The sequence below is a fragment of the Pedobacter sp. BG31 genome (assembly GCF_042464845.1).
Lineage (GTDB): Bacteria > Bacteroidota > Bacteroidia > Sphingobacteriales > Sphingobacteriaceae > Pedobacter > Pedobacter suwonensis.
The window spans coordinates 1-57,671 of record NZ_JBHNZK010000008.1; the positions used below are offsets into that span (position 1 = coordinate 1).

At 40.9% G+C, this 57,671-nt stretch carries 28 protein-coding genes and 1 pseudogene (1 of these 29 running past the window's edge); 5 read left to right on the plus strand and 24 right to left on the minus strand.

What is annotated here, in order from left to right; all coding sequences use genetic code 11:
* A pseudogene (locus tag ACFE6N_RS11630) lies at window positions 1-265 on the plus strand (hypothetical protein); the annotation flags it as partial.
* Between the two features lie 540 nt (window positions 266-805).
* Here ACFE6N_RS11630 and ACFE6N_RS11635 read toward each other — a convergent pair.
* Both ACFE6N_RS11635 and ACFE6N_RS11640 read right to left on the minus strand, forming a co-directional pair.
* On the minus strand, window positions 806-1,297 hold the full coding sequence (locus ACFE6N_RS11635; RefSeq protein WP_378936584.1) for an SGNH/GDSL hydrolase family protein: 492 nt from the start codon (window positions 1,295-1,297) through the stop codon (window positions 806-808).
* Between the two features lie 159 nt (window positions 1,298-1,456).
* Entirely contained in the window at window positions 1,457-4,129 is a 2,673-nt protein-coding gene (locus ACFE6N_RS11640; protein ID WP_378936586.1) for a glycoside hydrolase family 78 protein, read from the minus strand.
* Between the two features lie 312 nt (window positions 4,130-4,441).
* Here ACFE6N_RS11640 and galB point away from each other — a divergent pair, with 312 nt between their 5' ends.
* Window positions 4,442-6,907, plus strand: coding sequence for a beta-galactosidase GalB (gene galB / locus ACFE6N_RS11645; protein WP_378936588.1), 2,466 nt, complete (start codon window positions 4,442-4,444; stop codon window positions 6,905-6,907).
* 296 nt (window positions 6,908-7,203) lie between these two features.
* Here the strand turns inward: galB and ACFE6N_RS11650 are convergent, their stop codons facing one another.
* The 7 genes from ACFE6N_RS11650 to ACFE6N_RS11680 form a co-directional block, all read right to left on the minus strand.
* Window positions 7,204-7,503, minus strand: a complete 300-nt coding sequence (locus ACFE6N_RS11650; RefSeq protein ID WP_090981639.1) for a hypothetical protein — start codon at window positions 7,501-7,503, stop codon at window positions 7,204-7,206.
* Window positions 7,504-7,916: 413 nt separating this feature from the next.
* Window positions 7,917-8,606 (minus strand): DUF4998 domain-containing protein, encoded by a 690-nt coding sequence (locus ACFE6N_RS11655; RefSeq protein ID WP_378936590.1) that lies wholly within the window; start codon window positions 8,604-8,606, stop codon window positions 7,917-7,919.
* 71 nt (window positions 8,607-8,677) lie between these two features.
* The gene (locus ACFE6N_RS11660; RefSeq protein WP_378936592.1) at window positions 8,678-9,880 is read right to left on the minus strand and encodes a DUF4959 domain-containing protein; all 1,203 of its coding nucleotides are present in this window, start codon (window positions 9,878-9,880) and stop codon (window positions 8,678-8,680) included.
* A gap of 33 nt (window positions 9,881-9,913) precedes the next feature.
* Complete coding sequence (locus ACFE6N_RS11665; RefSeq protein WP_090981826.1) at window positions 9,914-11,878, minus strand: RagB/SusD family nutrient uptake outer membrane protein; 1,965 nt, start codon at window positions 11,876-11,878, stop codon at window positions 9,914-9,916.
* 26 nt (window positions 11,879-11,904) lie between these two features.
* On the minus strand, window positions 11,905-15,087 hold the full coding sequence (locus ACFE6N_RS11670) for a SusC/RagA family TonB-linked outer membrane protein (protein WP_378936594.1): 3,183 nt from the start codon (window positions 15,085-15,087) through the stop codon (window positions 11,905-11,907).
* Window positions 15,088-15,765: 678 nt separating this feature from the next.
* Window positions 15,766-19,791: a two-component regulator propeller domain-containing protein gene (locus tag ACFE6N_RS11675; RefSeq protein ID WP_378936596.1), complete on the minus strand. Its 4,026-nt coding sequence runs from the start codon at window positions 19,789-19,791 to the stop codon at window positions 15,766-15,768.
* 906 nt (window positions 19,792-20,697) lie between these two features.
* Complete coding sequence (locus ACFE6N_RS11680) at window positions 20,698-21,783, minus strand: RICIN domain-containing protein (RefSeq protein WP_378936598.1); 1,086 nt, start codon at window positions 21,781-21,783, stop codon at window positions 20,698-20,700.
* Window positions 21,784-22,504: 721 nt separating this feature from the next.
* Between ACFE6N_RS11680 and ACFE6N_RS11685 the strand changes: the two genes are divergently transcribed.
* Entirely contained in the window at window positions 22,505-24,427 is a 1,923-nt protein-coding gene (locus tag ACFE6N_RS11685) for a family 43 glycosylhydrolase (protein ID WP_378936600.1), read from the plus strand.
* A 684-nt stretch (window positions 24,428-25,111) separates the two neighbouring features.
* On the opposite strand, the gene ACFE6N_RS11690 is transcribed toward ACFE6N_RS11685, so the two are convergent.
* Both ACFE6N_RS11690 and ACFE6N_RS11695 read right to left on the minus strand, forming a co-directional pair.
* Entirely contained in the window at window positions 25,112-26,968 is a 1,857-nt protein-coding gene (locus ACFE6N_RS11690; protein ID WP_378936602.1) for a DUF4859 domain-containing protein, read from the minus strand.
* Between the two features lie 730 nt (window positions 26,969-27,698).
* The gene (locus tag ACFE6N_RS11695) at window positions 27,699-30,782 is read right to left on the minus strand and encodes a beta-L-arabinofuranosidase domain-containing protein (RefSeq protein ID WP_378936604.1); all 3,084 of its coding nucleotides are present in this window, start codon (window positions 30,780-30,782) and stop codon (window positions 27,699-27,701) included.
* Window positions 30,783-31,313: 531 nt separating this feature from the next.
* Here ACFE6N_RS11695 and ACFE6N_RS11700 point away from each other — a divergent pair.
* Entirely contained in the window at window positions 31,314-34,844 is a 3,531-nt protein-coding gene (locus ACFE6N_RS11700) for a family 43 glycosylhydrolase (RefSeq protein WP_378936606.1), read from the plus strand.
* Window positions 34,845-35,171: 327 nt separating this feature from the next.
* On the opposite strand, the gene ACFE6N_RS11705 is transcribed toward ACFE6N_RS11700, so the two are convergent.
* The 12 genes from ACFE6N_RS11705 to ACFE6N_RS11760 all read right to left on the minus strand — a co-directional run bounded on the left by ACFE6N_RS11705 (window position 35,172) and on the right by ACFE6N_RS11760 (window position 54,915).
* Entirely contained in the window at window positions 35,172-35,357 is a 186-nt protein-coding gene (locus ACFE6N_RS11705; protein WP_055909662.1) for a CsbD family protein, read from the minus strand.
* A 53-nt stretch (window positions 35,358-35,410) separates the two neighbouring features.
* The gene (locus tag ACFE6N_RS11710; RefSeq protein WP_378936608.1) at window positions 35,411-35,800 is read right to left on the minus strand and encodes a hypothetical protein; all 390 of its coding nucleotides are present in this window, start codon (window positions 35,798-35,800) and stop codon (window positions 35,411-35,413) included.
* 129 nt (window positions 35,801-35,929) lie between these two features.
* Window positions 35,930-36,511, minus strand: coding sequence for a hypothetical protein (locus tag ACFE6N_RS11715; protein ID WP_090981678.1), 582 nt, complete (start codon window positions 36,509-36,511; stop codon window positions 35,930-35,932).
* 20 nt (window positions 36,512-36,531) lie between these two features.
* Window positions 36,532-37,812 (minus strand): OmpA family protein, encoded by a 1,281-nt coding sequence (locus ACFE6N_RS11720; RefSeq protein WP_378936610.1) that lies wholly within the window; start codon window positions 37,810-37,812, stop codon window positions 36,532-36,534.
* Between the two features lie 576 nt (window positions 37,813-38,388).
* Window positions 38,389-40,308 (minus strand): family 43 glycosylhydrolase, encoded by a 1,920-nt coding sequence (locus tag ACFE6N_RS11725; RefSeq protein WP_378936611.1) that lies wholly within the window; start codon window positions 40,306-40,308, stop codon window positions 38,389-38,391.
* Window positions 40,309-40,380: 72 nt separating this feature from the next.
* A complete protein-coding gene (locus ACFE6N_RS11730) occupies window positions 40,381-41,058 on the minus strand; it encodes a DUF3823 domain-containing protein (protein WP_378936613.1) in 678 nt (225 codons plus the stop codon).
* Window positions 41,059-41,069: 11 nt separating this feature from the next.
* On the minus strand, window positions 41,070-42,902 hold the full coding sequence (locus ACFE6N_RS11735) for a RagB/SusD family nutrient uptake outer membrane protein (protein ID WP_378936615.1): 1,833 nt from the start codon (window positions 42,900-42,902) through the stop codon (window positions 41,070-41,072).
* Window positions 42,903-42,963: 61 nt separating this feature from the next.
* Window positions 42,964-46,095, minus strand: coding sequence for a SusC/RagA family TonB-linked outer membrane protein (locus tag ACFE6N_RS11740; protein ID WP_378936617.1), 3,132 nt, complete (start codon window positions 46,093-46,095; stop codon window positions 42,964-42,966).
* Window positions 46,096-46,366: 271 nt separating this feature from the next.
* A complete protein-coding gene (locus tag ACFE6N_RS11745; RefSeq protein ID WP_378936619.1) occupies window positions 46,367-50,404 on the minus strand; it encodes a two-component regulator propeller domain-containing protein in 4,038 nt (1,345 codons plus the stop codon).
* A gap of 25 nt (window positions 50,405-50,429) precedes the next feature.
* Window positions 50,430-52,382 (minus strand): glycoside hydrolase family 97 catalytic domain-containing protein, encoded by a 1,953-nt coding sequence (locus ACFE6N_RS11750; protein WP_378936621.1) that lies wholly within the window; start codon window positions 52,380-52,382, stop codon window positions 50,430-50,432.
* A 261-nt stretch (window positions 52,383-52,643) separates the two neighbouring features.
* Complete coding sequence (locus ACFE6N_RS11755) at window positions 52,644-54,017, minus strand: glycoside hydrolase family 43 protein (RefSeq protein ID WP_378936623.1); 1,374 nt, start codon at window positions 54,015-54,017, stop codon at window positions 52,644-52,646.
* A gap of 10 nt (window positions 54,018-54,027) precedes the next feature.
* A complete protein-coding gene (locus ACFE6N_RS11760; protein WP_378936625.1) occupies window positions 54,028-54,915 on the minus strand; it encodes a sialate O-acetylesterase in 888 nt (295 codons plus the stop codon).
* Between the two features lie 602 nt (window positions 54,916-55,517).
* Between ACFE6N_RS11760 and ACFE6N_RS11765 the strand changes: the two genes are divergently transcribed.
* Window positions 55,518-56,618 (plus strand): glycoside hydrolase family 43 protein, encoded by a 1,101-nt coding sequence (locus ACFE6N_RS11765; protein WP_378936627.1) that lies wholly within the window; start codon window positions 55,518-55,520, stop codon window positions 56,616-56,618.
* 765 nt (window positions 56,619-57,383) lie between these two features.
* On the opposite strand, the gene ACFE6N_RS11770 is transcribed toward ACFE6N_RS11765, so the two are convergent.
* A protein-coding gene (locus ACFE6N_RS11770) for a glycoside hydrolase family 43 protein (protein ID WP_378936629.1) crosses the window boundary here: on the minus strand, window positions 57,384-57,671 show its 3' portion. The gene runs 1,377 nt beyond the window's last position; 288 of the gene's 1,665 nt are visible here — the last part of the coding sequence; its start codon lies beyond the right edge, outside the window — the gene reads right to left on this strand; its stop codon occupies window positions 57,384-57,386.

Sequence of the window (57,671 nt, forward strand, 5' to 3'; positions counted from 1 at the left end):
TCGCACGATAGAGGAGCTACAGGCAGATCTTGATAAATGGATGTACTACTACAATAATGAAAGGACACATAGTGGCAAACACTGCTTCGGAAAAACTCCAATGGAAACACTTAAATTGAGTATTCCTTTGGCTAAGGAGAAATTATTGGAAAAATTAAAGGAAGAGGATATATTTGAGAGCTATAAACAAGAGAAAGTAGTAGATAAATTAACGATCTCAGAAGAGCAAAAAACATACTCACAAATTCAATCTGACAATCAGTAAAAACTAACCAACTGTAAGATTAAGTAGTGGCTATTACAGTTTAAGAGCTTTTACCTCGCAGTGCCTTCAGATTCACTACAGCGGTAGCTGATAGCTCGCATAAATGTTAACCATCCCAATGATTATTTATCCCGATGGTCTGCGCAGATGATTTGTCGTCTTTTTACCAAATGATTCGCGGAAATGGTTTTCCAATAATATTTATCGTTTTATTGCCCGCAATACCTTAATTAATCTGTTGGCAATAACCTGATTGCCGCTGTCAGATGGATGCAGACCGTCGTATGTCATTTGAATCGCTTCTGGAGGATATGGATAATCATCCTTTTGGGCATTAAATGGTATATTGAACGAAGACTCCAATTGATAATTTTTGTAGGAATCTGAACCTGGAATCCTTAGTCTTTTAAATTTTACGAGTTTCTCCAGCTTGAGCTTTTTATCGCGATATAAATTGATTACCTTAAAGTTATTCCACACGCCGATTTTAACTACGGCATCGGCAAAATCTTTTAGCAGTTGTCCTGATTTTGGCTTATACTAACCATAAGCATTATTGTTTTTATCTGCGATATAAACAAAATCAGCGCGTTGCATCGGCGTGATGATTATGATTTCAGCATTAGGACTTAATTTTTTGATTTTGTTTATAATGATCGCCATTGAACCACAGAATGTATCATTCCCTTTGTTGTACTTATAATCTTCAATCTGCCCAACCGGCCGGCCGGCCCACCAGTCGTTGGTTCCCAAAAATATGGTATAAACCTCAGCTTTAGGGATATTCAGGCGCTCAATCTTTTCGGCTACTGCCCCTGCTGTCCAACCATTATAACCCTTGTTAATATAATTTAGCCATTTTAATTCATCCGTTACCCTGCTGAGATAACCTTTATGCACGCGGTTCCCGGTTTCTTCGAGGTGATCGTTCAGGTAAGTGATAGAATCGCCAATGGCAACCCAATTAGTCTTGTTGCTATCAAATAAAAATGAAATGAAAAAGAGGCTAAGTGTAAAAAGTATTTTTTTCATTGATGGTCTATTTGTAAGTGTCAAACTGGCTAATCTACCGCTTAAAGAATCATTATTGCAGGGCACGAAGATAACCGAACGATCATGGTACCATTGCTTTGTCATTCCAGCTTATCATAACGGGACTTTATCCGACGCTAATATAAAGAGCTTTATTGATTACCTGATTTCAAAAACGTACCTGCCGGCAGGCATATCAAGTTTATTGTTAATTATTTTTCCGTTTAGGTAAACTTTTTTCCCGGCTATTTCCGGAATAGTTATCCTGGCAGTTGCATTGGCAGGGATTTTTACATCATATTTTACGCCTTTCGCATATCTTTTCCATGAGGATAAAATGGTGCCGTACGGACTTTCGTGGCTTGCTGTAAAATGGGTTAAGCCGGCTACAAAGTGGGGTTGCAGTAAAATGTTTTTAAAACCGGGTTGCTGCTCATCAATTTTTATTCCTCCTATTCCTTTAAAAAACCATCCGCCAATTTCGCCAAACATCATGTGGTTGTCAGAAATATCCCTTGTGGCCTTTATATCCCAGTTTTCGTGAAGCGTTGTTGCACCATTTGCAATCCACCAGCCCCAACCCGGAAACGTATCTTGTGCAGCCAGTTTGTACGCTGTTTCGGCCTGTCCGTTATCGCTTAAGGCATTCAAAACTGCTTTTGCACCCAGTACTCCAACGTCAATATGCATGCCGTCTGCAGCAACTCGTTTCGCGAGATTTTCTGCCAACTTCAACCGATATTGATCTTCTACAATATTCCATTGCAAAGCCATGCTCAGCTCGGTTTGCACGCCTGAACCATAGCTAACCTTTTCCGCATCGAAATACTTGTTGTTAATGGCCTTTTTGATTTTTTTGGCTAAAGCACTATAAAACAGATAGTCATTTTGCTTATCAAATAAATTAGCGGTTTTAGCTAATATATCAGCATCAACATAAAAATAAATGGATGAGGTATATTCTAAATTTGAAGTAGATTTTACAGGAACCCAATCTCCTCTGCCAAAAGTTGTCAAACCATCTTTGCTAATGCTGTTTACATAATCAACATATTGTTTGATGTTGCTATAATTATCGGCCAATGCTTTTGTGTCACCGTAAAACATATAAATATTCCACGGAATGATGGCAATTGTGCTGGTCCAGTCGGTTCCATTAGCTGTACCATAGCCCCATCCGCTGGTTGGGATAATATCTGGCAAAACGCCATTTGGTTGTTGTTCATCACGGTGATCACCTAACCATTTTTCGTAAACAGTTAAAGCATCGAAATTATACAGGCCTGTTTCTACAGCGAAGTGTCCATCTCCGGTCCATCCGTTTTTTTCCCTTTGTGGGCAATCTGTTGGGAGGCCAAATAAATTCGATAAATAGGAATTATTTGTTGCCCACCAAATTTTATCAATCAGTGGATTTGATGATGCTATTTTCCCAATAGCGGGGACATCGCTATGCATAAAATAAGCCACCAAGTTCTTTTTTTCTAACCTAATCGGCTCACTTGACGCAATTTCTACGTATTGAAACCCTTTATAGTTAAACAAAGGCATAAATTCTTCTTCGCCATTTCCATTTAGTATAAAAATATCGGTTTGGAAGGGATCGGTATCATCTTTCGGACGATAGTAAACATCAATGTTGGATAAATCTGCCCGGCCGTTTGCAGATAAGCGTTCTGCATGTTTAAGTTTAATTACCGTTCCTTTTTTACCTGAAACCCTTATCTTACTTACGCCAGCAATGTTCCTCCCCAAATCGTAGAGGTAAAGGGTATCACTAAACTTATACAGGCTTTTGGCTTTTATTTCCTCCACATTACGGATGGGATGCATGGTTTGGGCAACAATATTTTTTGAAGGGGCTGCCCTCAGGTTGATTCCATGCCATTTTGTATCATCGAAATCAACTTTATTCCAGCCTTCTTGCTCCAACCTTGCGTCATAATGTTCGGCAGTATAAATATTAGTAGAAGTGATTGGCCCTAAACTGGTTTTCCATGTACTCCCGGAAGTTATGGTTTCGGTTGTACCATCAGTATAGGTAATTCTTAAATCAAAACAAAATGCAGGCCTGGCCCGCCAGGGTGCCTGATCAAAATTCCAAACCGCCATGGCCTGGTGGTTATACCAACCGTTTCCCAAAATAACACCAATGGCGTTTTTGCCTTGCCGGATGTTGGATGTTACATCGTAGGTAACGTATAAATTTCTTCTGTCGAAACGCGTGTACATAGGGTCCAGGCGATGATTGCCAACCTTTTTGCCATTGAGATAGAGTTCATACAAGCCTGCTGCTACAATGTAGGCCCGCGCAGATTTTACCTGCCTTGCAGATTCGAAAACATTTCTAAAATATGGTGCCGGACGGGTATTTATATCGTTTCCATCGCTAACCCAGGTTCCTTTCCAATTTTCAGCACCCATCATCCCCATTTCAAAACTTGCGATTTTTGATGAGATGAGCTTATCATGCTGATCCAAAACATCTACTTTCCAGAAATATTTGGTAAACGGCATTAACGCCCTGCCCTTATAGGTAATTAAACTATTACTTGAATTTACTTTTTCTGTATCCCACTGTATATTCACGTTACCTTTAAGCTGTAATGAATCTGTACCGACAATAATCCGATAAGCCTTTTGTAATGCACCTTTACGGCTGTCGTCCATTAGCCATGATAACCGGGGATTAGGGTTATCAACGCCAATCGGATTAATTAAATACTCGCATTTTAACTTGATGATTCCATTTGCCTTTGCCGACTGAGCGCCTGAAAACAGCAGTATAAAGGGTAAGAAGTAGTTTAATAAATTTGGTTTGATTACGCTCATATTACGTGTTGGGAAATAAAAAATAACATCGGGATAAAATAGTTTGCTATTTGTCCGTGTCCAAAATAATTAAAATTAGCGGTTCAACTGTCCTTAACTGTTTGCTTATGCTTTTTGCTGCTCAATATCGCTAATTATAGCTCAAACCAAGGTCTATTTAACATTTCGCTTACTGTAAAATTTTAATGATGAGTATCTGAAATGGGCCCAGCTTTTGCAAGTAAACCAGTTAAAATTAAACCATTTGTTGGCTTATTTTAACCTGTTCATTCCCTAAGTTGTTGAGCACTGTTTTAACATTTAGATTTGAGGATGAATGCAATTAAAATATCGTTATACAGGGGTTTATCCATTTTATTATTAGCTGCACTATTTTGTGGAACAGTTCAAGGACAGGGCAGGACAGAATACCTGCTGGAAAAAAACTGGAAATTTAGCAAGGGTGATTTTCCTGAATCTGTAAATCCCGCTTTTGATGACAGCAAATGGGAAACGGTACGTATTCCACATGATTGGGCCATAAGAGGTCCTTTTGATGGGAATAATGACAGTCAGAATGTACAGATTGTACAAAATGGCGAGCAAACGGCATCATTAAAAACAGGAAGAACGGGTGGCTTGCCTTTTGTTGGCAAAGCCTGGTACCGCAATACGTTTGTTGCTCCCGCTTTTACAAAAGGCAAAAAAGCAGTAATATTAATTGATGGCGCCATGAGCTATCCAAAAGTATTTTTAAATGGGGAGGCTGTCGGGCACTGGGCATATGGCTATAATTCTTTTTCAATTGATATAACCGACAAAATGAGGGTTGGCAAAAACGTACTCGCCATCAGTCTGGAGAATTTGCCGGAAGCCTCCCGCTGGTATCCGGGTGCAGGTCTCTATCGCAATGTGCATGTTATCATTACAGACGAGGTAAGTATTCCGGTTTGGGGCACTTATATTACCACGCCGGTAATCAACAAAGATTTTGCCCGGGTAAAAATACGGACCCAGGTTAATTCATTAAGTGGAAACTATAATGGTTTGAGCCTGCAAACCACCATCGTAAATGCAAAAGGTGAAACGGTAGCAACAGCGACGAAGAAATTAACAACAGAAGATTTGAATGAGTTTGAGCAGGATTTAGTGGTTAGAAACCCTGAATTATGGTCGCCGGAAACACCAAATCTATATGCAGCCGTAACAAAACTATATGCCGGAAACAGCTTAAAAGATGAATACACCACTATGTTTGGTATCCGTTCCATTAAATACGAGGCGGAAAAAGGATTCTCGCTAAACGGTGTTTATCGCAAATTTAAAGGCGTTTGCAACCACCACGATTTAGGTCCACTCGGTGCTGCTATTAATGTTTCTGCCTTGCGCAGGCAGCTCGTATTATTGAAAGATATGGGATGCGATGCGATCAGGACCTCACATAACATGCCGGCGCCAGAATTGGTAAAGTTATGTGATGAAATGGGATTTATGCTCATGGTTGAATCTTTTGATGAATGGAAAGCACCTAAGGTTTCAAATGGATACAGCCATCTTTTTGATGAGTGGGCCGAAAAAGATATCGTAAATATGATCCATGCCAACAGAAACAATCCTTCTGTAGTGATGTGGAGTATCGGAAACGAAGTACCCGATCAATCGACTAAAGAAGGAGGCAAGATTTTGAAGTTTTTACAGGATATATGCCACCGTGAAGATCCAACCCGACCGGTAACAGCGGGTATGGACAGGATTAAAGATGCGCTGGACAACAACTTTGCTGCAGTATTAGATATCCCGGGCTTTAATTATAAGCCATTTTGGTATGGGGAGGCGTACAAACGCTTGCCACAGGAAATGGTTTTGGGTTCTGAAACGGCTTCTACCGTGAGCTCAAGAGGGGTATATAAATTTCCGGTTGTGCCACAGAAAATGAAAATGTACGATGACAATCAAAGCTCATCATACGATCTGGAATATTGTAACTGGTCGCAGATTCCGGATGATGAATTTATGATGCAGGATTCACTGAAATATGTAATCGGCGAATTTGTTTGGACAGGTTTTGATTATTTGGGCGAACCTACGCCTTATGATGAAAAATGGCCGTCGCACAGCTCTTATTTTGGAATTATCGATCTGGCAGGTATCCCTAAAGATCGTTTTTATCTTTACCGAAGCAAATGGAATCCTGATAAACCGACGCTGCATATTGTGCCACACTGGACTTTTCCTGGCCGTGAGGGAAAGGTAACACCAGTGTTTGTGTATACCAATTATCCATCGGCAGAATTGTTTATCAATAATAAGAGCCAGGGCAGGCAAAGCAAGAATAAAGCGACCAGTACCAGCAGGTACCGGCTAATGTGGAACAATGTGAAATACGAACCCGGAGAAATAAAGGTAGTTGCCTATGATGGTAATGGCAAGCCCGTTGCCGAACAAACCGTTAAAACGGCAGGCAAACCGCACCATATTGTATTAGAATCAGATCGTAAGACCTTGATGGCAGATGGGAAAGATCTGGCTTATATTACCGCAAGCGTGGTAGATGCCAACGGTACCGTATGTCCTGATGCTGAAAATAGCCTTAATTTTAAAGTTACCGGACAAGGAACATATAAAGCCGTGGCCAATGGCGATCCGACCAGTTTGGAATTGTTCCACCTGCCGAAAATGAAGGCCTTTAAAGGTAAACTGGTCATCACCGTTCAATCAACAGAACAAGCTGGGAAATTAAATCTAAGTGTTTCTGCTAAAGGTTTAAAGGCTGCAGTACTGCCGATTGAGACCAGATAACATTTAATATTGAAGGAGGCCTTTTGACATGCTGTCATTGACAGACACCGTAGAAAAGTCGTCATTATAAGCAGGAATGACGAAGCAAGCTAATGATCCTTGCTATAAATATTGCTTCTGCGAAAGGTCGGGACAAGCTATCTGCCGAAAGGCTTCTCGCAAGAATGACCGTTGCAGCCCACCATTTGGCAAAAAATCTGTCATTTTATATTGATTTTATAAAATTATCATCCTTAAGGATGGTAATTTTATTTAGGGTAAAGCTTTTTTGCTAAGCCTATAAATATTACGGAAAATTAGTCGTCAACTTTCTCATACTTGTAAATCTGTGTTCTTCCACTGGCATTATAGATACTGTCTTGCTGTATATTTTTGCGGTGTTCCGTTAAGATCACAAAACTTGAGCTTAAAAAGATGGCGTCTTGATTCCCGGAAACATTCGGGTCTTTTGAATAAAATACCGCAGGCCCCTCGCTATGAACCCGCGCCCGGTACAAATCTCGCTTCCAACGGTAAGCAGTAATGTCATCATCACCAGGTTTTTTACAACCGAATATGGTCACCAATAGCATTACAGCGAAAACGTTTTTTGTCATGTATCTTTTTAAAATTAGAGAAAAATGGCGCTTAGCCAAATTTTTGGTTGAATTTAGCAAAAATAACATACTGTAGAAAGCTGTTTGTGCCACAACTAAGGCTTTTTATGGAGATATGGTTGATCCAAATTGAAACCCAAACGTTATGAGCAATAGACAAGCGGTGCCGGATAGAACCCTGTCCGTAGCTTGAGAAAAGGAGTAATAGTTAACCTAGCCGGTTAATCGGGCATATCTTCGAATAAAGGTAACAACAAGTTTAAATAGTGGCACATCAGCTATCAACTAAAGATTCAAAACCATGTATCATCGACTGAGGCATCGCAAATGGGAGAAATCTTTAACAAAGTTTGAAGATTTCCCCATTGCGGTTGAGAGGACGCTATTTAGAGCCCGTTTATTTTATCTGCTTTTTACCGGACCAGTTTTGTATCCACGGCTGAATATAGGCTGTCTATAACCGCTGGAACCGGCAAATACATCGTTTTGTAGCTGAAGGTTGTATTGGGTTTGTAATTTAATAGGGTAAGAGAATTTTCGCCAATTTCTGAAAATACGGTAGTTCGTTTTTCGGCTGTTGTAGTATAGGTGATCCATGTCCCCTTTGCGCCTGTCGAAGTATCGAAGGTATCCCAATCAATCTTGGCACTGCCATTATCCAGCAGTTCTGCATTAAGAATAGGGCGGTTAAAAAGATTACTTTCATATTTTGGCCCATATACTGTCCCGGTCGCGCTAACGATTAATGAAGCGTTACCACTGGCGTCAAACGTCTGCACATTAAAATTCTTCACACCTTCATCCACACTAAAAATTTTCTCTATGGCTTCAGGTCTTCCTATTTTTGCTATATCAAAAATTAAAGAATCTTTTTTATCATTCCAGGTGATTTTGATCTTTTCTATTTTAGCATCTGCTGATAACAAACCTGTTAGTTTAACACGAAGTCTTCCCGGTAGTATTTTTAAAGAATCGACCTTGCCACTATAAATCGTTTCTCCGTCAGCGGTATATTTTTTAAAATCATCCCATTTGGAGCAGGAAACCATCGCCATGCTAATGATTGCTATGGTTATGATCATTATTAATTTTCTTTTTTCCATTTTATAATATTTTTGTTCCCATTTTATATCTGGCACACGGTGCTGAAATCAGAACCGTGTGTTGCTGATTTTCATCGGGTATCACCATACACGGTTAGTTCGTCAATATTCAAACCTGTTCCACCTACCCAGTTCTCAAGGCAACGTACCCGTAGATACCTTACTTTTGGCGCCGAAAGATCACATGGCAAATCAAAACCTGCTTCAGCAGTTTGTTTATCCAAATCATTTTCAACTCCATAAGGAAGACCTGATGGCTTGGTAATGGTATAAGATCCTAAGAGAACCCAACTTTGATCGAGACTGCCATTGGGGTTAGGATTGTCTGAACCATAAATTTCAAAGCGGCGCATGGCTTGTAGGTAGTAATACCTTAGTGGGTTAACCTCTGCATAAGGACGCATCCAGATCCGGCTCAGTTTTGCTGATACACCCAAACTAAAGGTTACCGTATGGGGTCCGTTACCACCAGCTATCTGCTGTGTAAAACATGCCTCCCAGCCATATCTGCCATCCCAGGCTTTACTTACCGCTCCCCACATTGGCGGATCTCCCGGAAGCTTGTACTCCTGAAATCTGGATTTTTGTAGCTGTACTTCGAAGATTGGTTTAATGTCCTTATAGATCGTATCGGTTTTATTCCCCCACCTGTCCTGAACAAAAAAACCAAACCGGTGAACATTGGTATCTAAACCCCTAATTTTGGAATAGACACTGTCTAAATTGGTAAAAATACTTTTATCATAATCCACAACGTATTCGTTATATATATTTTTGCCGATGACCATGATGTTTATATTCCCTTTTGATGGGTTAGATGCCATTATATCGTAACCGCCGGCAGCGTCTCGTACTTTTAAACTTTTAAATGCTTGCCAGATCGGTGCAGTTAAGGGCTTTACCTTTACGATAATGGGTTCCGATAATACGCCTGAACGGCTGACAGAATATACTTTTACCTCATGTTCGTCAGTATCGGCAAAGCCGGCAACCTCCAGTGAGTTGTTGTAATATGAAGTCTGCGCTTCATATTGTTTGCCTGACGACAAGTTGTACACAGCTTTTACGATCAGCAACCTAGGATCTTTAGGTACAGTATAAGTGATCGTTGCTTTTCCGTTCTGGTTAACTACGCTTATGTTGCTCACCTGAGCAGGAGCAGTCGGATCATTGTCAACCGGTTCATTAGTGTTCAGTTCTTCTCCTTTCTTACATGAAGCTAAAAGAATGATGGAACAGGCTATTAATGCCAGAATTTTTAGTTTACTTTTCATATAAAATATATTTACCTATTCATGTTCTTCATATTACCAGCCTGGGTTCTCAACCAGATTGGTGTTTCGTCGGGTATCATAGTCACCAATCGGCCAGAAATAATCTCTTGGCGCGATAAAACGCTGACTGAAGATGAAGCGTTCCTGATAATATGTAGCATCGGTTTTACCAATGATATTCCACCCGGTGATGTCTTTTTGAAGCTCTTCTGGTGCTTCTTTCCAGCGGCGCAGGTCCCAGAAACGCTGCCCTTCGAACATCATCTCTATTGTGCGCTCTCTGTGGATGATGGCGCGAAGGCCTTCTTTAGTGGAATATTTTCTAGGATTATTTGAATATGCCGTCCAGGATTCTACAATGCCTTTTAGTCCTGCACGTGTTCTTACTCTGTCCAAATATTGAATGGCCACGCTTGAGCCGCCATTTACCTCATTTTCTGCTTCAGCATAGAGCAAATAAAGATCGGCCATCCTAACTTCCGGCCATGGGAATTGTCGCCAAACAACCGAATTGTTGTTAGTGGTAGATTCCCAGTTAACCAGTTTCTTAATAAAATAACCGGTTTCGCTCCAATTTCTGAAATCGTTACCAAAGCCCGCCTTATCTCCGTTTTTTGCTTTTACATAAAAATTATTTTCATCATTGCCTCTGTCATTACCGTCTTTCATGTACCAGATGGATCCGTCAAATCCCAGGTCCGCATAAAAACGTGGCTCCCTGTCGAAATTAAGACGGGCGGTTGTAAAACCATTTTTGATGTAAAACCGTTCTTTGTCTGTGGCTGTTCTCAATTGACTGTATTTGGTGAAATCTAAAGTTTTGTCTTCTTCTATGGGTACTCCATTTGAAGTGTAAAATAGTTTTGCGATCTTGATTGGCGGCGCCCAAACACCTGAGCCAGGCCCTCTACCATTTACACCATTATCTTCGGTAGGTGGCATACATAACCATTCGTTCACAAAATAGGATTGTGCATTCCCCCATACACATTCTACACCGTATTTTTTGGTAATGGCATTACGTATGCTAAGTTGTGTTTTAGTGGTATCACTTAGCCCTAATCCATCATTGGTGTAGTTGTAAAGTCCAAAGCCACTATTGGTAGCGGCATCAATAGCGGCTTTCACAGCATCGCGGGCTATTATCCATTTTTGAGGATCATAACTTGGATTGAATAAAATGTTACCATCTTTATCCCTGAAGTTCGCAAAATCGCTGTTTCCGTTAAATAATGGACTTGCTGACATGATCAATAGCTTTGCCTTCATGGCCAATGCGATAGGTTTGGTTACCCTTCCCATTTGTGTGTTTTCATCCTGAATACGGTCTGGGAGTAGCTTTGCCGCTTCATCAAACCAGTTGGATATGGTACTCACGCATTCATCTATGGGTTTACGTTTCACATAAGCTCCTGCAAGGTCGGCATCAACAGGTACATTTGTATTAATCAGTGGGATAGGTCCATACATGCGTAGCATGTAATAGTGATAAAAAGCCTTTAGGAACAGTGCTTCTCCAATCCAACGGGAGCGTTCAGCTGGTGTAATGTCAGGCACTTTAGTTTGGTCTGCCATGTTTTCCAGAAAAACATTACAATTCCTTATTCCTCCCCATATTGGCTTTGTTGTTACATTCTGACCTTTATTCGCGCCAGTCCAATCGTTAAAATAAGGTGCTGCCCTGTTTTGTTGTCCTTCCGCAATTCTGAAAGCAGCATGCCATTGCGCCTGGTCATCCTGAGGGTACCAGATTTCATCTGCAGCTGTCATACCCGGGTTATACCAGCCATCGCCATTTTTAGGCAGATAGGAATAAAGCGTAAATAAATATTTCTCCGCTTCCAGTCTTAATTTAAATGCATTATCAATAGTAGAAACGTTATCAGGTACTACGTCAAGGTACTTTTTGCAGGATGTAATGGCAATTACAATGCTCATAAGCAATGTAGCCCGGTAGATTATACCGGTATGCTTATTCTGGTTTAATGATTTTTTCATTTTATACATATGAAAGTGTCTTGTTATTAAAGGTTGAATTGTGCGCCAATGCTGTAGACAGCCTGAACTGGGTATCCTAGTCCGTTGCCACCCATTTCCACGTCCCACATTTTAAATTTGCTGAAGACGAACAGGTTGGTTGCAGAAAAGTATACTCTCGTACTTCTTAACCTCAGCGATTTGATTTCAGGAATATTGTATCCCAGATCAACGCTTTTTAGACGAAGAAAGTTACCATTGCGCATCCACCATGTTGAAGGCCTGTTGTTGGAATAAATCCGGTTGGTACTTAATCTTGGCCAGAAAGCATACATATTTTGCTTATCTTCTGACCAGTGATTATCAGCTATAGCTTGCAGCAAATTATTTTGAAAACCACCATTCATGAAAAATGGCTGCGTATTATCAGGACTGATAAAAAATGAAGACCTGGCAGAACCCTGAAAAAAGAAACTCAGATCGAAGCGTTTGAATCCGCTTGATACTCCAAATCCATAGATAATTTCAGGCTGTTGCGGATAACCGATGGGCACCATGTCATCATCATTGATGATCCCATCCTTATTCACATCCTTATATTTTATATCTCCCCCACGCAGCGTATTATCTCCATATTGAAGCGGGGAATTGGCTACCTCTTTCTCATCTGCAAACAATCTTTCGGCTATTAAACCCCAGCTTTGCGAAAGGGAGTGGTTAACCCTTGATAAATAAGCAATGTTAGGGGCATACTGGATTTCATCACTTACCTTTAATTTACTGGTTGCATAAGTAAAGTTTCCACGTACATTTACCCACGCACCACCGCTAAAAGAACGTTGGTAGGACATTGTGAAGTCTACACCCTGGGTTTCGGCCTTCCCAAAGTTGGCAAAAGGCAAAGCTTCAAAGCCGGCAGCGGATTCTACACTCGATTTTGGTTGTAAGATTTGTGAACGAAACTGTTTATATACCTCTACGGTTAAGTTAAGATCTTTAAATGCAGTTAAATCCATACCAATATTTAAAGATCTGCTTACCTCCCAGGTAATGTTATTATTGGCATATCTGGAAATGGAAACGCCCGGACGGGAATAAAAGGGAATTCCGTCTCCGGTTCCAAATGATGCGCCATAGCCACCATCATTTAAGTTGACATTAGAGAGGTAGAAAAAACGGTCGCCAATGTTGCCGATCTGATCATTTCCCACTAATCCGTAGGTAGCCCTGAATTTAAGCTGATCAATTACACTTCTTAACGGTTTAAAAAACTTTTCGTTAGAAATGCGGTAACCTATACCTGCAGAAGGGAAAAAGCCGAACCGGTTATTTTTTGCAAAACGTTCTGAACCATTGTAACCAAAGTTAAATTCTGCCAGATACCGATCATCAAAGCCATAAGAGAAACGACCTGAAATACCTTGATTTCGCTGTGGCAAAGATGCGGTCAGATCGTTGGCGTCAGCTGCCTCATAATTAGACATAAAAGATATTAAAGAGCCACTTACCGCATGTTTTTTAAAGGTCCGGTTGTAAGTTAGTGCACCTTCAAGCCAAAAACGCGAATCCAGCTTTTTCCCGGTCTGCTGGAAGCCAAGGTATTCTGTCCCCGGTGTCCCGGCAGTTACGCCGGTTCCGCTGTTCAGTACATTTAGACTATAATCAAGCGTTGTGGGGTCTACAATGGCTTCGTAGTAAAACGGATTATAACTCCGGTCGGCCGAATAGAAAGAATATCGTCTCAGATAAGCCATTGTTCGGAAATTTAGCCCCGGGGTAATGGCATTTAGGTTTTGCTGGAGTTCAAGCTGTGGCTGTATATTGGATGTTTTGTATACGTTATATCCTTTCACCATCTCTGCGTAAGGGTTTACGTAAAGCGTTGAGGTTGGACTGCCTGCCTCTACAATACGGCCCGAGCCAAATAAGGGATGGTCTGAATATGGTAGCTTTGATTTGGGATAAAGGGCAGGAAACATCACCGGATTGGCCCAAAGTACATTGTTAAATGATAATTGACCTCCGCCGATCGGCCCGTTATAGTCATCAAACTGACCATACATGCGGATATTAAATTGTGTGGTGCTGGTAAGGTTAAGGCTGATGTTAGAACGGATAGAATAGTTTGCCAATTTAATGTTGCTGTTAAAGTTATTGATAGGGTCTACCTTTAATACACCATTGTCTTGGTTATAGGTGCCTGAAATATAATACTTGGTACGTGCATTACCACCACTGATATTCAGGTTGTAACTTTGGTTTAGCGTTCTCTTTTTGATCATCTGTCCCATCCAGTCGTTATTTGGATAGAGGTAAGGGTCGTCTCCTGCAATGGTATGGTTAATTTTACTTTCGCTGTAAGTAGGCTTAGCCAGGGGCGATCGGGTAAGCAATGCCTCATTAGCCAAGCGCATATAGGTAATGTTGTCTGCTAACTTGAAATTTTCTGTATTACTCGACATGCGGTTTTCAGCACGGAAAAAAAACTGTGTTGCACCCTCTTTACCCATTTTGGTGTTTACCAGTACAACCCCGTTGGCTCCCCTGGCACCGTATACGGCCGCCGCAGCGGCATCTTTCAGTACCGAAAAATCTGAAATATCATCAGGCTGGAGGCGGGCAAGATCGGTAGTTGAGGATTCAACTCCATCAATTAAGATCAAAGGATCCTGTTTGCCTGAGCCAAACGTAGAAAGGCCGCGTATAAAGAATGCGGAGTTATCGGTACCTAAACCGGGTTCACCACTTCTCTGAAAAGAAATCATCCCGGGTATTCTGCCGGCCAGGGTATTCGTTAGGTTTCCGGTTGGCCCTTTCAGTTCTTTCACATTTACTGTTGTAATTGAACTGATGGCGCTTGCCTTTTTTTGTGAACCACCAAAACCGGTAATCACTACCTGGTTCAGCGTATTTTCACTTGATTTTAGCATCACGTTAACCATCGGACGTCCGTTGATCGGGACTTCCTGCTTTTCGTAACCTGTATAACTGAAAACAAGAATACCATCTGAAGGTACTTTTATGGAGTATTTTCCTTCAGCATTTGTAGAAACTATTTTTTTAGAATTTTTTAGTTGTACGGTAACGCCAACAATTGTTGTAGTATCAGAACTGACCTTTCCGGTAACGATAATCTCGTTGTTTTGCGCAAAGCTGATACATGGTACCATCAGTAGAAACAGTAAAAGGATTTTGGGAATAATTTTTTTTTGTAAAGTTTGGTTATTCATATAGTTCTATTTGGAGTTAATAATTAATGATCGGAATCATTCGGGAATAGGGGTATTATACTATTGTCTTTTCATGCATAGGCTTTTATCAGTTTAGAATTGGTTTATAGGATCAAACCGATAGCTCTGGATGCCCGGTTTGTTTGGTTAGTGCTGTTTTATTTTTTATCTGGTTACAGGGCTGGCTTGTACAAAGATTTTATCTATTGTATGCCGCCTGTTGATACAATAACAGTAAGCATTGCTAAATTTCCTGTTGCCTGTATCTGCTAATAAAAGGATTCAGTTAGGTTTGGTTAGTAATCATTTTATGGACCCTAATGTAGTATGAGATGGTGTTAGCCGAGGGAATAAATCGGTCAAATAAGAGGGGGTAAATCGCCAATTTTCGCGTTTAAATCTATTTAAAGCGGCTTTAACCATCGCTTTTATCGTAAGCCAGGTTTTCAGTAAAGATTTTAATGATTTATGACTTTTTAAGCCCCTAAAACAACGATAATTGTTAGTGGAAATACATCATAAAAACGTATTTAATCTTATACGTTTTTAAAAATGGTTGTTAAAACGAAGCACTCTACACGGCTTGCGTAAAATCAAGATCACGAGGAACATAGCAATTGTAAAGCGTGCGCTGTAGCGAACGTTTGGAGATTGTTTTCCCTAAAAGCGTAAAATAATTTATTTGTGAGGTGTATTCCGATAGGTTTTTATATAGTCGGATGGATTCATCCCGAATAAGGCACTAAATTGTTTACGGAAATATTTGATGTCGTTAATCCCCACTTCCCAGGCGATTTCTTTAATGGTATAATTGGATTCCACCATGAGTTCAGCAGATTTCCGAAGACGGATGAATCGAATAAAACCGGCTATTGATTGGCCGGAAACAGATTTGACCTTCCGATACAGGCCGGAATGGCTCATGCCAATTTCTTGCGAAAACTTTTTGATGTTAAACGTTTCATCAGCAATATTACGCTCAATAATATTGATGCAGGTTGATAAAAACTCGCGGTACTCTGGTGAGATCTTGAAATTCTGCTTTTTGAGCGTAATCTCGTTATAAAAATATTGCTGTAGTTTAGTCCGGTTTTCAAGCAAAGCTTTAACCCTCGCCTTTAACAATTCTTTTTCGAAAGGTTTGGTAATATAATCGTCCGCGCCACATTGAGTACCTTTAAGCCGGTTTTCGGCATCAGATAGTGCCGTTAATAAAATTACCGGTATGTGCCCAAGTGTAGGGTTGCTCTTAATGGCGCTACATAGCTCTAATCCGGTACCATCTTCCATCAGGATATCACTGATAATGACGTCGGGCAAATGTTGAATGGCCTGTTCAAGTCCCTCTTTTCCACTGGAGGCGGTAATAACCAGGTGGTCATTTTTGAATATGCCCTGAATGTATTCGCGGATACTTTCGTTATCTTCTACGATCAGAATAAGGTCTTGTGTGCTTAGCAGCAGATTTGGATCTGTTTTTAATGTGGGTGGAGTTGGTTTGGCCTGATCTTCAGTCTGGAAAGTTTCTGCTGTAATATCTTCATATATGGTGAGATCGCCAAAATGGCATTTACCTTTTTTGAACGACAGGAAGAAGGTGGTTCCACATCCAATGCCGCTTTCATAAGAAATCTGTGCACCATGCTGATCCATAAATTGCTTTACCAGATATAGACCGATACCAAAGCCCGATGCAGAACTATTTTCCCTGACCTGATAAAACCGATCGAACAACTTTTCTTTAACATGGCTATCAATACCGATCCCATTATCTTTTATACTCAATTCTACTGTGTTTGCTGTTTCCCATAGCTGCATGTTAATTTCGCCATAAGGTTCGGTGAATTTGATCGCGTTGGAAATCAGGTTATAAAGGATTGCCTGGATCTTTTCCCTGTCGGCATATAGCTCAATTAGGTTATCGGGGCATGTAAACTGGTAGTTTAAATTTTTTAATGTGGCCTGGCCAGAGAAACTGATATGGACTTCTTTGCAGATTTCGGAAAAGGGAAGTTTTGAGATCTTTAAATCTTCACTCTCCCCGCCAACTTTTCGAAACAGCAGCAACTGGTCTACCAGTTTCAGCAATCGTTTTGCATTTTGGTAAACCAGATCAAGACCTCCTTTACTGCCAGAGGCCGGATGATGTTGTATGTAATCTTTTAAAGGATTGATGATCAGCGTTAGTGGTGTGCGAAACTCATGCGAAACATTGGTGAAGAAAGCGAACTTTTTTTCGCTCAGCTCTTTCTCTTTTTGTGCATTTGTCTGGGCAGTTTTAATTTCGTAATTTAAGTTTGCCTGTCGCACTCTGTAGGCATTATAGGCATATATTACTGCAGAACCGATAAGCGCATAGCAAAAGTAAGCGAGCCAGCTGCGGTACCAGGGTGGGAGCACGTTTATAATCAGCAAGCGGTGTTCCGGCCCCCATCCGCCAATGTAATTATTGCGTTTAACGTGTAGTATGTACTTGCCATCTGTTAACCGAAGAAAGGTAACAGGAGCTGATGCCGTGGTTTCAATCCATTCATTATTACCTCCTTCTAAATGGTATGCAAATTTAATTTTGCCCTTATCTGCAAAATCTATAGCAGAAAAACTGAGTGATAAAACCGCTTCGTTATACGGTATGGTTAATTCGGAAATCCGTTCCTGATTAGTTTGGTTTACTAATTCATCAGTTACGCTAATAAATCGGTTGTTCACATACACCGATGATAGATAGGTGGCGGGGAGGTTTGCAGGGCTCGACTGAAAGTTTTTCGGATTAAAAAGCGTAAAACCTTTGATGCTGCCAAAGGCCATTTCGCCAGATCTCAGGCGTAAAGCCGCACTGTACGAAAATTGATTGCTTGATAATCCGTTTTCACTATAATAATTGTTAAAGGTTTTATGCACCGGATCGAACCGGGATAAACCATTGAAAGTACTAAGCCATAAATACCCTTGATCATCCTGAAGGATGTTAAGCACCGAATTGTTGCACAGGCCTTCCGCATCAGAAAACTGGGCCTTTATTTTTCCCTTTATCCTGTCGAACAGGATCAGGCCACCGCCCTCCGTGCCTAGCCAAAAGTTGCGGTTCCGATCTTCGAATATGCCCCTAACGGGTTTACCTATTGTATAATAGACATGTTGTTTTTTCTGGGTATCTATCTTTACCAAATCATTTGAAGTACCGGCCCAGAGCTGGTGGAAAGAATCCTCTTTAAAGTCGTTGAGATCACAAAGACTGGAATCAAACAGTTCAAACTGATCATTTTGAGCGTTTAATCTGTATATTCCGCCATCAACGACTGTGGTTGCCCAGATCATATCTTGGTGATCCTGGTAAATAATCCAGATATAATTGCTCTCCTTACCCTTATCATTAACGCAACGATATCTGATAAAAGATTGCCGCTGTTCGTTAAACCTGTTAATACCACCGCCAAAAGTGCTTATCCATGTGCTGCCTTTTCGATCTGTTAATATGCTTGTCACGATGTTGCTGCTTAAAGAATTTGATTTGGCCGGATCGTGCCTGAACTGGGTAAAGCTATTTGCTTTGGGGGAGTATAAGCTCATTCCCCCTCCATCAGTTCCTACCCAAATGTCGCCATTAACTTTTTCAGCAAGGCAGGATACATAATTATGGACCAGGCTGTTTTGGGTATGTGGATTATTACAGAATACTTGAAAATGCTTTTTTGCACTGTCAATGATCACAACGCCTCCATTTAATTTGGAAATCCATTTACGGTTATCTTTATCATTATACATGGCAGGTATGGTTTCACCGCTGGTATAAGCAAATTTATGTGGGGTGAGTTTAGCCTGGCTAATTTGTAATGTTTTTAAATCCAAGATGGACATACCACTTCCTTCGGTCCCTATCCAGAGCTTATATCCTGGATGTAGCAGGAGTGACAATATGTTTCCGTTTGACAGTTTCTTTTTGGATGAGACTCTTGGTATTTTATTATCATATATAACCGAAAATTGATACAGGCCCTCCCTGGTTCCAATCCATAGATAATTTTCCTTTGCCAGTATACAGTTGGTGAGCATCATTTCAGTACTAACCAGAACCAGTTTTCTCTGCCGGACATCAAAACGATATAATCCTACTCCACTTACAGTAATCCAGATGTGGTTCTGACTCCCCTCCACAATACCGGTTATATTCGCATTGGAAAGTGACCGGTTTTTGTCGCTATTTAATATTTTATATGGGTATTTGTCTTGCTTACCTTTATAATACATTCCAGCCCCATTTGTACCTATAAATAAATTCCCCTTTGAGTCGCGCACGATGGTATTTACTGCCATCATTGATTTGATAGGTTTATCCCCTCGCTTAGGCGAGTAATATGCCGGCGCAAATTTCCCGCTTCGCTCATTATATATGGCCACGCCTTGCCCCGTACCCACCCATATGTTATTTTCTGCATCTTCGGCAATACAATAAATGTAATTATGAGGAAGTGAGTAATCATCTTTAAGCCGGTTACGAAACACCTTAACAACGGTCCCGTCGTAGCGGTTCAGTCCATCGTAAGTACCAAACCACATATAACCATAATGGTCCTGAAAGATACACCTTACCGAATTATTGGAGAGCCCCTCATTGATACTAAACAGGCGCTCGTCATTCTGATCGGCTGTGATACGCCCGGTGAAGAATAATAAACAGCATAATAACAACAGGTATTTTGGCATAATTGGTCAGTTTTTTTTAAAAAAAATCTGACTTTTGGTATTCATCAAGATTTTATGCATATCAATATAGTTGCAGTTAATAAAACTCAAAGATCATATAGAATCTTTAATCCTATCCTGATTAGACGTGTAAATTTGGTTAGCAACAATGATTAGCCTAAGCTGTCTATTGTTTTCATCTAAGTTAGTTATTTTAAATTAAATGTTATGATAACGTTTAATTTATTTTTCTCTCAAATTATTCAAAATGTATTCTGCTGGAAGAACTACGCAACGCGGGTTATGCGGATTAATTTAATCCGGCATACCCTGAAATAGATCAGATTGCTATCGGATCAGGTTGACTGAAAGTGGACAGTTGTTTGTGCTGGGCTTACTTCATCGAGCGATTTTAGGCATTTCGTAGCAGGTGTTTTTATTAAAATAATTTGTAAACATCTGATAGATAATTTATAAATCTGTAAATCAGCTAAATAGGATGAAGAAGCATGAATTTAGGTTAGCTTAAAAAGCTGTGGGGATTGAAAACCGTTTATATCGATAAAATTTGTTTAAGGGATAAACGAACTGATGATTTGATATCAGTATATCTGAAAACATGAGGCGAAGGAAAATAAGAATATATTATGGCAGCTCATCGTTAGGCTATCCACAACTATATTGTAATATCGTCTTTGCTGAGGCGGAATACCTACAGTTTTGGCAGAGCAAGCTTCCGCTTAGCATTTTTGACAGGAAATTGTTTTCCGGAAAATCAGGAAGTGCTGGCGGCTGAAAAAGCCATTGCATCCGAAAGTTATTAATTTCGGGAAAGACAGGACTACTTATAAAATAGCCAGGGAGCATAAATGTGTAACCTGAGTTATTCATTTAATGCTCCCTTCAAGCTATCATCTATCTAACTAACTAATAAACGCCGTCTAAATCCATGGCACGCACAACCTTAACGTGTCTGAATGCCCCGGTTTCTGACCATTCCGAATCATAATTCAAACCATACGGCCAAAAGTGACCGCCTCCGGCACTGATATTACTGGTTGGGGTTTCTAGCGCCCTGATGGTAGCTATACCATTCGCACCAGAGTATGTTCCTCCGTTGGTCAGGTTATACCAGCCCCCGGTTTGTCCTACGCCATAGCAATGCCCCATTTCGTGCATAGCGGTACGTACATTCTGATAACTTGTATTTGCTCCGAAACTAATGCTGCCATTTACGTTAGCTTCGGCGGTTGGTACACCTGTATTGTAAGAAACACTGAGGGTTCTCGCATCCCAATCGGCACCGGCATTGTAACGTGCACATGCATCATTCATCGCATTTGTGATTCTGGTAATCACATCTGCAGGAACACCGTTAGTTGAGGTCCACGCCCAGCCAACCTGGCCGTTATATTTTGTTTTCACCAAAACCCATTGCTGGTTATCGCCGCCATGTGAATCATATTGATTGATATCGCCTCCATCTTCCAATGAAGAGCCCCATAGGTCAAGCGCCTTTCCACTTGCCCTGTTTACAATGCGATAGTAGTTGCTTCCCAATGATACGAACTGCCATTGCTGGTTATTGGCGCCTGTATAATCGTTGATCTGAATATTGCCACCATTGGTATTATCAGCCGCGGTTAAGGCCCGGTTGCTCTCTACACCGATTATACTGTAGTATCCACCAGATAGCGAAGTGAGTTTCCATTGTTGATTAGTTCCACCTGTGCCGCCCCACTGCCATACACTGGTATTGTTTCCATTTTGCCCTCCAGGTACATCGATAACCTTACTGCTGGTTTTACTCATGATATAAAAGGTTCCATTTGCAAGTGCCTGTGGAATTTCAATAGCCTGAATGGCCTGGACTTTCTTTTTGGTTATTGCCGAGTTAAATGTTTCCGTCTCGTTGGGGTTTACTTCTGCAACCTTTTTACAACTGGAAGTAAAAAGGGCAGCTAGTAAAATCGCACCCATGTACTTTAAAAAAAGCATTTTGTTTTTCATCATAACGTTTAGGTTTTTTATATGGTAGTTTACGCGACAACCAAAGTTTTATTTTTCCCAAAGGCGTAAAATTTTGAATTTGGAAAATCTCTGGGCTTAAGCAATAAATTCTGATTTTTTTAGGAAGCGATTAGGTTCAGCCTGGCTTTAATAAATAGCAATTTTCATTTGGAATTCCCCTTGCAGGTGATGCTGATTTCCTTTGTCTTACTGCTGTTAATAGTAAACATTTTAGATTCATATAAAATTTGGTTAGGTGAATACAGGTAAGTATTAGTAATTACTTCTGTGTTTCAAATATAATATACAGTCGGTTGTAAGAGGGGTTGTAAATCAATCGATTTTGGGGGGTAAATCAATCAATTTATATAGGTGTTGATGAACAATTGAAGAAAGTGGCTACATTCACATCAAGATTTAACCGGCTCATAAATTAAAACATAAATTTAATTTGCTTTGAAATCATTTTCATATTGGTGTTTACCTGACAAATGGATGTGGCAACACCGGCGATAATAAAATATTTCATCGTGTTTTTTTACATTTGAAAATAAATGTTACTTGCACGTTTATTTTGTTTTCGGTAGAGGTCTGTTATACAGTTAAATATTTGTAAATGGTTCTCACCAATAATGCTTAATCAAACTATTAATCACAGGCTAAACTTTTAAATGCCTGTTAGCATCCCAAATAATTTGAACGTATGAAGTTTTATTCGAAATGTATGGTGATAATTGTCGCATTGGCAATTGTTTTTTTTAAATGTTTTTCACAGGAGGTAAAGTATCCAAATAAATCTGAAGGGTATCTTTTTGCTTATTTTGAGGGATCGGGGCCAGGGAATGTTCAGGAGCAGCTCCGGTTTGCAACCAGTCCTGATGGAATAAACTGGTCTGCACTAAACCAAAATGATCCGGTAATCAAATCGGATACCATTTCCAATTCTGGCGGCATCAGGGATCCGCATATCCTGAGGAAAGAAGATGCAAGTGGATTTTATATTACGGCAACAGATATGAATACCCATAAAAACGGCTGGGCTAAAAATACAGGAATTGTGATGTTAAAATCTTCAGATTTGGGCCACTGGAGCCATAGTGCTGTCGATCTGGCAAAGGAGTATCCTGCAACTTTTGCCAGGGTGAAGTGGGTATGGGCTCCACAAACGATTTATGATCCGATTGCCAAGAAATATCTCGTGTATTTTACCATCAGGTTTGAGGACGATGATAAGCTTGATTTTTATTGCGCCTACGCCAACCAGGACTTTACCGGTTTTGAAAAGGAGCCAACTTTAATGTTTAGCCCGAAATTTGGAGGTATTGATGGCGATATTATCTTTAAAGATGGGATATACCACTTTTTTTATAAAGGAAATACCAAGGTAGATGGAAAGGAAGTAAAAAATGGAATTCAGCAGGCCACATCCCGATCATTGCAGGGACCATGGGTGGAAGACTTTAAATACCTGGATGCTTACGCCGGAACAGGCACTCCGGTAGAGGGATCAAGTATCTTTAAACTGAACAATTCTCCGGATTATGTATTGATGTATGATTTATATACCAAAGGAAGATATGAATATCAGAAGAGTACCGATCTGTTTAACTTTAGCGATGCACCATTGTCATTCACCAAGAATTTTTTTCCAAGACATGGAAGTGTGATCGGGATAAGCGGTCAGGAAGCCCGCTACCTAAACAGTATTTGGAAAGGTGTTCCCGGTGAGTTGCTTATTCCTAAACTTCCCGGCGACCGGTTTCAATTCGTAGCTGAGGGAAATCCAATTATCACGCACCAGTACACTGCAGATCCTGCAGCGATTGTGGATCAGGGAACACTATGGTTGTTTACCGGGCATGATGCAGGCGGGAAGCAAAAAACGTTTAAAATGGAAGATTGGTCGGTTTTTTCAACAACTGATATGAAAAACTGGACACAATACCCTGTTCCGCTTAAGCTTTCTGATTTTTCATGGGCAAAGGGCGGAGATGCTTATGCGGGGCAGGTGATTAAGCGCAACGGCAAATACTATTGGTATATCAGTACAAATGCGTTGGGCATAGGTGTTGCCGTTTCAGATCGACCTGAAGGACCGTATAAAGATGCAATCGGAAAGCCGCTGCTCACGAATAAAGACTGTTATGATTCTAAAAACTATTGGGCCTGTATTGATCCAACTGTTTTTGTGGATAAAAAAGGGCAGGGGTGGATATTCTGGGGAAACAGTGAGTGTTATTACGCCAAATTAAAAGAAAATATGATCGAAATTGATGGCGCTGTAAAAAGAATCAATTTTGAAGGTTTTAACTTTACAGAGGCGCCGTGGATACACGAGGAAAAGGGTATCTATTATCTGTCTTATGCTACCGGTTTTCCTGAAAAAATTGCTTATGCAACGAGTAAATCCTTGGATGGGCCATGGAACTATCAGGGTATTTTAAATGAAGTAGCCGGGAATAGTGATACCAACCACCAGGCTATTGTGAAATTTAAAAACAAATGGTATTTCTTTTATCACAACGGAGCCATGCAACCTGGAGGGGGGAGCAATAACAGATCGGTATGTGTAGATGAAATCTTGTATAACAAAGATGGAACGCTTAAAAGAGTAATCATGACGAGTGAGGGTGTAGGGAAGAGATAGTCAGAAAATACGGAGATAGCAATTTAGTGTTGCTGGTGAGTGGAGCCCACATGGCTTTGCGAAATCCTGAAGGCCGTAAAGAATCTTTTTTGGAACTATATTCGAATAAATGTAATCGCTACGATAACTTTAAGCAACACCTACAAACGGATGTTCAAATGATTTGAAGCGTATTGGTCGAAATGAAGACCCGTGAATGGTATTTACTTTTTTGGAAAGCAGTTCCAGAAGCATCTGGTCTTTTTAGTCCCGCCTTCGCTTCAAGTCCTCACTCGTGCCTCGCTCCGGGCTTTATGCTCCAGTCGGATTTAGGTGGCCAGGATAGTGGATTCTATTTTCGTTTTATCGCAAATTGCAGAGAGATGAAGTTTTCCTGCACAGGCCTTGGTATTTAAACGGGATGGGAGCGGCATACTTTTGCTGTAAAGGCAGGGGGGCGTAGAAGGTCAGCAGAAGATATAGCGGACAGCCCGGCAGAACCCAACCGATGATGAGCCACAGCACCTTTCCAAAATAACAGAACTCACCAATCTTATTTAATGTGCGTTACGGATGCTTTTGATTGTATAGCAAAGCATGTTAAAAAATGGTACAAAAAGCCCCCAAAGTAGTGTTTAACTTTTTGGGGGCTTGCTTCTACCTGGTAGCAATGTGGATAATCGAACTCAGGTTAAGTTGGAACCATTATTTTATGGTCATTTTAACAGTAAAGGTAGCAGTCACTTTATTGCCTGAAGCTAACGTATAGACCAAAGCCTGTTTAATGGTATACTTATCGCCTGTATTAACACGGTTAGGATACTGACCAGCGTTGAGTTTAAAATTTTGTGCATCAAACTCGCAAAATACCCGCGAATTAGCTGAACTGTAGCCAACCACATAGCCATTGGCATCGAACCACTGCCCGAAACCATTGGCTGTTAGGGTAGCATTTAAGTTATTATTAGGTTCAAGTGCATAAAATTTAATGTCGGTGCCTATTTTACTGGTAATATCTTGTTTAGGTAGTTGAAAAGCAGTAGCCAGTTTAGCAATATCAATTTGAGCTGTGGCATAATCGTAAGAGGTAGTGCTTCGGTTCACTTCGAGGTCGTAAGTAAAGGCCACATCTTTAGGTGCCTGATTGTTGTAGCCAGGTAAACTGGTGTTCTGGAACTTTACCTTATAGGGCCATTGTTCATCATTGGTATTGTTTTCATCCCAGGCATGCGGATGGTATTGGGCAGGCGCCCCGGTTACCACAAACCAAAGGCGGCTGCAATTTACCGGAATAGTAAATGTTGCATTTCCGGAGGCACTTGTGAACATGGGGCTATAGCTTCGCGTTCCATTTGTTGATAAAGCAACGAAACCATACCTCCAGCCGGCTATGCTGGCATCTACCTGATTATATCCCGAAGCGTTTGGCAATCCTTGAAATGCCGCGGTAACAATTGTACCCGCTGCAGGCACCTCTAAGGGCATCACATTATAACCGGTTGTTTGCGGGCAAAAGCTTGGGTCAGGCTGGAAAGAACCATCGTTCATCAGGTTCATTTTGTAATGATGTGCGCCAATTTTACTTGCCCCCAGCGTACGGATGTTATCAATATCCCAGGTTACAAATTTAGATGCAGCATCATATAATTCATCGTTGAGCTGGCTCACAGAAAGTCCGTATAAACGCTGATAAACCTGAATCGGATCTTCATAAGTCTGTGACGCCTGCCATATTTTGCCAATAACCGCTATACCTCTTTTTTGTGCCCAGTACTGGTGGATCATATAATTGGCATAACGGTAATCTTCGTGGATGAGGTGTTTCTGGTAATTATCCAGGTAAGGATCAAACCAGCTGCTAAAAAGTTCATTTGGGTAAGAGGTAAAAGCCTGCCATTGTGCCGTTTGTTCCCAAAAGGCATTTCCCCCTGCACCATTTCCCCCAAAACCCCACCTGAAGCCATGAGTGGTACCTAAATCGCAGGATACCTGGTATTGGAAACTATGGCCAATCTCATGCGCGATTGTTGAACCGACCGGCTTGCAGGTCTGTGGGCTTACCCATAATGCGCCGATTGTATCGTCATATCCTGAACCAGTTGCACGCCAACCATCTTCATAATATAAAAAGATCATCATTTTGTATTTGTCCAGTTTTGAAGTTCCGTTTCCAACGGTGGCAAATTTTAATGTATTTACATTTAGGTTGTAAAAAGATTCGGCCTTAGCCAGTAAATCATCAATATCCACACGGTATTTTGAATCTACATTTGCGGAAGAAGGATTGTTAGTACCATATCCTTTTCCCCAGAACAATATAAAATGATCGGATTGCTTTGAACGGGCGTAACACCATTCGCTTTCGGTAGCGTTCCAATCCATATTCTGCATGGATGTAGGTTTGTAAATCTGCAGGGCGGTAGCAGCCTGCGTACCGGTTTCATTTGCCGGAGGATCAGGCGCGACTTTAGCTTTTTTACACGAGGTAAAATTTAACAATAAGATTAAGGAAAGTACAACACCTATTCGCCGGTGCAGTATTAATTTTGATAAGTGGTTCATGGGTTTAGGAGTTAATTGATGTATTCAGCAAATTAACCAGAACCCTAAAACTATCATTACAGGTTTTTACCTATAAATAACTCATTTTTAACCTGATGTCATTATTTTATCTGGAGGCAGCTGTTTCTTCGCAATCAGCAAACTTTACCTCCATCAGGAAGATTAACGCAGTATTGTCCGCCCCGGGGTGTTACAATAGCATTGGTGTTGCCAGAAGCCGGAGCGGCAGCGGTAACAAATTGCATTTCTGCTACCCGTGACAAAAATTACGAAGCTCTTTTTTTGTCCACTTCACCATATTTTGGTATATTAGAAAATCACTAGGGATGATCACCCAAATTAATCCGTCTGATTAAAAATCTCCCAAAAAATATTCCATGTCCACCTTTACGCTACGTTTACCCCACATTTATGCCACCTTCCGGCCAGGTTTGCTTCGTACCTGCTTGCACACTGCTGGCGCATTGCTTAGTACTTGCATTGGTTGAGTAATGGTACTGTCAGCGATCAGATAGACCAAATATCTGACGCGCTTTCGGTCGGCAGGCTAACAATAGCTAAATAAGCGGTAGAGTGAAAGTTATCTTAAGGTATTGTTGGTCGGAGCAAAACGAGTCACAGACTCTTTTCAATTATTAGTGGGTAGAGTCCTGCGGACAGACAGGTAATTTGCTGTGAGAAAATCTGATTTCGCTTTCGGATTGGGGCGTTTTGCCCCAATCCGAAAGAGTTATTTTAAGGTTACATCCAGGTAAACCGAATGGCGACCGTATGTTTCGTAAAATGGTTTGAAAGCCACATTATCGATGGTGAACTGTAGCTGCTTTGGATCACCTTTAATGCTTTTGCTGATGTCTTGTGCATCTAGGGTAATTTTACGCCAGTCTTTTCTCGCTTCTGGCTCCTGGGCAGCAAGCAATATGGGGCCGTAAAATAGGCTGGCAATATTTTGTTGGTCCATTACCGGATCGAGGTGGAATGTGAAAGGCATTTTCAATTCCACAACATCTCCATCTTTCCAATTGCGGTTAATTTTAAGATAACTGCCCGGGCTGGCCACAAGCTTTTGTGTAATGCCATTGATTTTTACAAAAAAACCTTTGTTTGCCCATCCTGGCACACGCACATTGATGTCGAATTTTCCATTTCCATGAACCGTTAGTTTGGTATGGTCTTCTTTCGGGAAATCTGTTGTCTGTTCTATTCTTATCTTTCGCGCTTTCCAATCTAATGTAGAGGGGATATAAAGGTTTACATAAAGTGCATCATCATCTTTGCTTTTAAAATAAATCGAATTCTGTAGCTTGGTACTGCTTTCTAATGCGGTACCATTGCAGCAGGTAAAGCCGGTCATGTCTCCATTGCTGAACTGTTTTGCAGAACCTGGTCTAAGTGAGATATGATAAGTATTTCCGGGATTGTCTTTTGCTACGGAAGCTAAAATATCATTATATAAAGCGCGTTCGTAGTAGTCCATTAATTCCGCTTTTTGTTCAAAAAGAAACAAATCGCCTGTAAGTTTAAGCATGTTGTAAGTGGCACAGGTTTCATTTTGCCCACCTTCAGAAAAGCCGTTTTCATATAAACTTCCGGGCTGTGCGATAAAACACTCTGCATTGGCCGGATTTCTTGCACCAGCAACACCACCTATGCTATACATGTAGTTGTTTACAACTTTATGCCAGAAGTTATCTGCAATTTTAAAGTAATCTGACTGTTGGGATACCCGATAAAGTTCCATACTGCCAACAATCTGTGGAATATGCTGATTGGCGTGAAGGCCACGAAAAAGATCTACATTTTTAGCTAAGCCACTGCTGTGCGCGTCGTCACCATAAAATAAGCGGATATTATCAAAAAGCTGTGCCGCTTTTAGGTATTTTTCATTTCCGGTGATTCGGTAAAGATGTGCCATTGATTCATTCATGCCGCCAAACTCACCGGCAATATAGGTATTCCACATTCTGGTTAAGGTTTGTTGTGGTAAGCCACTTAGTCGGATATATACCCAATCAGCCATATTGGTGGCAATTTCAAGTGCTTTTTTATTTCCGCTAACCTCGTAAATATCAATCAGTCCGGCTAATATTTTATGTAAAGTGTAATAGGGACCCCAAATCTGATTGTTTTGACCCCCATATTTAGCGCCATTTTCAAGCATGATAAACTGATCTGGTGGATAAGCACTTATGAAACCTTTTCCCCAATTCCAGTAATCCCTTCGGATTCCCTTTTCGCTGATATCAGAATCATAAGCAGTTTTTCCCGGACCGTAAGGAATAGCCAAAGGATCGGCAATAAATGCACCTCCCGCTTTTTGAGGTTTTCCGGATAGTTGAGATAAGGCATAAAGTGTATTCACCATATACGCCATTTTATCGGCGAAAATTTTCTGCAATGTTTGGTCACCACCTGAGCCGGCATAAGCCTGTGCAATAGCGCTTAAATAATGTCCCGTGGCATGGCCCCGCAACTTAGTATCTTCGCTGTCCCAAACGCCAAGCGATTTCGCACCAGCAGGCTGTTTCTGACCAAAAGCATGGCGAAACATATATAGGAACGAATTAGGGTCTGTTTTAGCCAATGTACGGATAAACTTATTCCTGTTTTCAATAAATTTTGTGTCATGGCCTTCGTGGTCAGCTTTCAGGGTTACCTGGTTCAAGGCAAAAGGTAGTAGCTTAATATCAGGTGTTGCACTTTTGTCGCTGCCAGTTACGGTTACCAGTGCTTTTGGCTTAAAGTTTGTTCCTGGTACATAACCCGTAATGGTATAAGTTCCCGGTTGGCTAACCGCTGAATTATCTGTTGGATTGGGCCAGATTACTTTTACCATTGGGCCGGTTTTACCGGTTTGATAAGTTCCGGCAATGGCCCCGGGTAAGCGGGGAAGATCACCAACACTTGTTGTCACTTCAATATGATCTACCCGAGTGAGGTATTTGGTATATAACTGAGCGGCATCTGCAGGGAAATGTTGCAGGTCATCATCCGTTTTTGCCGAAGTGTTAACTGCCGTTTCATTAGTTTGGTTTTGTCCGTGCTGATAAACCGAAATAATTTGTTTTGCATTTAAGGCGACCCGATAAATCCTGAAATCATGGATTAAAGCATTCAGCGCTTTATTTTTGGCTGACAGGGCATTGCCAAGGACCAGTGATTTCCTATCCGGTTTATGCTCACCCAAAATTGATGTCAGGTCAAAATTGATGTCTTTTTCTTCAGCAACTTTTTTACCGTTAAGGTAACTAGTCATCGATTTTGAAGCAATATCGACAACAATGGCCAGATGTGCCCATTGGTTAAGAGCAGGAGCAGCCGCCTTTGTGATATTCGATTGCTTTCCATTTTGGATAACAGCAAGAAAACCCTGATCAGTCTGTTTAAGATTAAATTGTGAGGCAAAATGCCTTTCCGAATTTTGACCGAAGTCGAAAAAGCACTGTTCCGCACGCTCACTTTTAAGCAAAACCCAAGCGGTTACGCTAATGGATTCAACATCGGTTAATGCTCCGTCAGGTATACTTACATAAGTTCCGTTAGTTCCCGGCAGAGCAAGCACTTTTCCGAAACGACTGTCTTGTACAAATTCGGGTTCACCTCCAATGAGGTTTGCATTAAAGCGATTTCTTGACCAATCTTTTAAATCGCCTTTAAGTTCATACCTGGCACTCATGGCCGTTTCTCCAATACCATCCAGGATCTGATCGCCGTTTTGGGCCAGCGCGATGTTGCTTGCAAATATAAAAATAGCAAGATATGGAATAGTGTAACAGCTTAATTTATGAATTTTAATATTTAACAGACTTCTCATAAGAGATAAAATTACGCAAAAAGCATTATTGAGAAAACGCTATAAATTGCAGGTATTGTGCATATTTTAACCTTGTTTGAGGATGAATAGGTGAAATAACTATTATCAGCTTTTGATTTAAAGCCCTCGTCAACCTGACCTATAGCGAAGCGGAGCTATGGAATTAACTTTATTTTGGAGTATTCAAGTTATAAGATGCTCATCACGTAGTAGCTACCAGGAAATTGAAAACGCTAATTCTATTTGTAAAATGATTCTGCATGATTAACTGGTTTAGCAAGAGATATTGATAAAACAGTTTTTTCGTCAATAGTTATCGGCTTTAATGAATAGCATCGCAAATTTAATCTGTGTTAATGATTACTTTTTTCCCGTTTGAGATGATGTTTAAAATCTGCATTCGGAGAATGAATGGTTAAAATATTGATACAATGTATTAATATGCAACGGAAATTTGGTTTGTACATCGGTTATATTTACGGGATTATTTTATAATGGTGGTTTATACGGCCCCGGTATAATCTTTAATCAATGAAGAAAAAATACATAAAGTTATTCATTTTATTGCGCTTATGCTTTACTGGTCAGGCCGCAATGGCTCAATATGCGAGCGAGGCTATGGTGCATGGAAATCCGATTATACCAGGGTATTTTGCAGACCCAACCGTGAAAAAATTCGGAGATACCTATTATATATATGCCACAACCGATGGAAATGGCGGTGGTTTCGGTCCCTCTCAGGTATGGACATCCAAAGACTTTGTAAACTGGACCATGCAGGATATGAACTGGCCAACCACACACCACTATTGGGCGCCGGATGTAACACAGGGAGCCGATGGCAAATTTTACCTGTATTACTGTCAACCCGTAGAGATTTTCGGTGCCTCCTCTCTGAGCCCCGTTGGCCCGTGGACCTCGCTGTTGCCTACAGGCAAACCTATTGTGTCTAATTATATGGTGCCAAATGTGATTACACTTGATGGACAGACTTTCAAAGATGACGATGGCCAGTATTATATGTACTGGGGTACCTGGGGGATTTACCCTAACCACGGCTGTGGTGTTGGCCTTTTGAACGCAGACATGAAGTCTTTTGCCAAGCTGGGCCAGATTCCCAATACTGATGCAAAAGAATTTTTTGAAGCTCCGTTTGTGTTTAAAAGAAAAGGGATTTATTATCTGACTTATTCATCAGGATATTGTGAAGATGGTACTTACCGGGTTCAGTATGCCACAGCAACTAATCCGATGGGCCCGTTTAAATATGGTGCAAACAATCCTATTTTAGCTACAAATCAAGATGGAACGGTGCATGGGCCGGGCCACCAATCTGTATTGCAGCAGGGTGATAGTTTTTACCTGGTTTACCACCGGCATAATAACCCGCATAATGATGGCGGTTACCACAGGCAGGTAGCTGCAGATCAAATACAGTTTGATGAGGAAGGAAATATACTTAAGATTGTGCCTACCCATACCGGAATCGGTTACCTCGCCAAAAATGTCAATCCACATCCAAATTTAGCGCTAGGTAAAAAGGTCTCTGCATCTTCCAGCTATGATGAGAATTTTAAAGCGGAATTTGCCTTTGATGATAATAACGGAACCTTATGGAAAGGTAAAAGCAATGTAGGGCCTGCCTGGGTGCAGGTAGATTTAGGAAAAATATATGCTGTTAAAAGTGTTCATACACAGTTTGAATATGCGACATGGTATTATCAATATAAAATCATGTATTCGGCTGATGGAAAAAACTGGAGAGTTTATGCTGATCGCAGCAAAAATACCCGGCATGGAAGCCCAATGATTGATTTTGGCGATGTTAAGGCGCGATACCTCCGTACAATGGTTTTACACACAGAATATCCGGGATTGAATAAAGCCATATGGAATATCAAGGTTTTTGATCATGCAGAATACCAACCTGTAATGCATACGAAAATTAAAAAATGGGCACTTTTAAATGCTTTTGAACCAAAAGGTTTGTTAGTGGATCTGTCATTAGATCACCTCCGGGCAAACGCCGTGGTAACCAATGTTCAAAATAAGGGCAAGTTGGGTGGCGATTTTTCAGCTGTCGGACCAATTAAACCCCTTACCTCGATGATTGGTGGTAAAAAAGCGTTGTTTTTTACTGGCCGTGAGCGCTTATCCTCAACGGAGCCTGCACCAAAATCGCTGCTTGGAAACAGCAGCTATACTGTGAGTATGTGGGTTTTAAATCCGGAAATTGATAAAGAAGAAATCATTGTATCCTGGGCAGGGCGGGGCGGTGTTGATTTAAGTAATGCAGCGGTTGGTTATGGGAACAGTAAAACTGCCGGTGCCATCAACCATTTAGGTTGGGCAGATTTAGGCTATAAACACGTGCCAAAAGCCAACGAATGGCACTTGATCAGCGTTGTTTTTGATGGTACAATGGAACGGATTTATGTAGATGGGGAATTGGACAGAACCGAGAGAAGAATGCTTTTCATCAATAACCTTAAACATTTTCTGATTGGTGGAAATGAAGACGGAAGTGCAGGATTTTCTGGGGCATTGGCGTCTTTAAAAATTTATGATATTCCGCTAAGCCATGAACAGGTTAAAACTGCCTATAAAAAAGGACTGCCGAATAACACCCCGCTGTATGTTGAAGCTAAAAATCTCGACTATGGCAGGTTAGATCAGTGGACCAATAACGGCGCTGCTTTAGGGCACCTCGTAATTGAGGGTAAAGCAGAAGCTGCGGATGTAAACGGAAAAATAGCGGTGAAATTAGATCGTGGAGGACAGTTACTTTTAGGAAGTGAACTGGCGAAAAAACTAGACTTTTCAAAACCTTTTAGTGCTATTTTTTCACTATATGCGCTGGCTGGTGCAAAAACGGATTTATTTTTTGGCCATAAAACGACAAGCATAGTGGGCACCGGAAAGTGGCAGCAGGTAATCTGCACCTGCAATAAAGGAAAATTTAAGGTTGTTATCAATGGTAAAAGGCTTGAAAATATCGATTTGCCCGTCCCACCGAAAAATCAGCGTGTTTTAATCGGGGCAGCAACTACGGGGGATCCGGTATCCATATCTGCTATGGCTGCATATAATTATGCGCTTGATGATAGTGCATGTAAGCAGGAGTTTGATTTTTGGAAACAGACACACAATAGCAACCTCGTTAATGCGTCATTTGCTTCAAAACCAGCAGCGGTTACACCCAATATGGTTTATATGGCTGCGAATAAACCAACACTACCAGGTACCAGTTTTGAGTATCTTTTTCAAAAAGATGGAGATAAAAACACCCCGAAATGGCTAAAATCTTCAGCTTATACAGATTTCGCTGTTTCACCTCAAATGCGCTACGCTTATACCGTAAAGGTTAGAGATAACTTTGGCAATATTAGCCTGAACTCCTCGCCGGCTATGGTTACAACAGATTCTACACTTTTTATCATCAGAAAACAACGCGGACCGGCCATATCAATTCCGGCAGGAGCGGATGCTTTAAAGGGTACTTCCTGGGATGGTTTTACGGGAAATGCTGACACTGTAGCCCAGGAAGCCGGCGTGTTAAAATTAGTGTCGCACCATACATTTTGGGATGGATCAATGCCGGCCGGACCTTTTGCCTACCATCAGGTGGAAGGCGATTTTGTTGCTGAAGTGTTGCTGTCTGATATGTTAGGGTTGAATCAAAGGAAAGCCTATGGTGCAAACGAAGGTGGTTTAATGGTTAAAGAACCGGCAGGTACGACTAAGCTTTTACAAAATGGCGTGATGACAGGCTGGGGTATTGGAAACATTATTACCGACTTTCGTTCTGGAGAACGTAAACAATTGAATAACCAGTCCGGATGGAATTTTTATCGTCATTTACAGATAGAAAGGCAAGGAAATCTATTTTTTATGCGTGGCAGCCAGGATGGAAGGGATTGGGTAGATCTTCCCGGCAGTCCGATAAAAAGGGATGATATGAGCAGTGTTTTAGAGGTTGGTGTTTATCATGCTACTTACGGAGACATTTCCGGTTATGCATCGTTTAGTGATTTTAAGGTTATCCAGAAGAAAAAAAAATGATACCGCTTCAAACTTATTTCGTATTAATCGGTTGATTTTGAGTTTGAATGCCTGCTTCAAATTTGCGAAAAACTACCATTTAGAGGATCCACTGATAAGATCGTCGTTTTCGCGCATGCGGGAATCTTAATGCAAGCCTTTTAAGATTCCCGTCCGATGGCTATAGGATCAAGCTGGAATGACGACCTCTTGGCGGATACTATTCACTTAAATTTGTCTATCGTTCCTTTTGATTTTTTCAGAATAAATGATTCGTCTGGATGACATTTTATATCAATAATCATATGACCTCACTTTATTTGAAATGAAGATGTGTGCGATTGTTAATTACAAAGATTTTAACCAATCTACAACCTGCTCGCGGGTTTTGCCTGTTTTTTGCTGCAGTTTGCCATAAAGTTCATCATCTTTTCCCTCCTCATACTTTAAATCATCTTCAGTTAAATCTGCATAGGCCTGTTTAACTTTTCCTTTAAGTTCATTCCAGGCACCTTTGAGTTCTAATTTGTCCATTGTTTTAGTATTAAAAATTAATATTTCAGTTGTTTTAAAAAATTGGCTATGCCTTATCTAGTCTGAACATCTTTAGCGGCATATATGCTATCTACCACATATCTGCTAAATCCCCTCCAGGGTAGGCTGCTTTTATATTCCTTATAATGCAGTTCGTAAAATTTGCCACTGTTTCCCATCATTTGTTTAGCTATACTTTCATCGGTTACAGAAAATTCGAATTCATTGTTTTCCAACGTGCCCATTTGTCTGGAACGAACGCCGCTTTGAATCAGTTTTCCCTCATTGGTTTTGAAAATATATCCCTTTTTAACGATGTAATTCAGCTCTCCGGCTTTCACTCCTTCACCAAATACAAAGAAGTAATGATAATAAATCAGGCCGATAACCAGCACAATGCCAACTATTGCTGCAATGGTTCCGATTTTTTTTCCTGTAGTCATTGCTTAAATCATTTTGTTAAGTTGTTCTTATGTAAAGAGCGTATAGTGGATTTAGAAAACCCTCACACCATCATCTTTATTTTAAAAAAGAAACTGCTTCCTAAAGAAAGCAGCTTCTGATTTTTAGACTTAATTTGCAACGTCTCTTTTAACTTTGTTTGCCGTTCTCTGTCCTGGCAAGTAAATCTGAAATCCGAAAGACAGGTTTAGGTTATTTTGGGTTGTTGCACTTCCAAAACCAACCAGCCCGTTGTATTTTAATAAGGTTTCAAGGCCAATGTTTGGTGTAATAAAATAGGCAAAACCCGGCCCAACGCTTAAGTTTAAGCCATTTGTATTGCCACCGCCATTGCTTACATTAACACCGCCAATACCAACAGTAGCTTCAGCAAATAAACGGCCATGGCGTAATACTTCAACATCTTTTCCGGTATAATAGCGGCCTAATGCACCAACTCCGTAACTAGTGGTTGTGCTGGAGTTTTTAGCGGTTTTTAAACCAAAATTTACATAACCACCCACTGCAACATTATCCTGTATAAACCAGGCTGCTTTTGGAGTGATGTCTACACTGAATATTTTTGGATCATCTAAACCGAGGTTAATGTTGGTTAAGTTGCCTCCAACCATTACATTGCCTTTTTGGATCTGGGCATTTGCCGCAAAAATAGTCGTTGCAGAGATAATTGCTGTTGCTAAAAATTTTTTCATGATTGATAATTTATTTTTGATTAATATAAGGTGAATTCTACTCGACGGTTTTCCTGACGGCCCGCAGCAGTTTTATTGCTTGCTATCGGTTGATCTGGACCATAACCTGTTGCCTCGATCCTGGATGCATTTGCACCTTGAGAAACCAGATAAGCTTTTACCGATTCTGCTCTTTCTTTAGATAAGCGCAGGTTTAATTCTCTTCCACCCGTATTGTCTGTATGACCAGCTAATTTTAAGCTGAAATTTTTCTCTATTAGCAAGGCAGCGACACGGTTTAATGTGGTGTAAGATTTTGCGCGGATGGTTGATTTACCTAAATCAAATTCAAGATTTGAAATGGCATCTCTGACAATTTTGCGGTCAGCTTCTGTTACCACAGTTGTTTCTTTAATAATCGTTTGTTTAACAGCTATCGGGCAGCCTGATCCATCTACAACGGTTGCAGCTGCAGTACCCGGGCATTTATCAAATTTATTTGCTACTCCATCATTGTCATCGTCTCCTAAATCTTTGGCATACTGCTCGCGGTCTCTTGCAGCATTTTGCTCGGCTGTAGATAGTGCTCTTCTTAATTCTGCGCTTTCTTCTGCACTTTGTTTTCTTAGGTCTGCAACCGCACTGTAGTTTTGCAACTGAGAATTTTCTTTGTTTCCAAGTGCAAATTCCAAACCTGCATGGGCATATGAGAACCTGCTTTCGTTGTAAGCATTTTTAACAGTAGGAGAAGATTTAATGAAATTAATATCATAACCTAAATCGATATTAATTCCTTTGGCTACACCGAACTTAAATCCAACGCCCGTTGGGATATACCATCCCTCTCTATCCGTAAATACATCAACATTGGCTACTTTTGAATCTGAAGACATGTATCCGGCACCCGCTTTAACATAAGGAATCAGTACTGCATTCTGCGTGTTCAGACTAAAGTTGGCAATATTTAATACTGCGGTAAGGGAACCAGACCAGTTGATGCTGTTCACTTGTTCAATCGTGCTGCTGCTGTTTAAGGTTTTGATTTCTCCGCGAAGAAAATCGGCCTGTAAACCTAGTGCTGGTAAAATTTGCTTTTTGATGAATGCGCCGTAACCAATGCTTTTAAATTCTCTGGCTTTAACACTTCCTCTGCCTAAAAAAGTATTTTGGCTCAGTATACCTCCGTGGGCTCCTATACTCCAGGTCCTTAAAGATTGTTTGCCAAATCTTTCTGAAGTGGTTGGCGTTTCCTGCGCAAACAGTTGAGTTGATAAACTTATCAAGGTGATCAACATCGTAGATTTTGTAAAATTATTATTCATATTGTTCATTTCTATTGAGGGAATAACAGAGGGACAACATGAATGTTTCAATTTTGTTACACAAAAATACTCCTAAAAGGAGTGGCTTGTTTGGCTTCCAATAGGAATTGATTAGTATTTCACCGGTTTACGATGTAATGGGTGTAGACAAATTACAGCGATTGCTACTTATCTTAGCATTAATTTACTTTTCTTAACCAGATTGCTTGGCTAAAAGAATTCTTAGACCAGGCTGCTATTGTAAGACTCAGATCGGATGGGTTTGATCTCGACGGAGCAACCCGAAGCAGAGCGTTTTGGACCAGGTTATCTAATTGAGTTTAGGAGATTTGCTTCGCAAAGCCATTGGCTTTACGCTGCGAAGCTGACGATACCCCGGCGCTATGCAATTCCTTAACATCAGCTGACACCGTAAAGCAAATCCATTTTTTGCCTTCCTTCAGGCCTTCCGGTTTGAATAGGTTTCCAGTTTGTTAGCAATACTGAAATAACTGGCTACACTGATTTGAAGTGGAGTGCCTGTCATTGCGCACTTGGCTTTTATAGTAATAGCACCATGTTGAGCTTATATGTTGTTTAGTGCGTGGGTTTTATGGGAATAATGTTCCCTGCGTCATCGAAATACATGCGGTCCATGCAAACTTCACGGTTAAACCCTGCTGCATCGCCCATGTTTATGCCGTCAGGGTAATTGAATCTGTGGTAAATGATATACCATTCGTCTTTACCTGGAATCTGCAGCACAGAATTATGGCCCGTTCCAAAAATACCGGATTCGGGATTTTTCTGCAGCATGAGGTTATTATGCTGAATACTGATTGGACCTATTGGTGATTTGGACGTTCCATAACGTACACGGTAATTCTCACTTCGGGTATCATCTTCTGACCACATAAAATAATAGGTACCCTTTCTGTAAAATACATAACAACCCTCTCTGAAAGTTTCATCTGTTTTTAAAACCTTGGTCGAATTAGGTTTTAAAGAGATCATATCCTTATTTAGTTCAGCTACCGCCAGGTAACCGTTCCCCCAGTAGAGGTAGCTTTTTCCTGTTTTGGGATCAGTAAATACGGCAGGATCGATTTCTTGCCCGCCTTTAATTCCTTCAGGCTTAAAGTTAATCAGCGGCTTCCCGGAGTCTTTAAAAGGGCCTGTAGGGAGATCTGATGAAGCTACACCAATTTTTTGGGCTGCGGTAAAATAGTAAAAGTATTGATAGTCTTTTCCTACCTTTTTTTCGGCAATAGTGGGTGCCCAGGCATTGCGGTTACCCCATTTTACATCTTTTTTCAGGTCGAGGATAACGCCTTCATCCTTCCAGTTTATAAGGTCGGTAGAGGAGAACGTTTTGAAATAATATCCGCCCCAGCCGTCGAAACCGTCGCTGGTAGGGTAGATGTAGTATTTTTTAGTCTTATTGGCATAAAGTACATCCGGGTCGGCATAAAAACCGTCGAGTACCGGGTTTTTGGCGAGTTTTAGTTCCATGCCCAACGGGATTCCCCATTTAGCGGTTAAGTTTCGCAATTCACTGCGCGAAATTGGAATTATAGTACCGTGGCGGGGATGGAAATCCATTTTCACCTCATGATCAATCACTTTAAAGCGGTCTAAATCTGTACTCTCGCAAAACTGGTATTTACCCTTGCCATAAACATCATACATCAGAATATATTTATCTGATCTGTTGAGCTTAAATACTGCCGAACCTTCAACAGCATCGCGGGTTTGTTGTTTATAGCCTGGTTGTTCAATCCATCTTCCTGAAGTTAGGGAGTCGGTAAGGGCGAGCTTAATTCCGTTTCCATTGCCCTCAGTTTTATAGAACAGGTGGAAGATTCCGTTTTTGTTGATGATATCGCCATCAATACACGATTTGCCATTTTTTGGATTAAACAGCACTTTAGGTTCCTCTTCAAAATCGGTGAAGTCTTTATTGGCATAGGCATAATAAATAATATCAGGGCCGGTGCCATGCTGCATCGAGAAGTAAACCATGTACTTTCCTTTAGCGGGGTCAAATATGGTTTGGGGTGCCCATACGCGTTTAAGGTCGTCGTGGCCTTTGAAGCGTTTCTGGATATTGATGATGCTGTGTTTCCAGTTAATGAGGTCTTCTGATTTTAATAAAGTCATCGCCCGGTTAGAATCCCAGCCTTTTGATGATGTCATATCAGTTACCACCATATAAAAAGAACGACCATCTGCCGAACGTAAAATATGGGGATCGCGGATGCCACCGGTAGAACTGATCTGTTTCGAATCGAGCACGGGTTCATTGTTATTCAATGCGCGGTAATTGTAACCATCGGTGCTGATGGCAAAGCAAAGGGCTTCATCTTTTACTGCATTTCCTTTAAAATAGGTAAATAGATATCCTGCAAAATCTTTTTCTGCAGGCCCTGATTTATATTCCTGACTGAATAAATTTCCAATAAAAGCAAAATGTAAAAAAGAAAATAGGATCAGGCGTTTACATGGAAGTCTTTTCATATTTAAAGGATTGAGTTGATTACTGTATTTAATAAACAGGGTGTAGTGAATTAAAACCACACCCTGTTTATATTATTTTAAAGCTATTTTTTGCACAGGTGAGTAAACATACTCACCGGCAATTGTGGTTTTTACACCAATTCTTGCGTAAATAAAGTCAAGCGATTTAAGGTTGTCGGGAATATCAGCCGACAATGTTGTTTGTGCGCCAAATACAAGTGAAGGAATACTTCCGTCTACCCGAACTTCCCGCTGAACCTGATCGGTTAAAACCGATTTTCCCAGGTAGAGGCGTACCAGTTCAACATTGGCAGTAGCAACCACCTTATTCACGACAAAATTTGCATTGATGGTGTTTCCGGTTTTTTGAAAGGTTTCATTGGTAATGGTAAAGTAAGGCGTTACTGGCACATCAATATTGGTGTTTTCTGTAAGATTTACCCTGATCGTGTCAGTAGCCTGTTGCAACCAGGGCGCATCAGCACGACGTACTAATTTGTACTGACCGGCAAATAATTTTGAGGAAAAACTACCATCCTGATTCATGTACACATAAATAGGTGATTTGAGCGGATAACCATCCTGCCATAATTCTAACTGGGGGCCATTGTTACGAACACTCACTGCTTTTCCCTGATAAACCACTTTCCCGGATAAGGTTAATTCCGGAGCGTCGAAATTGTCGTATTCGCTGCAGCCGGCCAGAAAGATACTGGCTGCTGTTATGATTGTTAAAAATCTAAATTTCATCATCTTAATAATTAATGGAATGGGTTGCGAACAATTTTAGGGTTATTGTTCAATACCGTTTGATCAATTGAAGAGTAATAGTTCGCCATACGGAAGAACCTGGCACGGCGGAAGCGGGTTGGGCGAACGCGTGCGTAAATGTATTTGCCATTATCCGGATGGCCAGGTCTGACTACGCGGTAAGAATATAAACCCATTACTACTGCATTTGGGTCGGTTTCTGAACCATCCCATACGATGTGTGCAATGCGCCATCTTTTCAGATCGAAATAACGGTGATCTTCAAAAGCCAGCTCAATACGGCGCTCATTGCGGATGATATCATTTGTAAGGACACTTAAACTATTGGCCGGAAACCCGGCACGTGCACGAATTGTATTAACATATCCTAAAGCTTCCGGACGGCCTAACTCAAAAGCGGCTTCGGCAGCATTCAGGTAGATTTCGCCAAGGCGGAACCAAGGCCACCAGTTTACAGCCGATGTACCACGTGTACTGGCCGCGGCGGCGTCACTCACCATTTTACGGATATAGAAACCCGTATTGCTTACATCTACGGCATCATCTTTAGGTCCATCAAAACCTGTCCAAACCTGATTGTCCGTGTAATTTCCACCGAGTACTGATGAAGTAGTTAACTGATAACTACCGTTATTCCATACGGCTACTCCGGCTTGTATTCTTACTGCATTGTTTTTGAATGTTGTTCCGGGATAAATAACAGTTCCATATAAACGACCATCCTTGTTGGCAAAAATATCAGCAGGGTTAGCATAAGCAATGTAATTGCCACTGGCATCCTTATCTCTTAAAGTACCTTTTGTTCCGTCTAAATAATCGAAGCTCTCTACGAGGCTTAAGGAAGGTGAAATTGCTGATGAAGCTTCGTTATCCTCGGTCATGCTTTTGATGATGTTATCATAAGTAAAACGATGTACCTTGGTACCAAGTGCAAAATCTTTTGCAAAGATGACTTCACTTACAGGTTTTTTGTTCAGCATATCGTAGAAGTTCGCCCCTTTATCAGGATTGTTATTGTATAATGCATACGGACCAGCGATTACTTCTTTCGAAGCTGCAAGCGATTTGTTGTAATAATCTGTAGCCATTGAAGCTGGGATGCCCACCTCGCCACCAGTGGTGCTGATTGGAGCTGCCATTAAACTATTGTATTTGGCGATGGAAGCGGCATAAAGCATAGCCCTGCTTTCCAATGCTAAAGCTGTATATTTATTGGCACGTGTGGGTATACCGTTATTGCCTGACAGGTCAGCTTTAATTTCTTCCAGCTCTTTATAAATGAAATCGTAAACTTCTGATTCCTTTGCTCTCGGAACCTGTAGCGGACTGGGGTCGCCACTAAAATCGTAGATGAGTTGTTTTGTTACTAATGGTACACCACCCATGCGTTTTACCATTTCGAAGTAAACGAAGGCACGCATAAAACGCATTTCGCCTATATAGAGGCTTTTTTGGGCGGGTGTAAGTTTTGCGCCCTGGGCAGTGATGTTTTCAATGGAAAGGTTAAGGTCCCTGATCAATCCATAATCCCAGTAACGACCATAATCGTTGCCATATTGAAAGTCATTTTTGCCGTTCTGATCGCGCGTTCCCGACCACATGGCATCGTCCAGCTCGGTCATTCCGCCCGTATTAAAAACACCATGTAAGGAAGGCAGGCGGTTATAGTAATTTGCCAAAAGTGAAGTGATCAGATTTGGATCGTTCCACAATTGTTCATCGGTAATGGTGGTTTTAGATTCGCGGTAAAACCAGTCATCGTGTTTGCAGCTGTTCATGGTTAAACCCGTAAACAATGCAATCGCTATATAAATTTTTTTCATCTTAATCAATTTTTAAAGGTATTGATCAGCCTGATGCAGCCTGATATGAATTTACCTTTGTTTAAAATGTTATGTTAAATCCCGCCAGAAAAACCCTTTGCTGCGGATACACTACTGCTGCTGCAGCCTCAATCTCCGGATCGATCTGGAAATCTTTTACGTTATCGAAAGAAATCATATTCGATCCGTTTACATAAAAGCGGATTTTTTGCGCTTTGATTTTGTCGGCAATTGTTTTAGGCAGGGTATAAGCCAGTTCCATATTTCTTACACGTAAGTATTTCACATTTTTAAGCCAGAAACTATTATTTCTGCTGTTTGGCCCTGAATTACCATTACGTATTGCCGGGTAATAGCCCGGAATCCAGGCACTTGTCGGGTCGTAAGGATCAGCCCTGTGCCACCTGTCTTCCAGTAGATAAGCAGGCGAGTTTCCACCACCATGAAAAGCATTTCTCAATTCATAGTCTTGATTCCATGACTGCATGGCGCCACCAGCTAAATCAATATTCAGATCAATACCTTTATATGATAAACCAATGCGGCCGCCGAAAGACATCATTGGTGCCCAACCGGTAGGATAACCAATCGGACGCTGATCAAGGTCATTGATCACACCATCGCCATTTACATCTTTGTAGATAAAATCTCCCGGTAATTGATTTCTGTTATTGTTGCCATCGTTGTTAATCGGGTAATTACGGATTTCTTCTTCAGACTGGAAACGGCCTACAACCTCGTAGCCCCACCAAATGCCGCCCCAACGGTTTTCAGATGAATTGGTATATTCGTTATACGAATTGCTGAAACGTGGCTTATATGAATCAAGTACTTTATACCTTGAAAAGGTAAAGTTTCCGCTCACTGTGTAGTTCAATTCGCCAACTTTACTGGCATAAGTGATAATACCTTCTGCTCCGTAGTAACCATTGCTGTTCAAGTTCTCATTCGGCAGCGTGTAACCGATTTCAGATGGTAGAAGTACGTCGTATTTTGTGCCCGGATAACCTGTACGGATAATTTTAAATGCATCGGCAGTGAATGTTAACTTATTATCGAACATTCCTACATCGATACCAACATTGTAATTGGTGTTTTTTACCCATGAAAGATTACGTACCGGAAGGCCCTTAGGCTGAATACCCGGATAATACGTTCCGTTTAATACGGCATTTCCTGAACCCCAGTTGTAGCCTGACAGGTAGCCATGCATACCCACACCTTCTTCCAATCCGGTTTGACCAACAGAGACACGAAGTTTCATGTCATTTACGATTCCTTTTAATGGCTTGAAAAATGGCTCATCAGAAATCCGCCAGCCTAAACTTCCGCCTGGGAAAAGTCCCCATTCTTTACCCGAATAATACAGGTAAGAACCATCATAACGGCCTAATATTTCCAGTAAATATTTCCCTTTGTAATTATAGTTGAAACGACCAATGAAACCTGCTCTTGCTTCGTAAAGCCATTCATCGCCTATACCACTCAATTCGGAAATGGTATTTACCAGCGGAATATAGTTATTGGTAGGGTTTGAGCCTATTGTGGTCAGTGTCCTGTCCCAGTCTGAACGCTCGTAACCACCCATTACCGAGAAATTATGGTCTCCGATTTGTTTGGTATAATCTAACTGGAATTGTGCCGACCTCGCTACCGCTACACGGTCGGTTTTATAGCGCCATCTTGAATTGGTTCCGTTACTGCGCACGTAGTTGCCATTGTCATAACGGTAAACATCGTAGGTATACTGAAATCCATCAAACTTATTATTGGTATAATTATAAGAAACGAGACCTTTTGCTGAGAGGCCAAACTTTGTTTTATACGAAGCGGTTAAATTAATATTACCACTCATAAAGCTATTGTCTTTATAACCAGCAATGTCCCGGCTAAAGATTGCCGGATTATAGGCAAACTCGTTGGTTTGATTCGGATATAGAGGATTATCATTGGCATACGGCCCAACGGTTGGCCTGTTTTTGAAAATGGCCAGAATGGAAGAAAAATAACCGTCTCCACCTGGTAACCCCACATCCTGTGTTTTTTCCTGACGGGCAGAAATTTGGGTGCCGACGGTAAGTCCTTCAAGTACCGTTGCTTCCAGGTTGGCCTGTAGGTTGGTGCGTTTATAATTGAAATCCTTAATCATGGCATCCTGTTTCAGGTTACCAACCGAGAGGAAGTAGTTTGAGTTTTTTCCGCCACCGGTAATGTTGGCATTGATGTACTGCTGCGGAATATCCTTGCGGATCACCATGTCGGCATAATCATAACTTTTATAACCTGGTTCAGTACCTGCCTGCCATTTGGCAAGTTCTGTTCGGGTATATACCGAGCTTGGGTCGCGGCCTTCATTTTGTGCTGCTTCTACCAAACCCCGTGTGTATTGTGCTGCATTTGCCATTTCAGGGAAACGGGTAAGGTTTTGCCAGCCCAGATAACCATTAACATTAATTTTTACCTTTTCCTCTTTTGAACCTTTTTTGGTTGTAATTAAAACCACCCCTTTTGAGGCTCTGAAACCATAAACTGCTGCAGCTGCATCTTTAAGAATTGATATACTTTCAATATCTTCCAGGTTCAGTGAGTTAAAAATATCAGCACCTGATGCATTTTGTGTACCCACCCAGTCGGTTCCGGTTTGACCGCCATAAGCTACCCCATCAATTACAAATAAAGGGTTTCCCATGTTACGGATTTCGATGCTGGCTCCACGTCCCGGACGGGCATCTTTAGCGCGTACAGAAACCCCCTGCACTTTACCCGCCAATGCACCTGCCGTACTGGTAGAAGAAGTACGTACCACATCTTCGGCTTTCAGGTTACTTACCGCACCTGTAATGTTTCGTTTAGATTGTTTACCGTAACCTACTACCACCACATCTTCCAATCCCTGATTATCAGGTTCCATTTTGATTGTGAATTGCGTTTTATCGCCAATGGCAATGGTTTGGTTTTTGTAACCGATATATGTAACCAGAAATGCGCCTTTGCTCGTGTTGAGCGTAAAACGTCCCTGGGCGTCGGTAGTGGTGATTTCTTTGGGTAAAGTACCTTCAACTACAATGGTTACGCCTACCAGCGGATCATTGAGTTCACTCAGTACTTGTCCGGAAATCTTGCGTTGCGCAAATGAGTAATAGGGGATTCCCCATACCATAAGGCATAAGAAGAAAATTTTCAGGATTCTCATGTTATATTTGGTTTTGTTTAAAAGTGTTTTTGCCCAGTGTTATAGATCCACACTACCGATGGGTTAAAACCTGGCCTGGTGCGTAAACACCATAGTCATCTGATGGAATACCCGTTTAGGTAGTACCCCTCAAATCTGCCTGGTTAGCTTCATTGAAAAATGAGTCGGTGAACTCACCTGTTGCTGGATCTATAAATAGTTGGTTCCAAACCTACAGGTTTCAAACAGGTGGGGCAGTATACAAAACCGTCAATTTTGATTTGTATTTTCGTCAAAATGGTGCTATTTTGGTTTTTATGGCTACTTTTTTCTGATATTCGGATGGGAGTTCGCCGAATTCTTCCTTAAAACACTGACGAAAATAAATAGCGCTGTTTATACCTACCATTAAAGAAACTTCTGTGATATTATACTGCCCTGAACGGAGAAGTCTGGCTGCTTTTTGTATCCTGATTTTACGTACCAGCTGGTTGATGTTTTTACCTGTAAGCCCCTTTAATTTTCTGTACAGTGTAGATTGGCTCATGTTCATTTTGTCGGCAAGGGTAGCTGCGTCAAGTACCTCGTCCTGGATACATGCTTCCACCAGCATTACAAATTCCTGTACAAGAGCATTCTCCTGCCATAGCTCGGGGTTGTTTTCCGGTGGATTAACTTTCGTGTCACCTCTATCACCAGAAAGCCGATTTAACATTGCTGTATATAAGGTTTTTCGCTTTAGCAGCAGGTTTTCGATGCGACTGTTGAGAAGCTTTGGACTTACGGGTTTGGTGAGGTATGAGTCAACACCAAGAACATATCCCATTTCTTTATCATTATTGGCATCTTTTGCGGTTAAGAATATGCTGGGGATGTGGCTGGTTTCACGCAGTTCTTTCAGCTTTTTGAGCATGGTAAAGCCATCCATATCGGGCATCATTACATCGCTTACTACTAAATCTGGAATGCGGTTTTTAGCCAGTTCAAATCCTTCCAAACCGTTGGAGGCAGTAATTACTTCATAATTTACTGATAGCACGGTAGCTAGATACTCCCTCAAATCTTTTTCATCTTCTATAAGAAGCACAACTGCACGTAAATCGTTAGCGGTTTCTATGGGATTAGATGAAGAAATGTGGAGATTATTTTGTGGTGTAGCAGGTACCGCATTGGTTAGCAACCGTACGCAGAATTCACTCCCTTTACCCGGCTGGCTTTTTACTGAAATTTTTCCCTGGTGTATGGCTACCAGTTCTTTTACAAGTGCCAGGCCAATACCGGTTCCATGGCTAACTGTTTTCGATACCTGATAATACCGTTCAAAGATTTTATTAAGATGTTCTGCCTCGATTCCACATCCGGTATCTTTAACACAGATCAGGGCAGACGTAGTTAAGTTGTCTTGCTCGTAGGTAAGATGGACCTCTATTTTTCCTTCAGCGGTATGTTTGCAGGAATTTGATAACAGGTTATCTAAAATTAATTGAACAATTTCGCCATCAAAGGTGGTTTTAATGTCTGGTTGTTCAATTGTACAGCTAATCTGCAGGTCGGTATTGGTATTAGCTTCAGCATATTTCTGAACAATTTGTTTTACCAGTTCACCCAGATAATCTTCGCCCAAAACCAGGGGTTTGTACTGCGATTCTACCTTGCGGAATTCGAGTAACTGATTCACAAGCGAGAAAAGCCTGTTGGCATTCTTTTGCACCATCAATAGGCCATTTTTATATTTAGACGCAAGTTTTTCTTCCTGTAAGAGGTCTTCCAAAGGCCCAAGTATGAGCGTGAGCGGAGTGCGAAGTTCATGGGTAATATTGGTGTAAAAATTCATTCGCTCCAGGTTTAGTTTTTCATGCTGCACCATTTGAAGTTTTTTTACGCGGAGTTCTGCCTCTGCATATACTTTCCTGATGTGAAAAAATATCAGTGTAACAATAATTCCGGCAAACACCAATACATAACAAAACCAGGCAAATGTACTCAGGTAAAAAGGAGGAAAAATTTCAATGCGCATTTGCTGAGTACTATCAGACCAGTTTTCATTCTTCTGGCGGGTACGGATACGAAGCTCATAGCTGCCGTGAGGGATATTTCTGAAATCAACATTTTTTTTATCGCCCAGGAAAACCCATTTATCATCCAGTCCATGAAGCTGATAACTAAACTCCACCATGTCGTTCAGTGCATAATCCATTACCGCAAGCTCTACGCGAAAACTGTTTTCCTGATGTTCAAGTTCTATTTTTTCAGCAATGCCGGGGTGTTTTTCACTTTGTGTATTTGTTTCTCCAGCATTGAATACCACAAAACTGCTAATCCTGATGGGCGATTTAGGCAATACCAGAGGAACCAGCAGGGGATTAAAATATACAGCTCCCGATGGCATCCCGAAAAACAGAGAACCCTGCGCATCAGTACCGACACTATTGATGGTAAAACCACCAAGGGGTATTCCGAAAGCCTGATCGTATCTGAAAAATTTTTTCTGTTTGATCAGGTAGCGCAACAACCCCTGACGTGTAGAGCACCAAATGTTTCCACTTTTGTCTTCAGCAATAGCATTGATGGTTAACCAGGCTTTACCACCCGGCGGAACAATGATTTCCAGCTCACCTGTTTTTTTTGTGGCCGGCTGGAGGCTTAAACCTTCATTGGTCGCGATCCAGATGTTGTGCTGACGATCAGCAAATAAATGGTTGATGGTATTGCTGTTGATTCCCTGTCCTTTTATTATTTTTTTTATTAGCTTTCCGGTAGAGTTAAAAATGTAAATACCCTGACCGTAGGTGCCTATCCATCTGTTTCCATTTTGGTCTTCTGCTATGGTACGTGGCGCATAGTCTCCGAGTACAGGGCTATGGGTGGTTAATTTGCTGAATGCCCCTGTTTTGGAACGGATAAATACCCCTTCCTGGGCAGCGAAAGCGATGTTGCCTGCTTTATCTTCAACGATTGCCCTAACAGACGACATTTTTTCGACGGTTTCTACCTTTTTCCAGGCCTGTGTGGTTGCATTAAAAAACGATACCCCACCATTTTGAAGACCGAACCATTTGTTGTTGTCGCTGTCCTGTAATCCCGACAGAAGAAAATCGTCACCTATCGCACTGTTGCCAGTGTTAATTTTATTTACCTTGCCATTAGGTTTAACATGTAATACCCCATCGCCAACAGTACCCAGCCAAATACTATTATCGCGGTCGTTTAAAATGCTGATGACGGTTGCCGGTTTTCCCTGTCCGGGAAATAATGCCTGTGTGGAAAGGATAGAAAAAAAGGGTTTAATATGGCTTGTAAAGGCAATGCCGCCACCGTAAATCCCCATCCATACATTGCCAAACTGATCTTGATCAATGCTTTGGACCGATGAGGTTTTGCCACGGTTTAAATTAGCAGATGTTATGTTTTTTATCTGCGAAATTGTGCCATCAGCCAGGTATTCGGGATTGAGCATAAATAGCTGTGATGACTCGGTGCCAAGCCATATGGAGCCGTTAATAGCTTTAATGGAGTAGATAAACGGCTCCTTTCCATTAATGCTTTTTGAAAAGAGGTTTATTTTTTTCAGGCTTTTTGTTTTCGGGTTGAAGATGGCCAGGCCTTTTCTGGTTCCGATCCAGATGTTGTTAAATGGATCACAAAACAGCGATTTAACCTCGTTGTCTGGTAGCAAACCCTTGCTATTACTCACATTGATAACCGTTACGCTACGGTTTTTGGGGTTCAGAATAGAAATTCCTTTATTTACATGGCCAATGTAAAGCGTTCCGTTTTTGTCTTCAATGAGTGTCCAGGTACTGTTTTCCGGCAGGTTAGGAAGGTTCTTTCTGTTAAAACGCTCAAATGTTTTGGTTGAGGTGTTGAAACGTTGTACGCCCTGGTGATAGGTGGCCAACCAGAGGTGGCCACTCCGTGATTTAATAATATCGGTAATATCGTTAGTGGCTAGCGATTGTGGATTTTTATCGTCATGAACGTAATATGAAAAACGATTGGTTTTTAAATCATAAACATTTAAGCCGTTTGCGCGTGTACCTATAAAAACCTGATCGTTATCATATAATAAGGTATTGATTTCATTACTGTTTACCGAAGAGCCGTCTGCCTTTTCTGATTTATAAAACTGTTTAAAAGAATTGCTGGCAAAACGGTTAAGGCCCAATTCGGTCGCAATCCAGATAAATCCATACTTATCATGTACAACATCTATTACCTGCTCACTCGACAATCCTTCCTGAAGCGATAAAAACTTAGCCTGATTGGTTTGCGCCACCAGTACAGTGCTGTATAAAAAAAGCGTTAATAATACCCTCAGTCCCAATTTCATAACCATCCCCTCCTGTGGAACTATCTTATTTTGCCACGATTACATTTGCCCCGCCCGGTAACAGTTTTACTTTCAGTTTTTTTGAATTGTTTAATTTCACCTGTTTTATCTGAGGCGAACGGTCCTCAGCATCATTGTACAAAGTCGCTTCAGTACCCGATAACATTGGGAGCGAAATGTCTATCGTTTTCTCAGTCGTTTCAGCATTTATCGCTGCAATATACCAGGTATCGCCATGGCGGCGTGCCAGTACGCAATATTTCCCGGGATATCCGTCAATAAAAACCGTATTGTCCCAGATGGTAGGCACTTTTTTCATAAAGTCGATGATATGAGGCGCAGCATCGCTAAGGTTATTAGGCGTAATGCCAAAATTTTGTACAGGATTTTGAAAAACGATAGCAGTGGCCACCTGGAAAGTTTCTGTTGTTTTTCTAATGGTTCCCCCGTCATTTTTTCTGTTATGGCGCTTGTTTAAAAGAACCGGACCAAAATCCATTGCACCTACAGCATTGCGGATAAAGGGATGAAGACTGGCATTGAAAGCTTCCTTATCATTTGCATGTTGCCCAAATATCAGATTCTCTGATGCCAGTACGGCCTCACTGCCCACATAGTTAGGGTACATTTTTTCCCAACCTCGAGGTATTGTACAGCCATGGAAAATCACCGTTAAACCAAAAGTATTGGCATCAGCCAAAATATCTTCATAAAGTTTCATGGTTTCCTGTTTGTCGCCACCAAAAAAATCTACTTTGATCCCTTTTATCCCGATTTTTTGCATCCAGGCCATCTCCTGTTTTCTTGAAGAGGCCGTATTCATTTTATACTTAGGAGTTTGCGGTGCATCGTTCCAAAATCCATTAGAATTATACCACAAGGCAATACCAACATTTTTCTCTTTGCCATACGTAACCAGTTCCTCTATTTTTTTCCGCCCGATCCGGCTGTCCCACCAGTTATCGATCAGTACCAATTCATAACCCATAGCTGAAGAAAGATCGATGAATTTTTTCTGGTCTTCGAAATTGATGCTTTCATCTTGCCATAACAGCCAGCTCCATGTAGACCGGCCAAAGGTATAGTTTTTTGATGCCGGATATTGTGGCTCTACAACATCGAATGGCACAGTCGTTTCAACAATGGGTTTGAGTGTACGCCCTATGGTAATGGTACGCCAAGGGGTATTGCCTGGTAAGGATATGGTTGGGTTTGCACTACCAATGCCATTATTTTCACCTTTCTCCGGAAAAGTAATTTTGTAATGGCCATCTTTAGTTCCTTCACTCAGCTTTGATCCACAGTATAGCGAATTAACCCCTGTTTCAGAAAGCAATACCCAGCCATCGTTCCCCAGGTGGAAAAGAGCAGGAAAAGTATAACCTACACCATATTTGGATGGAACGCCCATGGCCTGATCAGGATTATATTCTTCTTCGTAGCTTGGTTTGGTTTTCATCCAGCCAATCATCGGGGTAGCTTGCGGGGTTAAAAATGTAGTGGTATTTGCAGGGAATTTGTACCCGCTCAATTCTTCTTCAATAACAAAGGTTGCGGGCTCACCGGTCTGGGGAACCTGATACCTGAAGGCGATGTCGTTATTGCTCACCCGGAATACTACTTCAAGCTGATTTTTTGATGCATTTTCAAACTTGCAGATCAGCTCATTTGCCTGGTAGTTTACACTACTGATTTTAATTTTGGGTTCAGTGTACCGCTCATCTATTTTTCGTAATTGCTTGCCGGTCAATTTTAGCCCGGATGATAAATCCATCTGGCTTCCACGAAGTCCCAGAGGAGATCGCTCAATCATTTCTTTTCCCTGTAACGTTACATTATAATAAAGTTTACCCTCGTTTACATAAAGCTTAACCATTAATTTCTGATCCGGACTGATAACGTTCATGTCCTGGGCGAAAGATAAAATGTGGAGGGCAACTAACGCCATTGCCAATAAGATGCCTTTACAATAATTCATGGTTAAAGATTTGGGGATATTCATCACAACAGGATAAGTTTATTTGGTTTAGATTGATCGGATCAGTATTTGAAAACCGAAAATTAGGAAAAAATTTTAAATGTTATGATAACGTTTATTGTTTTTTCAAAATCTATTTTACCAGATACAGATATGATGTACCCCAATTAAAGGTTAGCAATTTATTAAAAGCCTTATTTGTAAGCAGGTTACAGCTGCTTTTGATATTGGTGAACTGCAGACGATAAAAACACTTATCTATCAACGGATCAAACGCCAGGAGTCAAAATTAAAGATGTTTTTACCTTCACCTTTGAAAACCAAATAGAGGTCGTGTACGCCGGTAAGCTGGTTTATTTTACAAAGCTGGGCTTTCCAATCGTGAGCGCTTTTGGTTGATTTTACCTCCAGGTTACCCAGCAGTTTTCCGTTTAAACTGTCTGCCCTTAATTCTATATTCCCTTTTGAAGATTGTGCAGCAACAATAGCCTCAAACTTACTTGCACCTTTGCCAAAATCTACACTGCGGATTTTGATGTAATGGTTATTGTCAATATTAGTTACATAAATAGCCCCTGTTAAACTATCTTTGGCCGTTTTTACTCCTTCAGACCATGCGATAGTCTCCGCTTCCACGCGGCTAAAAGGATTCAGATTTGCGGCGCTTTTCAATACGCCTGATCTGGTGCGGTTAATTCTTGGAATCGAACCATCGGCATTAAAACTAAACGGTTCAATGCAAACGGAACGTTTGAAACCACCGCCTCCCGGTAAAGACCCATCATGATAAAATAAATAAGACTGACCTTTAAAATCGATGTATCCAGGGTGATTGGTGAATGCACCACGATCTTCAATCACTTTCATAATCGTATCTCCATACAACCAGGGCCCGGTAGGCCCATCGCTGGTAGAATAAGCCAGGTGTTCTGGTACGCCACCTGCCGGATAAAGCAGGTAATATTTATTTTTTCGTTTAAAAAACCATGGTCCTTCTTCGTATTCTGATGGTCTCTTGTCTGCATCTTTTTTCCTCACACTAAAGCCTTGTTTGGTTAGCGGCACTTTTACGATTCCAACTTTTTCATCATAAGAGATCATGTCTTTATTCAGTTTTACGTAATACAATTCTGGATTGCCCCAATATAAATAAGCCTGTCCGTCATCATCAATAAACACAGTAGGATCAATGTAACCAAATCCTGTAAGTAATGGTTTACCAATGGCATCTTTAAAGCCCGATGTCGGACTGCCGGAGACCGCAACGCCAATTGCATTTCCGCCATTTTTTTGGTTTACAGGTAAGTAATAGTAAAATTTTCCGTTTCTGAAGATACACTGACCCGCCCATGCATCACCGCGAGACCAGCTAAAATCTTTGTAGGATAAAATAGCACCGTGATCAGTCCAGTTAACCATATCCTTTGAAGAATAACACCGCCAATCGTTCATCGTGAAAAAATTTTTTACGGTAACATCTTCATCGTGAGAAGTGTATAGGTAAACGGTACCATTGTGTACCATTGGCGCCGGATCGGCGGTATAATAAGTTTGAATGATCGGGTTTTGGGCGAAGCTGTACAGCGCTGATAATATACTGGTTAACAGCGCTATTCCAAATATTTTTTTCTGCATTATTCTGATGTTATTTTAACAGGGACAGCATTGTTTTTGCATAACGTTCGCCGAGCATACGATAGCCCTGTGCATTGAAATGGAGGTGATCGGCAGCTGCGGTACAGCCAGCTGATGAGATGATGTGTGCATTGGGAATTATCGTTGGTAAGGTTGCGATAATTTTATTCATTGATGCGCATGTTCCTCCCTGATCTGCGTTAACCACTTCACCGGCAAGAAGGGGTGTAGTTGACGGATTTAAATTTAAGTCCTTGATGAGGTGTTCATAAACCGCCTTCACTTTTTTTGGCCACTCCTGATCTCCGGTATTAGATTCGCCCTGGTGCATCATAATGCCCTTTATTACGCCTGATCGCTGTGCAATTTTGGCTAATTCTACCAAACGACCGTATGGATTTCCGCCGTATGCATTTAAGGCCGACTTCATCCAATCTGGTGCGGCAGTGGTATAGGTTTGATAAGAATCTTTATCAAATAACTCAATTTTGCAACCACCAACTGCTACATTGATTACGCCGATCCGCACATCTTGAGGAAGTGAATCTAAAAGCGTTCTGCCAAAATAGTCCATTGGTGTTAAGCCGGTTTTGCATCGGCACAAAGGTGGTTTAGCCGTATACCAATTGTCTTTTTTACGGCCTGATTCCGGACAGTCAACCGCCTGTAGCACCCTGAATCTATTGTTTACTGTTGTATCCTGAGGCTCGAAAGGCGCATTACCTTCCATATTGGATTGACCAAAGCTCAGAAAAACATATAATTTCTGATCCTGACCATAGGATTTTTCACTATTGCAAAACGTTAATGCAAGTAACACAATAACTCCTAATCTTAAGCCCATTTTGTTTGAATAGCTTATGGCCTGTTTTAGCCTGTCTGCGGTTAATTTTTTCATATTCATTCATCATTATACCTCTCGCTAAAGTATTAAATGCCACAGATTAGCAGTAGCATTTTTCGTCATAAAAAACGCTCATATGATTAAAATTGATCCGAATTATTCTATTGCTGGTTGCCGACCAGCTTCATTTCCTGCATATAGGTTTGTATTGTTGGCAGATGATAATATGTAGTTGTCAGGTAGATTTTTTTTATTAAATCAACATTTCTGCTAACATATTATTCAAAGTTTCTATACTAAAATCTTCTTTTAGCATAGTTTTATCTTTTGCCTCACCTTTAGTTTTAAATGTATTTTATCTGAAAAACAGGGGCAAAATTTAACCAAATAAATATTAAAGATCAAATAAGCATGTCAAAAAAATGATCTGTCACTATTCATCCATAAAGTTTATGATCAAGAGAGCGATAAATAATTAGGAATTAAAATAATTCAGGTAAATGGAAGCCGTATTACAGAAAGGTCTTCTTATGTAACTAATGTTGTTTTGCTTGTTGATTGGAGGTAATTCCATAGGATTTTAAAACGAAGTAAATGATTGTATCCTGATTTGAATGAAATTTTCAGGAATCTTATTAACCAAAAATGAATAAAAAATGAATCTAAAAATTAAGAGCCAATCTGCTTTGGCCATTGCCCTGATGGTTGCCTTAGGGAGTTCCTGCCAGGAAAAAAAGAAAGATGCTGAGGAAAAAGAAACCTCAAAAACAGAGAAGAAACAATATCTTTCTGAGCCATTGGTGAAAGAAATTTATACTGCAGATCCTTCTGCACACGTATTTAACGGTAAAATTTATATCTATCCGTCGCATGATATCGAATCAGGCGTAAAAGAAAATGACAATGGCGATCATTTTGATATGAAAGATTATCGGATTCTGAGTATGGACAGCATTGGTGGCAAGGTTACCATTCATGATACTGCACTATCTGTAAGTGATATTCCATGGGCAGGAAGGCAATTATGGGCGCCAGATGCAGCCTATAAAAATGGTACGTATTATCTTTATTTTCCTGTTAAGGATAAAAATGATGTTTTCAGAATAGGGGTGGCCACCTCGAAAGATCCGGCCGGACCTTTTAAAGCAGCTAAAGAACCGATTGAAGGCAGTTTTAGTATTGATCCGGCGGTGTTTACCGATACAGATGGCAGCAGCTACATGTATTTCGGTGGGATCTGGGGTGGACAGCTTCAGCGCTGGAAAGACGGAAAATATGATCCGAATGGTTCTAAAACCGATTCTCAAAAAGAAAACGAACCTGCCTTAACCGCAAAAGTTGCGAAACTAAGTAAGGATATGATGGCTTTTGATGGGCAAGTGAAAGATGTGGTTATTTTAGATCAGCAAGGTAAACCACTTCTGACAAAGGATCACGATCGCAGGTTTTTTGAAGGTGCCTGGATGCATAAATATAATGGTAAATATTATTTTACCTATTCAACAGGCGATACCCATTACCTGGCATCAGCCATTTCAGATAGCCCCTGGGGACCTTTTAAATACCAGGGCACTTTTATGACGCCTGTAGAGGGCTGGACTACTCATCACTCCATTGTTGAAATTAAAGGTAAGTGGTATATTTTTTATCATGATACCCAGCTTTCCGGAAAAACACATTTGAGAAATGTGAAAGTAACCGAGCTGAAACATCTTAAAGATGGTACTATTGAGCTGATAAAACCAAATAAGGGTTAACTATCTGCTGGGCTATCAAAAATAAATCCATCAATACATTCGTCATTCCCGCGCGGGCGGAAATCTTAATGCAAATGTCTTAAGATTCCCAATCAAGTTGGGAATGACGATTCCCTGAGGGATATTATCTGCCCTATTTATCTGTTAACCTAAACTCGATAATTATTTAATTAAAATACTACCTATCCTCAGGATTGACAATTCTATCTTTACATCAAACTCTAAAGAGTCGTAATTGTGCAAAGGCTTTTTAGTAGAGAGTCGTCTTTTTCAAAATCTTTGGTATGAAGACCTATTTTTGTATAAAAGACCCTGAAACAAGTTCAGGGTGACGAACGGCAAGAATGATCGTAGTTAAGCGAAGATCTTTCAAACTGACCGCACATTCTGAAATTCCTGCACAAGATCAATTTTTGCATAAAAGACCCTGAAATGAATTCAGGGTGACGAACGGTAAGAATGATCGTAGTTACGCGAAGATCTTTCAAACTGACCGCACATTCTGAAATTCCTGCACAAAATCAATTTTTGCATAAAAGACCCTGAAATGAATTCAGGGTGACGAAAGACGAGGCAATCTATTCAATAAAAAGATTGCTTCGTCGTTCCTCCCCGCAATGACGAATTTTTTAAGAAAATCTATAGATTGTTATTTCAAAGCCCGCGCTCGTTTTTAACGAGTGCGTAGATAGCTTAACGATTTTATCGTTTTTTGTGCAAACCCATTATTATCAACGCTCGTTTAAAAACTATCGTGAGTTTAAGTTATTTAGAATTATAAATTTTATCATTTCCGCTATAATCGATCCATTTAAAGCTCGCTGTATTATCACTTGGCTGACCAGACGATGTAGCATACAGTGCGAAAAGAGACCCGATAAATCCACCGGCGGCCTGCGTACTTAAATATTTACCATCAACGTCTTTTTTCAGAATCAGCCAGTCGCCATTTCCCTGACGATATTTGAAATCGTACAAGCCAGCTTTAGCTTCAATCGCCAGCTGAAGATCAGCTGATGACTCAGGCAAGGGCAATTCCGTAATTAACACCAT

Excerpts from the sequence above, each read along its gene's own strand:
- ACFE6N_RS11675 (WP_378936596.1), bottom strand. The coding sequence starts at position 19,791 with ATGCCAAAATACCTGTTGTTATTATGCTGTTTATTATTCTTCACCGGG.
- ACFE6N_RS11650 (WP_090981639.1), bottom strand. The coding sequence starts at position 7,503 with ATGACAAAAAACGTTTTCGCTGTAATGCTATTGGTGACCATATTCGGT.
- ACFE6N_RS11700 (WP_378936606.1), top strand. The coding sequence starts at position 31,314 with ATGAAGAAAAAATACATAAAGTTATTCATTTTATTGCGCTTATGCTTT.
- ACFE6N_RS11715 (WP_090981678.1), bottom strand. The coding sequence starts at position 36,511 with ATGAAAAAATTTTTAGCAACAGCAATTATCTCTGCAACGACTATTTTT.
- ACFE6N_RS11640 (WP_378936586.1), bottom strand. The coding sequence starts at position 4,129 with ATGAGCGTAATCAAACCAAATTTATTAAACTACTTCTTACCCTTTATA.
- ACFE6N_RS11720 (WP_378936610.1), bottom strand. The coding sequence starts at position 37,812 with ATGAATAATAATTTTACAAAATCTACGATGTTGATCACCTTGATAAGT.
- ACFE6N_RS11735 (WP_378936615.1), bottom strand. The coding sequence starts at position 42,902 with ATGAAAAAAATTTATATAGCGATTGCATTGTTTACGGGTTTAACCATG.
- ACFE6N_RS11655 (WP_378936590.1), bottom strand. The coding sequence starts at position 8,606 with ATGGAAAAAAGAAAATTAATAATGATCATAACCATAGCAATCATTAGC.
- ACFE6N_RS11745 (WP_378936619.1), bottom strand. The coding sequence starts at position 50,404 with ATGAAATTGGGACTGAGGGTATTATTAACGCTTTTTTTATACAGCACT.
- ACFE6N_RS11730 (WP_378936613.1), bottom strand. The coding sequence starts at position 41,058 with ATGAAATTTAGATTTTTAACAATCATAACAGCAGCCAGTATCTTTCTG.
- ACFE6N_RS11750 (WP_378936621.1), bottom strand. The coding sequence starts at position 52,382 with ATGAATTATTGTAAAGGCATCTTATTGGCAATGGCGTTAGTTGCCCTC.
- ACFE6N_RS11665 (WP_090981826.1), bottom strand. The coding sequence starts at position 11,878 with ATGAAAAAATCATTAAACCAGAATAAGCATACCGGTATAATCTACCGG.
- ACFE6N_RS11760 (WP_378936625.1), bottom strand. The coding sequence starts at position 54,915 with ATGAAAAAATTAACCGCAGACAGGCTAAAACAGGCCATAAGCTATTCA.
- ACFE6N_RS11705 (WP_055909662.1), bottom strand. The coding sequence starts at position 35,357 with ATGGACAAATTAGAACTCAAAGGTGCCTGGAATGAACTTAAAGGAAAA.
- ACFE6N_RS11660 (WP_378936592.1), bottom strand. The coding sequence starts at position 9,880 with ATGAAAAGTAAACTAAAAATTCTGGCATTAATAGCCTGTTCCATCATT.
- ACFE6N_RS11755 (WP_378936623.1), bottom strand. The coding sequence starts at position 54,017 with ATGCAGAAAAAAATATTTGGAATAGCGCTGTTAACCAGTATATTATCA.
- ACFE6N_RS11690 (WP_378936602.1), bottom strand. The coding sequence starts at position 26,968 with ATGAACCACTTATCAAAATTAATACTGCACCGGCGAATAGGTGTTGTA.
- ACFE6N_RS11740 (WP_378936617.1), bottom strand. The coding sequence starts at position 46,095 with ATGAGAATCCTGAAAATTTTCTTCTTATGCCTTATGGTATGGGGAATC.
- ACFE6N_RS11635 (WP_378936584.1), bottom strand. The coding sequence starts at position 1,297 with ATGAAAAAAATACTTTTTACACTTAGCCTCTTTTTCATTTCATTTTTA.
- ACFE6N_RS11685 (WP_378936600.1), top strand. The coding sequence starts at position 22,505 with ATGGTGATAATTGTCGCATTGGCAATTGTTTTTTTTAAATGTTTTTCA.
- ACFE6N_RS11670 (WP_378936594.1), bottom strand. The coding sequence starts at position 15,087 with ATGAATAACCAAACTTTACAAAAAAAAATTATTCCCAAAATCCTTTTA.
- ACFE6N_RS11680 (WP_378936598.1), bottom strand. The coding sequence starts at position 21,783 with ATGATGAAAAACAAAATGCTTTTTTTAAAGTACATGGGTGCGATTTTA.
- ACFE6N_RS11725 (WP_378936611.1), bottom strand. The coding sequence starts at position 40,308 with ATGAAAAGACTTCCATGTAAACGCCTGATCCTATTTTCTTTTTTACAT.
- ACFE6N_RS11695 (WP_378936604.1), bottom strand. The coding sequence starts at position 30,782 with ATGAGAAGTCTGTTAAATATTAAAATTCATAAATTAAGCTGTTACACT.
- galB (WP_378936588.1), top strand. The coding sequence starts at position 4,442 with ATGAATGCAATTAAAATATCGTTATACAGGGGTTTATCCATTTTATTA.
- ACFE6N_RS11710 (WP_378936608.1), bottom strand. The coding sequence starts at position 35,800 with ATGACTACAGGAAAAAAAATCGGAACCATTGCAGCAATAGTTGGCATT.
- ACFE6N_RS11765 (WP_378936627.1), top strand. The coding sequence starts at position 55,518 with ATGAATCTAAAAATTAAGAGCCAATCTGCTTTGGCCATTGCCCTGATG.